General features: G+C 70.5%; 52 protein-coding genes and 6 pseudogenes (2 of these 58 running past the window's edge). 29 read left to right on the top strand and 29 right to left on the bottom strand.

The genetic code is table 11. The features are described from left to right. Both OG507_RS06120 and OG507_RS06115 read right to left on the bottom strand, forming a co-directional pair. Positions 1-500 carry the 5' portion of an undecaprenyl-diphosphate phosphatase gene (locus OG507_RS06120; RefSeq protein WP_327366101.1) on the bottom strand. It extends 373 nt beyond the left edge of the window, so 500 of the gene's 873 nt are visible here — the first part of the coding sequence; the start codon lies at positions 498-500; its stop codon lies beyond the left edge, outside the window. 212 nt (positions 501-712) lie between these two features. Then, a complete protein-coding gene (locus OG507_RS06115) occupies positions 713-1,438 on the bottom strand; it encodes a TVP38/TMEM64 family protein (protein WP_327366100.1) in 726 nt (241 codons plus the stop codon). 207 nt (positions 1,439-1,645) lie between these two features. Here OG507_RS06115 and OG507_RS06110 point away from each other — a divergent pair, with 207 nt between their 5' ends. The 3 genes from OG507_RS06110 (at position 1,646) to OG507_RS06100 (ending at position 4,027) form a co-directional block, all read left to right on the top strand. Continuing rightward, complete coding sequence (locus tag OG507_RS06110) at positions 1,646-1,789, top strand: hypothetical protein (protein WP_327366099.1); 144 nt, start codon at positions 1,646-1,648, stop codon at positions 1,787-1,789. A 92-nt stretch (positions 1,790-1,881) separates the two neighbouring features. Further along, on the top strand, positions 1,882-3,051 hold the full coding sequence (tuf, locus tag OG507_RS06105; protein ID WP_327366098.1) for an elongation factor Tu: 1,170 nt from the start codon (positions 1,882-1,884) through the stop codon (positions 3,049-3,051). A 130-nt stretch (positions 3,052-3,181) separates the two neighbouring features. Next, complete coding sequence (locus OG507_RS06100) at positions 3,182-4,027, top strand: spermidine synthase (RefSeq protein WP_327366097.1); 846 nt, start codon at positions 3,182-3,184, stop codon at positions 4,025-4,027. Here OG507_RS06100 and OG507_RS06095 read toward each other — a convergent pair. Together OG507_RS06095 and OG507_RS06090 are read right to left on the bottom strand one after the other, a co-directional pair. Then, complete coding sequence (locus OG507_RS06095) at positions 3,989-5,293, bottom strand: MFS transporter (RefSeq protein ID WP_327366096.1); 1,305 nt, start codon at positions 5,291-5,293, stop codon at positions 3,989-3,991. The two genes, OG507_RS06100 and OG507_RS06095, sit on opposite strands and share 39 nt — an antisense overlap. A 64-nt stretch (positions 5,294-5,357) precedes the next feature. Beyond that, positions 5,358-6,449 carry a hypothetical protein gene (locus tag OG507_RS06090; RefSeq protein ID WP_327366095.1) on the bottom strand — a complete coding sequence of 364 codons (1,092 nt, stop codon included), beginning with the start codon at positions 6,447-6,449 and terminating at the stop codon, positions 5,358-5,360. 152 nt (positions 6,450-6,601) lie between these two features. Between OG507_RS06090 and OG507_RS06085 the strand changes: the two genes are divergently transcribed. After that, complete coding sequence (locus tag OG507_RS06085) at positions 6,602-7,039, top strand: DUF4442 domain-containing protein (protein WP_327371879.1); 438 nt, start codon at positions 6,602-6,604, stop codon at positions 7,037-7,039. A 159-nt stretch (positions 7,040-7,198) separates the two neighbouring features. Beyond that, positions 7,199-7,858, top strand: a complete 660-nt coding sequence (locus OG507_RS06080) for a DedA family protein (protein WP_327366094.1) — start codon at positions 7,199-7,201, stop codon at positions 7,856-7,858. Between the two features lie 108 nt (positions 7,859-7,966). Here the strand turns inward: OG507_RS06080 and OG507_RS06075 are convergent, their stop codons facing one another. Further along, complete coding sequence (locus tag OG507_RS06075) at positions 7,967-8,497, bottom strand: gamma carbonic anhydrase family protein (RefSeq protein WP_327366093.1); 531 nt, start codon at positions 8,495-8,497, stop codon at positions 7,967-7,969. 154 nt (positions 8,498-8,651) lie between these two features. Here OG507_RS06075 and OG507_RS06070 point away from each other — a divergent pair, with 154 nt between their 5' ends. Continuing rightward, a complete protein-coding gene (locus tag OG507_RS06070) occupies positions 8,652-9,410 on the top strand; it encodes an acyltransferase (RefSeq protein ID WP_327366092.1) in 759 nt (252 codons plus the stop codon). Between the two features lie 21 nt (positions 9,411-9,431). Here OG507_RS06070 and OG507_RS06065 read toward each other — a convergent pair whose 3' ends face one another. Further along, complete coding sequence (locus OG507_RS06065; RefSeq protein WP_327366091.1) at positions 9,432-10,298, bottom strand: DMT family transporter; 867 nt, start codon at positions 10,296-10,298, stop codon at positions 9,432-9,434. A gap of 93 nt (positions 10,299-10,391) precedes the next feature. Between OG507_RS06065 and OG507_RS06060 the strand changes: the two genes are divergently transcribed. Then, on the top strand, positions 10,392-10,964 hold the full coding sequence (locus OG507_RS06060) for a helix-turn-helix domain-containing protein (protein ID WP_327366090.1): 573 nt from the start codon (positions 10,392-10,394) through the stop codon (positions 10,962-10,964). Between the two features lie 44 nt (positions 10,965-11,008). Next, positions 11,009-11,569 carry a YbaK/EbsC family protein gene (locus tag OG507_RS06055; RefSeq protein ID WP_327366089.1) on the top strand — a complete coding sequence of 187 codons (561 nt, stop codon included), beginning with the start codon at positions 11,009-11,011 and terminating at the stop codon, positions 11,567-11,569. Between the two features lie 7 nt (positions 11,570-11,576). On the opposite strand, the gene OG507_RS06050 is transcribed toward OG507_RS06055, so the two are convergent. Beyond that, complete coding sequence (locus OG507_RS06050) at positions 11,577-12,428, bottom strand: aminoglycoside N(3)-acetyltransferase (RefSeq protein ID WP_327366088.1); 852 nt, start codon at positions 12,426-12,428, stop codon at positions 11,577-11,579. 72 nt (positions 12,429-12,500) lie between these two features. Beyond that, positions 12,501-12,911 carry a CoA-binding protein gene (locus OG507_RS06045; protein ID WP_327366087.1) on the bottom strand — a complete coding sequence of 137 codons (411 nt, stop codon included), beginning with the start codon at positions 12,909-12,911 and terminating at the stop codon, positions 12,501-12,503. 58 nt (positions 12,912-12,969) lie between these two features. On the opposite strand from OG507_RS06045, the gene OG507_RS06040 reads away from it, so the two are divergent. From OG507_RS06040 to OG507_RS06025, 4 genes are all read left to right on the top strand, one after another. Beyond that, a complete protein-coding gene (locus tag OG507_RS06040) occupies positions 12,970-13,596 on the top strand; it encodes a YigZ family protein (protein WP_327366086.1) in 627 nt (208 codons plus the stop codon). 57 nt (positions 13,597-13,653) lie between these two features. Beyond that, the gene (locus OG507_RS06035; RefSeq protein WP_327366085.1) at positions 13,654-14,601 is read left to right on the top strand and encodes an ornithine cyclodeaminase family protein; all 948 of its coding nucleotides are present in this window, start codon (positions 13,654-13,656) and stop codon (positions 14,599-14,601) included. Between the two features lie 169 nt (positions 14,602-14,770). Next, positions 14,771-15,937: an exonuclease SbcCD subunit D gene (locus OG507_RS06030; RefSeq protein ID WP_327366084.1), complete on the top strand. Its 1,167-nt coding sequence runs from the start codon at positions 14,771-14,773 to the stop codon at positions 15,935-15,937. Beyond that, positions 15,934-19,125, top strand: coding sequence for an SMC family ATPase (locus tag OG507_RS06025; RefSeq protein WP_327366083.1), 3,192 nt, complete (start codon positions 15,934-15,936; stop codon positions 19,123-19,125). Before OG507_RS06030 ends, OG507_RS06025 begins: the two co-directional genes overlap by 4 nt. Here the strand turns inward: OG507_RS06025 and OG507_RS06020 are convergent. Further along, complete coding sequence (locus tag OG507_RS06020) at positions 19,115-19,561, bottom strand: Lrp/AsnC family transcriptional regulator (protein WP_327366082.1); 447 nt, start codon at positions 19,559-19,561, stop codon at positions 19,115-19,117. The genes OG507_RS06025 and OG507_RS06020 overlap by 11 nt on opposite strands. Positions 19,562-19,654: 93 nt before the next feature. Here OG507_RS06020 and OG507_RS06015 point away from each other — a divergent pair, with 93 nt between their 5' ends. Then, on the top strand, positions 19,655-20,143 hold the full coding sequence (locus OG507_RS06015; protein ID WP_327366081.1) for a rhodanese-like domain-containing protein: 489 nt from the start codon (positions 19,655-19,657) through the stop codon (positions 20,141-20,143). A gap of 97 nt (positions 20,144-20,240) precedes the next feature. Here the strand turns inward: OG507_RS06015 and OG507_RS06010 are convergent, their stop codons facing one another. Both OG507_RS06010 and OG507_RS06005 read right to left on the bottom strand, forming a co-directional pair. After that, positions 20,241-21,926 carry a DUF885 domain-containing protein gene (locus OG507_RS06010; RefSeq protein WP_327366080.1) on the bottom strand — a complete coding sequence of 562 codons (1,686 nt, stop codon included), beginning with the start codon at positions 21,924-21,926 and terminating at the stop codon, positions 20,241-20,243. A 48-nt stretch (positions 21,927-21,974) separates the two neighbouring features. Beyond that, positions 21,975-22,472, bottom strand: a complete 498-nt coding sequence (locus OG507_RS06005) for an Lrp/AsnC family transcriptional regulator (RefSeq protein WP_327366079.1) — start codon at positions 22,470-22,472, stop codon at positions 21,975-21,977. Between the two features lie 59 nt (positions 22,473-22,531). Between OG507_RS06005 and OG507_RS06000 the strand changes: the two genes are divergently transcribed. Next, on the top strand, positions 22,532-23,761 hold the full coding sequence (locus OG507_RS06000) for a trans-sulfuration enzyme family protein (protein WP_442810950.1): 1,230 nt from the start codon (positions 22,532-22,534) through the stop codon (positions 23,759-23,761). A gap of 34 nt (positions 23,762-23,795) precedes the next feature. On the opposite strand, the gene OG507_RS05995 is transcribed toward OG507_RS06000, so the two are convergent. From OG507_RS05995 to pdxR, 4 genes are all read right to left on the bottom strand, one after another. Next, a complete protein-coding gene (locus tag OG507_RS05995) occupies positions 23,796-25,229 on the bottom strand; it encodes a GNAT family N-acetyltransferase (protein ID WP_327366078.1) in 1,434 nt (477 codons plus the stop codon). 457 nt (positions 25,230-25,686) lie between these two features. Next, positions 25,687-25,851, bottom strand: coding sequence for a hypothetical protein (locus OG507_RS05990; protein ID WP_327366077.1), 165 nt, complete (start codon positions 25,849-25,851; stop codon positions 25,687-25,689). Positions 25,852-26,123: 272 nt separating this feature from the next. Beyond that, complete coding sequence (locus OG507_RS05985) at positions 26,124-27,704, bottom strand: alkaline phosphatase D family protein (protein WP_327366076.1); 1,581 nt, start codon at positions 27,702-27,704, stop codon at positions 26,124-26,126. A 90-nt stretch (positions 27,705-27,794) separates the two neighbouring features. Then, positions 27,795-29,282 (bottom strand): MocR-like pyridoxine biosynthesis transcription factor PdxR, encoded by a 1,488-nt coding sequence (pdxR, locus tag OG507_RS05980; RefSeq protein ID WP_327366075.1) that lies wholly within the window; start codon positions 29,280-29,282, stop codon positions 27,795-27,797. Positions 29,283-29,329: 47 nt separating this feature from the next. On the opposite strand from pdxR, the pseudogene OG507_RS05975 reads away from it, so the two are divergent. Continuing rightward, a pseudogene (locus OG507_RS05975) lies at positions 29,330-30,172 on the top strand (EamA family transporter); the annotation flags it as partial. 57 nt (positions 30,173-30,229) lie between these two features. Here OG507_RS05975 and OG507_RS05970 read toward each other — a convergent pair. Further along, complete coding sequence (locus tag OG507_RS05970) at positions 30,230-31,060, bottom strand: alpha/beta fold hydrolase (protein WP_327366074.1); 831 nt, start codon at positions 31,058-31,060, stop codon at positions 30,230-30,232. Between the two features lie 151 nt (positions 31,061-31,211). On the opposite strand from OG507_RS05970, the gene OG507_RS05965 reads away from it, so the two are divergent. Both OG507_RS05965 and OG507_RS05960 read left to right on the top strand, forming a co-directional pair. Next, a complete protein-coding gene (locus OG507_RS05965; RefSeq protein WP_327366073.1) occupies positions 31,212-32,096 on the top strand; it encodes an RNA polymerase sigma-70 factor in 885 nt (294 codons plus the stop codon). 307 nt (positions 32,097-32,403) lie between these two features. Next, a complete protein-coding gene (locus tag OG507_RS05960; protein ID WP_327366072.1) occupies positions 32,404-33,171 on the top strand; it encodes a GntR family transcriptional regulator in 768 nt (255 codons plus the stop codon). A gap of 49 nt (positions 33,172-33,220) precedes the next feature. On the opposite strand, the gene OG507_RS05955 is transcribed toward OG507_RS05960, so the two are convergent. The 3 genes from OG507_RS05955 to OG507_RS05945 form a co-directional block, all read right to left on the bottom strand. Further along, complete coding sequence (locus OG507_RS05955) at positions 33,221-34,378, bottom strand: ROK family protein (protein WP_327366071.1); 1,158 nt, start codon at positions 34,376-34,378, stop codon at positions 33,221-33,223. A gap of 100 nt (positions 34,379-34,478) precedes the next feature. After that, the gene (locus OG507_RS05950) at positions 34,479-35,129 is read right to left on the bottom strand and encodes a response regulator transcription factor (RefSeq protein WP_327366070.1); all 651 of its coding nucleotides are present in this window, start codon (positions 35,127-35,129) and stop codon (positions 34,479-34,481) included. 4 nt (positions 35,130-35,133) lie between these two features. Beyond that, a complete protein-coding gene (locus tag OG507_RS05945) occupies positions 35,134-36,306 on the bottom strand; it encodes a sensor histidine kinase (RefSeq protein WP_327366069.1) in 1,173 nt (390 codons plus the stop codon). A 108-nt stretch (positions 36,307-36,414) separates the two neighbouring features. Between OG507_RS05945 and OG507_RS05940 the strand changes: the two genes are divergently transcribed. From OG507_RS05940 to OG507_RS05930, 3 genes are all read left to right on the top strand, one after another. Further along, positions 36,415-37,353 (top strand): ABC transporter ATP-binding protein, encoded by a 939-nt coding sequence (locus OG507_RS05940; RefSeq protein ID WP_327366068.1) that lies wholly within the window; start codon positions 36,415-36,417, stop codon positions 37,351-37,353. Positions 37,354-37,355: 2 nt separating this feature from the next. Next, positions 37,356-38,093: an ABC transporter permease gene (locus OG507_RS05935; RefSeq protein ID WP_327366066.1), complete on the top strand. Its 738-nt coding sequence runs from the start codon at positions 37,356-37,358 to the stop codon at positions 38,091-38,093. 101 nt (positions 38,094-38,194) lie between these two features. Then, on the top strand, positions 38,195-38,632 hold the full coding sequence (locus OG507_RS05930; protein WP_327366065.1) for a hypothetical protein: 438 nt from the start codon (positions 38,195-38,197) through the stop codon (positions 38,630-38,632). A 178-nt stretch (positions 38,633-38,810) separates the two neighbouring features. On the opposite strand, the gene mug is transcribed toward OG507_RS05930, so the two are convergent. Then, the gene (gene mug, locus OG507_RS05925) at positions 38,811-39,374 is read right to left on the bottom strand and encodes a G/U mismatch-specific DNA glycosylase (RefSeq protein WP_327366064.1); all 564 of its coding nucleotides are present in this window, start codon (positions 39,372-39,374) and stop codon (positions 38,811-38,813) included. A gap of 19 nt (positions 39,375-39,393) precedes the next feature. Then, positions 39,394-40,836 carry an adenylosuccinate lyase gene (gene purB, locus OG507_RS05920; protein WP_327366063.1) on the bottom strand — a complete coding sequence of 481 codons (1,443 nt, stop codon included), beginning with the start codon at positions 40,834-40,836 and terminating at the stop codon, positions 39,394-39,396. Between the two features lie 233 nt (positions 40,837-41,069). Here purB and OG507_RS05915 point away from each other — a divergent pair. The 3 genes and pseudogenes from OG507_RS05915 to OG507_RS05905 all read left to right on the top strand — a co-directional run. Further along, positions 41,070-41,348 (top strand): annotated as a pseudogene (locus tag OG507_RS05915) (Tn3 family transposase); the annotation flags it as partial. Between the two features lie 130 nt (positions 41,349-41,478). Beyond that, a complete protein-coding gene (locus tag OG507_RS05910; RefSeq protein ID WP_161066178.1) occupies positions 41,479-41,886 on the top strand; it encodes a YciI family protein in 408 nt (135 codons plus the stop codon). A gap of 8 nt (positions 41,887-41,894) precedes the next feature. Next, complete coding sequence (locus OG507_RS05905; protein ID WP_327371877.1) at positions 41,895-43,079, top strand: RNA polymerase sigma factor; 1,185 nt, start codon at positions 41,895-41,897, stop codon at positions 43,077-43,079. Positions 43,080-43,231: 152 nt separating this feature from the next. On the opposite strand, the gene OG507_RS05900 is transcribed toward OG507_RS05905, so the two are convergent. From OG507_RS05900 to OG507_RS05885, 4 genes and pseudogenes are all read right to left on the bottom strand, one after another. Beyond that, positions 43,232-43,846, bottom strand: a complete 615-nt coding sequence (locus OG507_RS05900; RefSeq protein ID WP_327366061.1) for a transposase family protein — start codon at positions 43,844-43,846, stop codon at positions 43,232-43,234. 38 nt (positions 43,847-43,884) lie between these two features. Continuing rightward, positions 43,885-44,148 (bottom strand): annotated as a pseudogene (locus OG507_RS05895) (peptidoglycan bridge formation protein FemAB); the annotation flags it as partial. A gap of 158 nt (positions 44,149-44,306) precedes the next feature. Beyond that, positions 44,307-47,906, bottom strand: coding sequence for a phosphodiester glycosidase family protein (locus OG507_RS05890; RefSeq protein ID WP_327366060.1), 3,600 nt, complete (start codon positions 47,904-47,906; stop codon positions 44,307-44,309). A gap of 722 nt (positions 47,907-48,628) precedes the next feature. Beyond that, entirely contained in the window at positions 48,629-49,237 is a 609-nt protein-coding gene (locus tag OG507_RS05885; RefSeq protein ID WP_327366059.1) for an Rv1733c family protein, read from the bottom strand. A 338-nt stretch (positions 49,238-49,575) separates the two neighbouring features. Between OG507_RS05885 and OG507_RS05880 the strand changes: the two genes are divergently transcribed. The 5 genes and pseudogenes from OG507_RS05880 (at position 49,576) to OG507_RS05860 (ending at position 53,671) form a co-directional block, all read left to right on the top strand. Next, positions 49,576-49,728 carry a hypothetical protein gene (locus tag OG507_RS05880; protein ID WP_442810949.1) on the top strand — a complete coding sequence of 51 codons (153 nt, stop codon included), beginning with the start codon at positions 49,576-49,578 and terminating at the stop codon, positions 49,726-49,728. Positions 49,729-49,980: 252 nt separating this feature from the next. Next, positions 49,981-50,811: a universal stress protein gene (locus OG507_RS05875; protein ID WP_327366057.1), complete on the top strand. Its 831-nt coding sequence runs from the start codon at positions 49,981-49,983 to the stop codon at positions 50,809-50,811. 314 nt (positions 50,812-51,125) lie between these two features. Next, a pseudogene (locus OG507_RS05870) lies at positions 51,126-51,555 on the top strand (phosphoketolase); the annotation flags it as partial. Positions 51,556-51,709: 154 nt separating this feature from the next. Continuing rightward, entirely contained in the window at positions 51,710-52,333 is a 624-nt protein-coding gene (locus tag OG507_RS05865; protein WP_327366056.1) for a hypothetical protein, read from the top strand. Positions 52,334-52,978: 645 nt separating this feature from the next. Beyond that, positions 52,979-53,671 (top strand): response regulator transcription factor, encoded by a 693-nt coding sequence (locus tag OG507_RS05860; RefSeq protein ID WP_327366055.1) that lies wholly within the window; start codon positions 52,979-52,981, stop codon positions 53,669-53,671. A 478-nt stretch (positions 53,672-54,149) separates the two neighbouring features. Here the strand turns inward: OG507_RS05860 and OG507_RS05855 are convergent, their stop codons facing one another. After that, positions 54,150-54,572: a pyridoxamine 5'-phosphate oxidase family protein gene (locus OG507_RS05855; protein ID WP_327366054.1), complete on the bottom strand. Its 423-nt coding sequence runs from the start codon at positions 54,570-54,572 to the stop codon at positions 54,150-54,152. A 188-nt stretch (positions 54,573-54,760) separates the two neighbouring features. On the opposite strand from OG507_RS05855, the pseudogene OG507_RS05850 reads away from it, so the two are divergent. Continuing rightward, positions 54,761-55,000 (top strand): annotated as a pseudogene (locus OG507_RS05850) (MFS transporter); the annotation flags it as partial. Between the two features lie 190 nt (positions 55,001-55,190). On the opposite strand, the pseudogene OG507_RS05845 reads toward OG507_RS05850, so the two are convergent. The 3 genes and pseudogenes from OG507_RS05845 to OG507_RS05835 form a co-directional block, all read right to left on the bottom strand. Then, positions 55,191-55,379, bottom strand: a pseudogene (locus tag OG507_RS05845) (hypothetical protein); the annotation flags it as partial. Positions 55,380-55,393: 14 nt separating this feature from the next. After that, on the bottom strand, positions 55,394-56,041 hold the full coding sequence (locus OG507_RS05840) for a CBS domain-containing protein (protein ID WP_327366053.1): 648 nt from the start codon (positions 56,039-56,041) through the stop codon (positions 55,394-55,396). An 87-nt stretch (positions 56,042-56,128) separates the two neighbouring features. Beyond that, a protein-coding gene (locus tag OG507_RS05835; RefSeq protein ID WP_327366052.1) for a hypothetical protein crosses the window boundary here: on the bottom strand, positions 56,129-56,131 show its final stretch. The gene runs 381 nt beyond the window's last position; the window shows 3 of its 384 coding nt (coding positions 382-384); its start codon lies off the right edge, out of view; the stop codon is at positions 56,129-56,131.

The following is a 56,131-nucleotide window of genomic DNA, read 5'->3' as shown; positions in this document are numbered from 1 at the left end:
CCGAAGATCAGGCCGTCCTTGACGCCGAGTTCCTTGAGTGTCTTGCGCTCCTTGGCGGCCCGGTGCCTGCCGCCCGCCTCGTCGCGGGCGGCGAGGCGGTCGGCGATGCCGAGGACGATGCCCATGACGACCAGGGTGGTGGCGATCAGCCGCAGATCGCGGAAGGGCCCCTCGATCTGGTCCTTGAACGTCACGCCGAGCACGCCGATGGGGATGGAGCCGACGATGACCAGCCAGCCCATCTGGGCGTCGTGGTCGCTGCGCATCGACCGGTTGGTCAGCGAACAGAACCAGGCCGAGATGATCCGGGCGATGTCCTTGCGGAAGTAGATGATGACCGCCGTCTCCGTGCCGATCTGAGTGATGGCGGTGAACGCCGCACCCGGGTCGTGCCAGCCGGCGAACGCTGCGGTGAGCCGCAGATGCGCGCTGGAGGAGATCGGCAGGAACTCGGTCAGTCCCTGAACGAGGCCCAGGACGAACGATTCGAACCAGCTCATGGGGCTTTGGCCATCCCGGAGGTGATCGTGCATCGGCCGACGACAGCCAGGGTCGTCGGCAGCGTGCGCAGTGCGGTCAAATGAGGGCAGGGCCGTGCCGGGCCCGGAGATCTTCGGTCGGTCGCGGGCAGCGTATCGCTCTCAGATGAACAGCGTTACGTGTACCCCCGCGTCCGCTCACGGCCCCGCTGCCCGCTCCCACGCGCCCCCGGTCACTCGGCGGCGAGGCGGTGGCGTCTGCGCCAGGCGACGACGGCCGCACCGAGCCCCGTCAGCACGATGAAGCCCATCGCGGCCAGGAACGCGGGCGACGTCGGTGACGAGGCCTCGCTGCCCGCGACGACGTAAGCGGCGGTGTTCGGGACCGAGCCGAGCCCGGTGGCCACCAGGAACGGCGGATACCCCATGCGCGATACGGCCGCGCAGTAGTTGGCCGCCGCGAACGGCACACCGGGGAACAGCCGCAGCGCCAGCATCGAGCGGAAACCGTGCCGGCTCAGCTGGCCGTCCGCCGCCTTGAGCCAGCGCCCGCGCAGCAGCGTACGGAGCGCGTCCTGGCCTAGCACCCTGCCCAGCCCGAACGAGATGCCCGCGCCGAGCACCGTGCCCACCAGCGCGGCGGCCAGCCCGGTCTGCGAACCGAAGAGCGCACCGGCGGCGAGATTGAGCAGCGGCCGCGGCACGAAGGCCACCGTGCACACGCCGTACGCGACACCGAACAGCGCGACAGCGACCGGGCCACCGCTGAGCTGGGCGGGCCAGCCGGTGGCGAGCAGCCGTTGGGGTTCGAGGAGCAGCATCGCCGCCGCGGCGGCCAGCAGCACCGCCACGAGCAGCGAGAGGCGGGACCAGGGCGAGAGCAGCACCCTCGTACAGCGCACGGCGAGGCCGTCGGCGGGCCGGGTGGCTGTGGCGGTGGCGGTGGCGGGGTCGAGCATGCGGGGAGACTAACCGACGCCCGTGTGTGATCGCCGTAATGTGCTCGGCACGGGCCGGACCGCCGACATCGCCCCGCGCTCCCGGCATCCCGCGGACCGGGGCACCTCCGACGTGGAGCCGGAATCCCAACCCTCCTGACCGTCCCGTCTCGTGCCCCCCCGGAAAACCATTCGACGCGGCCCCGCCCGTCGGCCATGATCGGACCCATGTTCCGGTACGCCTTCCTCGCAGCGCAGTCCGCAGTCGCGGACGCGCCGAAGGCTGCCGTGGACCCCGTCACCGCAGCGGCACTTGTCGCAGCGGCAGCGCCGACCGCTGCCGCGGCGCCCATCGGCGGCGCCCGAAGCTGACCCTCCCCCGACAGTCCGGCGGACCCCGTAAGGGGAGGGTCGGCGGGGCCCTGGGGTCTTCTCTCTCAGCTTCGAATTCCAAGGAATGAGCCATGCCCAAGACGGCATACGTGCGCACCAAGCCGCACCTCAACATCGGCACCATGGGCCACGTCGACCACGGCAAGACCACCCTGACCGCCGCCATCACCAAGGTCCTCGGCGACCGCGGAACCGGCACGTTCGTCCCGTTCGACCGGATCGACCGGGCGCCGGAGGAGAGCCGGCGCGGCATCACCATCAACATCGCGCACGTCGAGTACGAGACCGACACCCGTCACTACGCGCACGTCGACATGCCGGGCCACGCCGACTACATCAAGAACATGGTCACCGGCGCCGCCCAGCTCGACGGCGCGATCCTCGTCGTCTCCGCGCTCGACGGGATCATGCCGCAGACCGCCGAGCACGTCCTGCTGGCCCGTCAGGTGGGTGTCGACCACATCGTGGTCGCCCTCAACAAGGCGGACGCGGGCGACCCCGAGTTGATCGACCTGGTCGAGCTGGAGGTCCGCGAGCTGCTCTCCGCGCACGGCTACGGCGGCGACTCCGTCCCCGTCGTACGGGTGTCGGGCCTCAAGGCCCTGGAGGGCGACCCGCGCTGGACCGCGGCCGTCGAGGCGCTGCTGGACGCCGTCGACACCTATGTGCCGATGCCGGTCCGCTACACCGACGCGCCGTTCCTTCTGTCGGTGGAGAACGTCCTGACCATCACCGGCCGGGGCACCGTCGTCACCGGAGCCGTCGAGCGCGGCACCGTGCGGGTCGGGGACCGGGTGTCGGTGCTCGGCCCGGACATCGAGACGGTCGTCATCGGTCTGGAGACCTTCGGGAAGCCGATGGAGTCCGCGGAGGCCGGGGACAACGTGGCGCTGCTGCTGCGTGGGGTGGAGCGCGACCGGGTGCGCCGAGGCCATGTGGTAGCGGCGCCCGGCAGCGTGACGCCCAGCCGCCGCTTCACCGCGCAGGTGTACGTCCTGTCGGCGCGGGAGGGCGGCCGGACCACCCCGGTGACCACCGGCTACCGGCCGCAGTTCTACATCCGCACCGCGGACGTCGTCGGCGACGTCGACCTCGGCGCGGTGGCGGTGGCGCGCCCCGGTGAGACGGTCGACCTGACCGTCGAGCTGGGCCGTGACGTCCCGCTGGAGACCGGACTCGGCTTCGCGATCCGCGAGGGCGGCCGCACCGTCGGCGCGGGCACCGTCACGGGGCTGCTCTGAGCGGTGTCGTACCAAGGGCCCGCCTTCCGTATCCCCCGGAAGGCGGGCCCGGCGCCGACGGTGGCATGCGCGCACGCCGAAGCCGTTGCCGCGGTCGTGAGCAGCTGATCCGGCACCCCACAATGGGAGGGTGAACGAGTCAATACCTGTCATCCGGGACGTCGACCAGGGCACCGCCAGACTCCTCCCCGACGTGGACCGGGACAGGGCCTGGCTGCTCACCGTCGACGGCGCACCCCAGTCGTACGTCGACCTGGACGCGCCGGACCATCTCGAATTCGAGTACGCGCGACGGCTCGCCCATGTCGTGGACTGCGCCGCGGCACCGGGCGCACCGCTGGACGTCCTCCATCTCGGCGGTGGAGCGCTCACCCTGCCTCGCTATGTCGCCGCGGCCAGGCCCGGCTCCCGCCAGGACGTAGCCGAGGCCGACCTCGGACTCCTCGCCCTGGTAGCCGAGCAGCTGCCCGTCCCCGACGGCAGCGGGATCACCGTGCACGGCACGGACGCGCGCAGCCGGCTCGAACAGACCTCGCCCGGCTCCGTCGACGTCCTGATCGCCGATGTCTTCGGCGGCTCGCGCGTGCCCGCCCACCTCACCACCGTCGAGTACGCCGAGGCCGCGCGCCGGGCGCTGCGCGAGGGCGGAGTCTATGCCGCCAACCTCGCGGACGGAGCGCCCTTCGCCTTCCTGCGCTCCCAACTGGCCACCTTCGCGGCCGTCTTCGAGGAGCTCGCACTGATCGCCGAACCGGCGGTGCTGCGCGGCCGGCGCTTCGGCAACGTCGTCCTCGTCGCCTCCCACAGCCCCATCGACACGGCGACGCTGACCCGACGGTGCGCCGCCGATGCCTTCCCCGCCAGGGTCGAGCACGGCGCCGCACTCGTCCGGCTCGTCGGCGCCGCCCGGCCCGTCAGGGACGGCGAGGCGGTCGCCTCACCCGAGCCGCCCGACGGAGCATTCAGCATCGGCTGAGGCGGCCCCCGGCTTCTTGGACGTCACCACCTCGGTGGAGACGTCGGCGCGGGTCAGATTGCGTACCTCGGGCACGAACAGCACGGCGCCGGTGACCAGTACGATCAGCCCCGCGCAGCCCCACAGGGCCGTACTGCGCCCGACCAGCGACTCCACAGGGCCGGCGAGCGCGGTGGCGATCGGCATCATCGCCACCGAACCGAACCAGTCGTACGCCGAGACGCGCGACAGTTTCTCCTCCGGGATCTCCTGGTGCATGGTCGTCATCCACGACACGCCGAACACCTCGATGGCGATGCCACTGACGAACATCACCACGCAGAGCCAGGCCACCGGCAACGGCACCGCGAGCCCTGCCGACGGCAGGGCCAGCGGGAAGACACAGAGGGTTCCGGCCAGCAGCAGCCGCCGGGGCTTCCAGCGCGTCATCAAGAACGCCCCGCCCAGCGTGCCGGCGCCGAAAGCGGCGAGTGCGAAGCCCCAGGGGCGGGCGCCGCCTAGTTCGTCCCTGGCGACCAGCGGCCCGTACACCGACTCCGCTGCGCCCACAGCGGCGACCACCACCGAGAACTGCGCCACGATGCTCCACAGCCAGGGTCGGCCGATGAACTCCTGCCAGCCGTCGCGCAGATCGGCGAGCAGTCCGCCGCCCGGTGCGCGCGACGGAATGTGGCTGACGTCCAGGAAGGCACGCAGCGCACCTGCCACCGCGAAGGCCGCGGCGTCCACGGCCAGCACCCAGCCCGGGTCCATCGCCGCGATCATGGCGCCGCCGAGCGCCGCACCGCCGACCGCCGCGCCCTGCATGGACATCCGGAAGAGCGCGAAGGCGCGGCTCGCCTGCTCCCGGCTGACGCTCGACATCAGCATGCCCTCGGCCGCCGGGTTGAAGAACGCCTGCCCGGTCCCGCACAGGGCGGTGAGCAGCATCATCTGCCACAGTTTCGGATCACCGGCCAGGACCAGCCAGGCGAAAGCGGCCTGCGAGACACAGTTGAGGGCGTTCGCCGCGACCATCACCCGGTGCCGCGGCAGCCGGTCCGCGATCGCCCCGCCGATCAGCAAGAAGACCACCAGCGGCGCGGTCCTGGCGGCGGCCACCAGACCGACGTCGCCGCCGTCGCCGCCGGACTGCAGAACCGCGAACGCCGCCGCGATCAGCGCGCCATGGGTACCGAGGCCCGTGATGATCGCGGCGGCGGTCAGCAGCCGGTAGTTGCGGCCGGGGCGGTGCGCAGGAAGTGCGGGGGCGGGGGAGACAGTCACCAAGGGACTATCGCCGCCGCGACCCCGCCCTGCCAAATCCTTATCCCGGCGCCGGTGCGGAATGTCAGGAGGACGGAGCGACGTCCACCAGCCGCACGGTGCTCAGGATCTTCTGGATCGTCGTGTCGGGGAGTTCGTCGTCGACGTTGTCGGCTCCGTACAGGACCCAGGAGGCGAAATCGCCCTTCTTGTTCTTGAAAGTGAAGGCGATCGTCTTGCCGTCACTGTCACACTTCTTCCGCTTTGTGACATTCGGAGCGGTGGCCGTGACGACCTGGCCGGTGAGTCCCGACTTGGTCGTGTACTGCGTGGCCGGAGTGAACTTGATGGTGCTCTGCGGCATGTGCTGCGCATACGCGGCCCACGCCCAGGTGCCGGCTTCGCTGTGGGCGTTCTTGGCGGCATCCGTGGCTCCCTGCGCGCCTCTGGTGCCGGCGCTGGCCAGGCTCATGTCCTCCTTGGTGCCGTCCTTGTCGGAGTCGTCCACGCACCACTTGCTCTTGTAGTACGACGGTGCGGAGAAACCGATGAGCGGCGAGCCGTCTCCCTTCTTGTCGTCCTCGAAGAACGAGAACGTGCCGGGGGAGCTGACCTCCCAGTCGCCGGGCACGTCGAACTGCGTGCCCCACTTGGGGTTGGTGACGACCTTCCAGCCCGCGATCTGGGGCTTGGCGTCCCCGTCGGTGCCGCGCGGATTCTCCTCGGGCGACGCGGAACCGGACGGGTCGGCGGGTGCCGAGGAGTTCTTGTCGTCGGCGACGTCCTTGCCCTTGCTGTCGTCCTTGTTGAGCACGACGGCACCGGTGACCACGGCGGCCACTACGACGGCGGTGGCCGCGACGATCGCGACAGCCGTGGTCTTCTTCTTGCCGCCGTCGGGCTGCGGGCCGCCGGGCGGACCGGGCATCGCGTACTGCGGCACGGTCGGCTGCTGGTACGGGTTCGGCTGCGGGTAGCCGGGCTGCTGGCCCTGCTGGGGATACCCCGGCTGTTGTCCCTGCTGGGGATACCCGGGCTGCTGTCCGGGCTGTCCCTGCTGCTGATATCCCGGCTGCTGATAGGGATTCGGCTGCTGGTACCCCGGCTGCTGATACGGGTTCTGACTCTGGTCCTGCGGGTTCTGCTCGCCCCCGGGCGGCTGCTGTCCTGGCCACATGGCGAGTAACGATAGAGGGGCGGTGCCCGGTCGGCTACGCCCGCCCCCGTGAGCGGACGGTGAAGGGTGCGATCAGTGGACGGGAGCGGATGTCCAGGGGATGGTCAAACGGTTCTACTCGTGAGTAACATCTGGCCATGAGCGCTGAACAGATGACCGTCGGCGAGATGCTCGCCGCAACGGTTCCGATGGCCCGGACCCTCAATCTCGAGTTCCTGGAGACCACTGCCGAGCGTGCGGTGGTCCGTCTGCCGGACCAGGCCGACTACCACAACCACGTCGGCGGGCCCCACGCCGGTGCGATGTTCACGCTCGCGGAGTCGGCGAGCGGCGCGATCGTCATCGCCGCCTTCGGCGACCAACTGTCGCGCGCCGTGCCGCTGGCGGTGAAGGCGGAGATCGGCTACAAGAAGCTGGCCAAGGGTGTCGTCACCGCGACAGCGACCCTCGGCCGCCCGGTGGCCGATGTCGTCGCCGAACTGGATGAGGGCAAGCGGCCCGAATTCCCCGTGCTCATCGAGATCCAGCGCGCGGACGGCGCGGTGACCGGTGAGATGACGGTCGTCTGGACACTCCGCCCCAACGCCTGATCCGGAACGGCCCCGCGAAGGGCCGCCAGGCACCCCGCCATCGGGGTGCCTGGCGGCCCTTCGCGCTGTTCGGGCCGTTGGCGGGACAGGTAGCATTCCCGCGGCGCGCCGTGGAGCTGGCCGGCGGCTAACGGGACATCAGTACGGAAGGAACCGGCGTTGCACATCCAGGAGTGGCTGGAGACCGTCCCCGCGGTCAGCGTTTACGTCCTGGTGGGCGTCGTCATCGGGCTGGAGAGCCTCGGCATCCCGCTCCCGGGAGAGATCGTTCTGGTCAGCGCGGCGTTGCTGGCTGCCGGGCACGACGGGATCAACCCCTGGGTTCTCGGCGGCTGTGCCTCGGCGGGCGCGGTCATCGGTGACTCGATCGGTTACGCCATCGGCCGCAGGGGCGGGCGGCCACTTCTCGCCTGGCTCGGCGGGAGGTTCCCCAAGCACTTCGGCGAGAGCCAGATCGCCATGGCGGAGCGTTCCTTCCACAAGTGGGGCATGTGGGCGGTGTTCTTCGGCCGCTTCGTCGCCCTGCTCCGGATCTTCGCGGGACCGCTGGCCGGCGTACTGCACATGCCGTACTGGAAATTCCTCATCGCCAACCTGTTCGGCGGCATCGTCTGGGCCGGTGGAACCACGGCCGTCGTCTACTCGGTGGGCGTCGTCGCCGAGGCCTGGCTCAAGCGGTTCTCGTATCTCGGCCTGGTGGTCGCGGTGCTGTTCGGAGTGGTCTCGATGCTGGTGCTGAGAAACCGGGCCAAGAAGGCGGCGGCGCACGCACCGCTCGTCTCCACGCCCGATGCGGGGACCGTGCCGGTGGCGGACTGACCCGGCCGGGCGGCGCGGCGCAGGCTTTCGGCAGCGGGCGACACCCCGAACCGTCCGCCCTGCACGCCTGGAGTGCGCGGCGCGCCCCGCTGCTCGTCCGCCTTCGGGTCAGCTCTCGTGTGCCTGGCGGTGTGCCTTGGCCAGCTCCACATAGCCCGCCGCGTTGAACTTGATGCCTTCCAGCTCCTCCTCGGTCAACTGCCGCTTGACCTTGGCGGGGACGCCCGCGACGAGCGAGCCCGGGGGCACCTGCATGCCCTGCGGGACGAGTGCCTGTGCCGCTATCAGCGAACCGGCACCGATGCGGGCACCGTTGAGGACGGTGGACCCCATGCCGACCAGCACGTCGTCCTCGATGGTGCAGCCGTGCAGCACGGCGTTGTGCCCGACCGAGACGCGTTCGCCGACCGTGACGGGGAACCCGGGGTCGACATGGACGCTGCAGTTGTCCTGGATGTTGCTGTCGGTGCCGATGACGATGGGACCGCACTCGGCACGCAGTACGGCCTGGTACCAGACGCTGGAGCCCGCGGCCATCGTGATCTCACCGATCACGACCGATGTCGGTGCGGTGAAGGCCTCCGCATCGATGTCCGGCTCCTTGCCGCCGATCCCCGTGATCAACGCCTGCTCTGCCATCGTGCGTCCCTCCGTGCCCAGGTGCTGTGCGGTCGCGGTCGTCCGATCGCGTCGGAGGAACGGTATGCGACGGGCGGGGGAGCGCCGCCGAGTGGGGTGAACATCACAGGTTGCCGCGGTGATCACGCCGGGCGCCGCCGACTACCGTGTGCGAGTGCCCAAGAACAGGAACACGTTCTCTTCCCTCGCCGCCTGGCGGCGGCGCGCCCTGTCCCGGGCCGTTCACCGCGGCTGGCGCTGGGTGCAGGAGTCGGGCGCGGTCACCGCGGAACACCCCGGCCGGCTGCGGTTCGGCCGGATCGGCGAGGGCACCCGACTGGCCTTTCCGCAGGGCACGGTGTTCGGGGAGTCATGGATCGAGCTGGGCGCCCACTGCGTGATCGGTGAGCAGGTCACCCTGACCGCCGGACTCATGCCCGATCTGGACCTCGGACCCGAGCCGATCCTGACCCTGGGGGACGGGGTGGTGCTCGGCCGCGGCAGCCATGTCGTGGCCGACACCAGAGTGAGCATCGGCTCGGACACGTACTGCGGACCGTATGTCTACATCACGTCCACGAACCACAGTTACGACGATCCGCACGAGCCCGTCGGCAGACAGTGGCCCCGCATGGAGCCGGTCGCCATCGGGCCGGGCTGCTGGATCGGCACCGGAGCGGTGATCCTGCCCGGGGCAACGCTCGGACGCAATGTGGTGGTCGCCGCGGGCGCGGTGGTACGCGGTGAGGTGCCCGATCACGCGGTGGTGGCCGGTGCTCCCGCCCGGGTCGTACGCAGCTGGGATTCCGAGAAGGGCTGGCAGCCGCCGCTGCGTACCCCCGCTCCGGTGCCGATCCCGTCGGGCGTCACGCCCGAGCAGTTGCGGGCCCTGGCGGAGCCGGACGGGACATCGGGCCCCTCCTTCGGCGACTGAGGACAGCGAGCGGCCGGATCCTCAGCCGCTCGCCAGCAGCACCGTGCCCACCAGGGCGAGACCGGCCCCGGCGGCCTGCACCCCGCGCAGCCGTTCCCCCAGCACCCCGCGCGCGGCCAGGGCCGTGACCACCGGATAGAGCGAGGCGAGCACGGCGGCCACGGTGACCGGGCCGCGTTGTGCGGCGAGCGCGTACGTGCCGTTGGCGGCGACATCTGCGAGCCCGACGAACATCAGGGCCGGCAGGGAGGCCAGCACCGAGGCGGCCCCGCCCTCCTCCGGCAGGGCGCGTGCCCCGCGCCGCACCGATACGTACAGGGCCGTGCCACCCACCGCGATATTGGTGAGGCGCTGTACGAAGAGCGCGAGGAACAGCCCGGTCACCGTCGTGGACGCCTCCGCGATCAGGGTCATCACCGACCCGAAGCCGAACGCCGCCATCAGGGTCAGCAGCACGGCCCTGCGCTGCACCGGAGCCCCGCGCAACTGCGGACCACCGGCCAGCACGATGCCCACCACGGCGACGCCGATCCCCGCGAACTGCAGCAGCCCCGGCCGCTCCCCGACGACGATCCCGATGCTCACCGGCACCGTGACACCCAGCGAGCCGAGCGGGGAGACGACACCCATCGGGCCGAGCGCCAGGGCCTTGTAGAAGCTCAGCATCGCGACCGGCCCGACAACGCCCGCTGCGACGGCGAACCAGAGCTGCGGACCCGCCTCGCTCCAGCCGCCCGTCGCGATCACGACGGCACCCAGCACCACGGCTGCGGCGGCCTGCGAGACGACGACCACGGTCAGCGCGGGCGTACGGCGCGTGAGCAGTCCGCCGCCGAAGTCGGCGAGCCCCCAGAGCACGCTGGTGGCCAGGGCGAACAGTGCTGTCATTGCATGCCTCGCAGTACAGTGCGATGAACGGTTGGGCCCACCACACCGTAGTGCAGTATTTTCGACCCTGTCATCCATAATATTGGACGGAACGTGTCTGACCTCGATCAGCTCAACCAGTCGCTCGCGCGCAATCTCAAGCGCTGGCGGGGGGAACGCGGCTTCACCCTGGACGCACTCGCCGCCCGTGCCGGGGTCAGCCGCGGCATGATCATCCAGATCGAGCAGGCCCGCACCAACCCGAGCGTCGGCACCACGGTCAAGCTCGCCGACGCGCTGGGCGTCAGCATCACCACGCTGCTCGACTACGAGCAGGGCTCACCGGTCCGGCTGGTGCCCGACAGTCAGGCGGTACGCATGTGGTCCACGGAGGCGGGGAGCTCCACCACACTGCTCGTCGGTACGGAGGCCAGGGGGCCGCTCGAACTCTGGTCCTGGCACCTGATGCCGGGCGAGAGCAGCACCTCCGACCCGCACCCCGAGGGCACGGTCGAACTGCTCCACGTCACCGCGGGTGAACTCACCCTGGTCGTCGACGGAACCCCGTACTCCGTACCCGCAGGCGGCTCCGCCACTTTCGAGGCACATCATCCGCACGCCTACCGTAACGACGGCTCCGTGCCGACCGAGATCACCATGGCTGTCTCCATCCCGCCCGTACGGTGAGACGGCCAACCGGCCTCCTCCGGGACGCTGTTAGCGTGGCACGCATGCGCGCACCCATCGGATCCTTCGAGAACGCCTGCCCGGCGGCCGACCGCATCGACCTGCTCACCGAGCCCGTCGCCGCAGCCGTGAGCGAAGGCTGGGGCGGTGTCCCCGCCGCGCAGATCATCCACGTCGACACGGATCCGGCCATCGCCGACACGGCGGTCTTCGTCGAGCACCACGGCGCGGATCTGCTCGACCGCTCGGCCAACTGCGTCGTGGTGGCGGGCAAGCGCGGCGGCGAAGTGACGCTGGCCGCCTGTCTGGTCCTCTCCCACTCCCGCGTCGATGTGAACGGCGCGGTCCGCAAGCACCTGGGCGCCCGCAAGGCATCCTTCGCCCCGATGGACACGGCGGTCGGCGAGACCGGCATGGAGTACGGCGGAATCACCCCGATCGGACTCCCGGCGGCGTGGCCGCTGCTGATCGACCCCGCCGTCGTCGACGAGGAATGGGTGCTGATCGGCAGCGGCAGCCGACGCGGGAAGCTGATCGTCCCGGGCAAGGCGCTGGCGGCACTGCCCGGCGCGGTTGTCGTCGACGGTCTGGGCGTCAGGGCCTGAGCGGCTCTCAGCCGGGCGCGTGGCAGAGGGCCTGAACGGGCACAGCGCCCCGGTGCGACGGCAGCCAGCGGGCCGCGAAGTCGACGGCGTCGGTGAAGCGGAAGAGGCGGCTCGTCGATGAGCCCACTGCGCCGGTGCGTACGGCCGCACCGTCGTCCGCGCGGGCGAAGTCCGCTCCCAGGGCGGCGAAGTCGCTGTCGTCCAGCGCGACGTCCTCATACTCCCACCACTGACGCCGGCCCTCGGCCGTCACCACGCACCGATAGCTGCGGCAGGGCGGGGCGGGCACTCGGTACTCGCCGAGATGGAACGCGGTACAGGTGTCGAACCCGGTGCCCAGCAGGAGCACTTGGGCCCGCAGTTCGTAGAGACGGGCCAGCGGGGAGTCCTCGCCGAGATGGCAGTCGGGGCGGTGCTGCGCCACGAGTCCGCCGGCCAGCGGGCCGAGCGCGGCGAAGGACGTCTGGGGGTGCTCGCTGCGCACCGCGCCCTCGGTGAGCCGCACGGTCTCCGCGAGACGGCCCATCGACGGCGCGGCCGACATCGCGGGGTCGAAGGGCGGCATGCTCGCCCGCACGGCCTCACGGGCCCGGTCGCCGAGGCCGCGCACCCGGTCGAGGTAGTGCGACGAGGTGTCGGAGTTCTCCGGGGTGAAGGCCGGGACGACGAGTGTGCCGTGTTCGCCGAGGGCATCCCGCAACGCGCAGACCACTGCCCGCACCCCGCCGCTCACCGGCCCCACGGCACGCATCGACGCATGCACCAGGAGGACGCCGTTCTGCTCCACCCCGAGTTCGGACAGCTGCCCGGCCAGACCGGTCCGGCTGTGACGGACGGTCGGCGCGGTCGTAGTACTCACAGCGGGCCATTCTCCCAGCCGGACGCCGGGTGTGACACCACGCACATTCGGACGAGAGGTAGCGCGCTGCGGCTAGCGGCTCAGCGCGGGGATCTCGATGGCGGGGCAGCGGTCCATGACCATGTCGAGCCCGGCCGCCCGGGTGCGCTCGTACGCCTCGGTGTCGATCACCCCGAGCTGGAACCAGACCGCCTTCGCGCCGACCGCCACCGCCTCGTCGGCCACCGCGCCCGCCAGTTCGCTGTTGACGAAGACGTCCACCACATCGACCGGGAACGGTATGTCGGCCAGTGAGGCGTAGCCGTCCTCGCCGTGAACACGCTCCGCCTTCGGGTGCACCGGCACCACCCGCTTGCCGAAGTGCTGGAGCACCTCGGCGACGCGATAGGCCGCGCGCGAGCGGTTGTCGGACAGGCCCACCACCGCCCAGGTCTCGCCCGTGTCCCGGAGGATCCTGTGGATCGTCTCTGCGTCTGCGTACATGATCCGGACAACGGACAGCGGCTCCGGACCATTCCCGGCCGGGGCATAGGGTGGCCGGATGCAGGAGCAGTACCGGACAGTCGCCCGAGCGGGCGTGCACGAGACCGAGATCAACCGGTCGCGCTTCATCTGCGCGCTCGCCCCCGCCGCCACCGAACAGGTGGCGCAGGACTTCGTCGCACGCGTCCGCAAGGAACACCCGACCGCCACCCACAACTGCTTCGCGTACGTGATCGGCGCCGACGCCTCCGTGCAGAAGGCGAGCGACGACGGAGAGCCCGGTGGCACCGCGGGCGTCCCCATGCTGCAGATGCTGACGCGCCGTGAGATGCGCTACGTCGTCGCCGTCGTCACCCGCTACTACGGCGGTGTGAAACTCGGCGCGGGCGGACTGATCCGGGCGTACGGGGGAGTGGTCGGGGAGGCCCTCGACGAGTTGGGCACCATCACCCGCCGGCGGTTCCGCCTCGCCACGGTCACCGTCGGCCATCAGCGCGCGGGCAGGCTGGAGAACGACCTCAGGGCCACCGGGCGCAGCGTCCGCGAGGTCCGCTACGGCGAGGCCGTCACCATCGAGATCGGGCTGCCGGACGCCGATGTCGAGGCGTTCCGCGGCTGGCTGGCCGACGCGACGGCGGGTGAGGCCCGGCTGGAGCTGGGCGGCGAGGCGTACGGGGACGCCTGACGATGCGCGCATGACGCAACAGGACGATGAGCGCGTGTCACACAGCACAATGAGCGCATGACCCTCCTTCTGACCAGCAGTGATCTCCTGGCCGTCCTCGATCCGGAAGCCTCGCTGAAGGCCCTGCGAGAGGGGTTCGTCCAAGTCGGTTCCTCGACGGTCACCGGGCAGCGCGTGCGCACCGATCTGCCGTTCCCGGGCACGGCGACGGCCCTGATACCCGGCCTCCTTCCGGGCATCGACGCGTACACCGTCAAGGTCAACGCCAAGTTCCCGGGCGCCCGGCCCGCGCTGCGCGGTGTGATCTGTCTGCACAGCGGCCGGGACGGTGAACTCCTCGCCCTGCTCGACTCCGCCGGTGTCACGGCCTGGCGGACCGGACTGGCCGCGGCTCTCGGCACCCACGTCCTGGCCGCTCCCGACCCCTCGGGCGAAGCAGTGCTGGGTGTCGTCGGCGCGGGCGCCCAGGCCGAGATCATGGTCCGCGGACTGCGGAGCCTGCGCGGCTTCCGGGATCTCGTGGTGCAGGACACGGACCCGGAGCGCGCCGCGGAATTCGCCGCCCGGCACCACGGCCGGGTCCTCGCCTCCGCAACCGGGATCGCCGCGGACGCCGACGTCGTGCTGCTCTCCACCTGGTCGCGCGCACCCCTGCTGAGCCTGGCCGACACCCGCCCCGGACAGCACTTCACCACGCTCGGCGCCGACGAACCCGGCAAGCAGGAACTCTCCGCCGATCTGCTCACCGCGGCCCTCCTCGTCGTCGACGACCGCGAACAGGCCGCGGTGATGGGCGCCCTCGCCGCGGCAGGACTGCCGGCCACCGCCGCCGATGCCACCCTCGGCGAACTGCTCGGTGGCGAGCACCCAGGTCGTACGTCCGGCACGACCCGCTCCGTCTACGCGCCCGTCGGGCTCCCCTGGCAGGACCTGGCCGTCGCCTGGGCCGCGTACCAACAGGCGGAACGGCTCTCTGTCGGAACGCGGATCGATCTTCTCGGCTGAACGCCCCGGCGGCAGTCGGCTGTGATGGGAGACTGTGATCGGTGAGGAGACAGGGGCTCACCGGTGACGGCGTGGCCGGTGCGGATGCCGAGGCGCGGTGTGATCACGGCACGCGGCGCAGCGGGCCCCAGGGGTGGAGGAAGAGAACAATGCAGGTCGGAGCCGGCACTTGAGAATTCTGCACACATCGGACTGGCACCTGGGACGGTCGTTCCACCGGGTCTCCCTGCTCGAAGCCCAGGCCGCCTATCTGGACCACCTGGTGGCGACGGTGCACGCACACGAGGTGGACGTGGTCCTCGTCGCGGGTGATGTGTACGACAGGGCCGTTCCACCGCTCTCCGCCGTCGAGCTCTTCGACGACGCACTGCACCGGCTCGCCGCAGCCGGTGTGCCCACCGTCATGATCTCCGGGAACCATGACTCCGCACGCAGGCTCGGTGTCGGCGCGGGCCTGATCGAGCGGGCCGGAATCCATCTGCGCACCGATCCCGCCCTCTGCGCCACCCCCGTCGTCCTGAGCGACACACACGGCGACGTGGCGTTCTACGGGCTGCCCTACCTGGAACCGGCCCTGGTGAGGGACGTCTTCAAGGCGGAGCGTGCCGGGCACGAGGCGGTCCTGACCGCGGCCATGGACCGGGTCCGCGCCGACCTCGCGGGCCGCGCGGACACCACCAGGTCCGTGGTGCTCGCCCACGCCTTCGTCGCGGGCGGCGAGCCCAGCGACAGCGAACGCGACATCACCGTCGGCGGGGTGGCCGCTGTACCCGCAGGCGTCTTCCACGGCGTCGACTACGTCGCGCTCGGGCATCTGCACGGCTGCCAGGCCGTCACCGAACGCGTCCGCTACTCGGGCTCGCCGCTCGCGTACTCCTTCTCCGAGGTCGACCACCGCAAGACGATGTGGCTGATCGACCTCGACGCCTCGGGCAGGATCGCCGCCGAGCGCATCGACTGCCCGGCGCCCCGGCCGCTGGCCAGGCTCCGAGGCCGCCTCGACACCCTCATCGACGACCCCGAGCTGGAACGGCACCGGGAGTCCTGGGTGGAGGCCACGCTCACCGACCCGGCGCGTCCGGCCGAGCCGATGGCCCGTCTCGTCGAACGGTTCCCGCACACACTCAGCCTCGTATTCGAGCCCGACCGGGCCCCCGACGACCCGCTCGCCTCGTACGCACAGCGCCTCAAGGGACGTGACGACCAGCAGATCGCGGAGGACTTCGTGGCACATGTGCGGGGCGGGTCCGCGGCGGACGAGCGGGAGCGAACGGTGCTGCGGGGCGCCTTCGACCACGTACGGGTGGACGACACCGTGCGCGAGGTGAACCGATGAGACTCCACAGGCTCACGCTCACCGCCTTCGGGCCGTTCGGCGCCACCCAGGACATCGACTTCGACGCACTTTCCTCGGCCGGGCTCTTCCTGCTGCACGGGCCGACCGGCGCCGGAAAGACCTCGGTCCTGGACGCCGTCTGCTACGCCCTGTACGGGGCGGTGCCCGGCGCCCGCCAGAGCCCCGGCACCTCGCTGCGCAGCGACCACGCCCCGGCAGACCTCCCCACCGAGGTCACGCTGGAACTGACCGTCGGCGGCCGGCGTCTCGAAATCACCCGGCGCCCCGTACAGCCCCGCCCCAAGAAGAAGGGCAACGGCGTCACGACGGAGAAGGCCCAGAGCCGGCTGCGGGAGTACGGCCCCGACGACGGCTGGCGGCCGCTGAGCCGCTCCCACCAGGAGATCGGCGAGGAGATCACCCAGCTCATCGGGATGAGCCGGGACCAGTTCTGCCAGGTGGTGCTGCTGCCGCAGGGCGACTTCGCACGCTTCCTACGCGCCGATGCCGAGGCGCGCGGCAGGCTGCTCGGCAGGCTCTTCGACACCCGCCGCTTCGCCGCTGTCGAGGAGCGCCTCGCCGAACTGCGCCGCACCGCCGAGACCCAGGTCAGGGCCGGGGACGAGCGCATCCTCGCGATCGCCCAGCGGATCGCCCAGGCCGCCGGTCCGGCCGCGCGGGAATCGCCGCTGCCCGCGATCCAGCCCGGCGAACCGGGACTCGCCGACGGCGTGCTGGAGTGGGCCGCGACGGCCCGTAGCAGCGCCCGGGAACGCCTCACCATCGCCGAGTCCGTACTGGCCATGGCCGAAGGCCGCCAGTCGGCCGCCCGCATGGCCCTCGACAACGAGCGCGAACTCGCCCGGCTCCAGCAGCGGCACGAGGAGACGCGGCTCCGCGCCACCGCGGTCGAAGCCGCCCGCCCCGACCACGACCGGCACCACGAACGGCTCGCACGGGCCCGCAAGGCGGACCTCGTTGCTCCCGCACTGGAGCTGCGCGACGACGCCGAGCGCACGTACCGAACGGCCCGCGAGGCCCGGGACCAAGCCATGGCGCTGCTCCCCGACACCCTGGCCGACGCAGGTGCCGAGCAACTGGCGGAACTGGAGCGAAGGCTCGGGCAGGAGCTCGGCGGGCTCGACGCCGCGCGGCGTGCCGAGCGGCGCAGCGCGGACATCGACGCCGAGCGGGCCGGACTGGAGCGCCAGGCCCGCGCCGATGACGAGCTGATCCACGAGGCGAAGGGCTGGCTGGCCGGCTGGGAATCCACCCGCTACCAGCTGGGGGTACGCATCGAGGAGGCCCAGGAGGCCGCCACCCGCGCCGAACAGCTCGCCGGCCGACTGGAACCGGCCCGCGCGCGGCTGGCAGCGGCCCGCCGCCGTGACGAACTGGCCGTCCGGGCATCGGCGGCAGCCGAGCGGCTGGCCGAGGCCCGCGAACAGGCCTCGGGTGCCCACGAGTCGTGGCTGGAGCTGCGCGAACGGCGACTGTGCGACATCGCCGCGGAGCTGGCCGCCGAGCTGGTGGACGGCGAGGACTGCAAGGTCTGTGGCTCGGCCGAGCACCCCAAGCCCGCCCGCGCGGCCGAAGGGCATGTGGACCGGGCCACCGAGGAGCGGGCGCTCGACGCCTACCGACGGGCCGAGGAGGCACGCACAAAGGCGGACCGGGAGCTCGGGGTCGTACGCGAGAAACACACGGCAGCCCGTGCCGCCGCGCAATCGTCCGTGCCGCAACCGAGGGACGGCGCCGCCGCTGCCGAGTCGGTCGTTGCCGGATCGGTGCCCGCGGGCGTCGCCGGCGAGTCGGCAGCCTCGCAGCTGGTGTCCGAGGGAGTCGCTGCTGCGTCGAAGCCGGTGGCCGATTCGGCCGGCACCGATGCCGTTGACACCAAGCCCGTCGCCGATCCCACCGTCGCCGAACTTGCCGCGCTCGTCGACCGGTTGACGAGCGCGCATGCCGAAGCGCACCGGACCGCCGCCGGTATGCACGCCGCGCGTGAGGCCCTCGCGGCCGCCGAGCGGGAACACGCCGGGCGTCTTGAGAGCCGGCAGCTGGCCGAGCGCAGGGCAGCGGCCCGCACCTCCCTGAGGGAAGGCCTGGACCGTGAACAGGCGGCGCTGGAAGCGGAGCTGACGGCCGCCCGTGGCGAGTCCGGCAGCGTCGCCGAGCACGCCGAGCTGCTGGAGCGCCGGGTGCGGCTGCTCGCGGCGGCCGCCGGTGCGGTACGCGAGGAGGAGACTGCCGCACAGCGCCGCAAGGAGGCCGACGGCCGCCTCGCGGACGCCGCGTTCCGGGCCGGTTTCGACACACCTCAGGCAGCGGCAGCGACCCTCCTCACCGACGCCGAGCAGCGCGAACTCCAACGCCACATCGACGCCTGGCAGTCCGAGGCGGCCGCCGTCGCCGACCGTCTCGCCGAGACCACGACCCGGGCCGCCGCCGAAGGCCCGCGCGCCGCGGTCGACGCCGCACAGGCCGCTTACGACACGGCCGACCGGCAGCTGCGGGACGCCTCCACGACACTGGCCGCCGCACGCGAGCGCTGCGCCGAGCTGGGCCGGCTGTCGCGCGGCACCGCGGACGAGGTGCGCAGGCTCGGCCCGCTGCGCGAGGAGTACGAGAGGGTGGCACGGCTGGCCGGGCTCACCGCAGGCACCTCGGCCGACAACGAACGCAAGATGCGGCTGGAGTCGTACGTGCTCGCCGCCCGGCTCGAACAGGTCGCCGCGGCAGCCACCGCACGGCTGCAGCGCATGTCGTCCGGCCGATACACGCTCGTCCACTCCGATGCCCGCACCGGAGGCCGCAGATCCGGACTCGGCCTGCACGTCGTCGACGCCTGGACCGGTCGCGAGCGCGACACGGCCACGCTCTCGGGCGGCGAGACGTTCTTCGCCTCGCTCGCCCTCGCGCTCGGCCTCGCCGATGTCGTCACCGACGAGGCGGGCGGCGTACGGCTGGACACCCTCTTCATCGACGAGGGCTTCGGCAGCCTCGACGACCAGACCCTCGACGAGGTGCTCGACGTCCTGGACTCGCTGCGCGAGCGGGACCGCAGCGTCGGCATCGTCAGCCATGTCGCCGATCTGCGCCGCCGCATCCCCGCCCAGCTCGAAGTGGTGAAGGAGCGGCACGGATCGGTGGTACGGCACCGCACCACGGGAGGGGTCAGCGGCTGACGGCGCGCCGGGGGAGAGGCGAGGAGTAGACGACGCTCGTGGTCACGGAGCCAAGGGCGCCGATCTTTCCCGAGACCTGCTCCAGGTGACGCATCGACCGGGCGGTGACCTTCAGTACGAAACAGTCGTCGCCGGTGACGTGATGGGCCTCCACGATCTCGGGCGTCGTGTCGAGCAGATCGTGGAACGGCTTGTAGTTGCCGTTCGGATAGCGCAGCCGTACGAGAGCGAGAATCGGCAGCCCGAGCCGTTCCGGGTCGACCACCGCGGCGTACCCGCTGATCACCCCGGCCTCCTCCAGCCTGCGCACTCGCTCGGTCACGGCGCTCGGGGACATCGCCACCTCCCGTGCCAGCTCGGCGAACGTCACGCGTCCGTCGCGTTGCAGGACATCGAGGATGCGCCAGTCGGTGGCGTCCGGGGAATAGTCGGTCATGCGTGGAGACAACAGGGAAATCCCCGGCAGATCAAGAGTTGTGCCGGGAGCATCGCCTTCCCGGGAAGGGGCACCGGTCGTAGATTTCTGGCCATGACATCGCAGCTCACCGCGACCGCGGTCAACCCCGTCCTCCGCGTCCCGCCGGCCTCCCCGGCCGCGGCAGCCGCCCACTTCGGCGCCTCGCTCGCCTTCCACGCCGACGTCTCCGATGTCGCCGCGGCGCTCGCGGCGGGCGGCGACCCCGGCTTCGCACTCCTCGACTCGCGCTCCACCGAATCCTGGGACCAGGGGCATGTGCCCGGCGCCGTCCATCTGCCGACCGCCCTCATCCCCGAACAGGCCGGGAAGCTGCTCGACCCGGCCGTCCCCGTGGTCACGTACTGCTGGGGCCCCGGCTGCAACGGCGGCACGCGCGCCGCGCTCGCACTGGCCGAACTCGGCTACCAGGTCAAGGAGATGCTCGGCGGCTTCGAGTACTGGGCGCGTGAGGGCTTCGCGTTCGAGACCCGGCAGGGGCGCGAGCGGCGCGACGCCGACCCGCTCGCGGCACCTGTCGCCTCCGACGACTGCGGCTGCTGACCTGACCGTACGGGCCGGGCGAGCGGCCCCCTCCCCGTCCTTTCCTCCCGTACTCCTTGCCGTATGGAAGGAATGGACAGAGAGGGAGAGAAGCGCGTCAGAGCTTGGACAGCTCGTCCACGAGATCGTCGAGTCCGAGCGGCCCCTGCGACAGGGCGGCCATGTGCCAGGCCTTGGCGTCGAACGCGTCACCGTGCGCCTTGCGGGCGTTCTCCCGGCCGAGCAGCCAGGCGCGTTCGCCCAGCTTGTAGCCGATGGCCTGCCCCGGCATCGAGAGATAACGGATGAGTTCGCTCTCCACGAAGTCGGCCGGACGGCCGCTGTGGTTGCCGAAGAACTCCTGGGCCAGCTCGGGGGTCCAGCGCTCACCGGGGTGGAACGGGGAGTCCGCGGGGATCTCCATCTCCGCGTGCATGCCGATGTCCACGATCACCCGGCAGGCGCGCATCATCTGCGCGTCCAGATAGCCGAGGCGGCGCTCGGCGTCCGGCAGGAAGCCCAGCTCGTCCATGAGGCGCTCCGCGTACAGCGCCCAGCCTTCGGCATTGGCGCTGACACCGCCGATCGACGCCTGGTAGCGGGAGAGGCTGTCGGCGACATGCGTCCACTGGGCGATCTGCAGGTGGTGGCCCGGAACGCCCTCGTGGTACCAGGTGGAGACCAGGTCGTACACGGGGAAACGGGTCTCGCCCATGGTGGGCAGCCAGGTGCGGCCGGGGCGCGAGAAGTCCTCGGACGGACCCGTGTAGTACGGGGCCGCGGCGCCGCCGGGCGGGGCGATGCGGGACTCCACCTTCCGGACCCGCTCGGCGAGTTCGAAGTGCGTACCGTCGAGCGCCTCGATCGCCTCGTCCATCAGACTCTGCAGCCAGGCCTGGACCTCGTCGACCCCCTCGATGTGCTTGCCGTGCACATCGAGATGGGCCAGTGCCTCCCAGGGACCTGCGCCGGGCAGGACCTTCTCGGCCTCCGTCTCCATCTCGGCGAGCAGCCGATGGTATTCGGACCAGCCGTACGCGTACGCCTCGTCGAGATCCAGGTCGGTGCCGTTGAAGTAGCGCGACCAGCGCGCGTACCGCTCACGGCCCACCGTGTCCGGCGCGCCCTCGACCGCGGGGGCGTACTCCTCGCGCATCCAGTCGCGCAGCGCCACGACCGACTCGGTGGCGCGACGGGCGGCGTCGTCCAGATCGGCACGCAGGGACGCGGGCCCGGCGGCCGCGAAGTCCTGGAAGAAGCCCGTCCTGCCGTCGCCGGTCCACTCGTCCAGCTGGCCGATGAAGGTGGTGGTGGCGCGCGGGCCGCCGTACAGCTTGCGCTCCAGGCCGAGCGCGAGCGACTCGCGGTAGCCCTCCAGCGCGGCGGGAACCGCGCGCAGCCGGTCCACGACCGCCGCCCAGTCCTCGTCGGTCTCGGTCGGCGTCACCGTGAACACCTCACGGACGCTGTGCGCCGGAGAGGAAAGGTTGGAGACCGCGCGCAGCCCCTCATCGGCCTCGTGGACGGCGAGTTCCGCCGTGAGGCGCTCGCGCAGCAGGCGACCGCAGCGGCGCTCGGCATCGCTGTCCGCGCCGGGCAGCCGCTCGGCGGCATCGAGCTTCGCCAGGGTCGCGCGGGCGAGCGCGGCGAGGGCTTCTTGCCCCGCGGGGGAGAAATCGGGAAGGCGGCGCGAGCTCTCCGCATCGCCCAGATAGGTGCCGGCGATCGGGTCGAGTGCGATGTATGCGTCGACGTAGGCGTCGGCGATCTGACGGGGCAGCGCGCTGCTGGAATTGTCTGACATGCGGACATCCTCGTACGGCGGGGGCCTCCGCGTCATCATCATTCGGTCTCAGGCACCTGTCCCAGGCGATCCTGCCGAGGGTGGCAGCAGCGGTCCGCACTCCCACTGCTGGAAGATCAGCCGGGTCTCGACCCTGGCCACCTCGCGGCGTGAGGTGAACTCGTCCAGCACGAGGCGCTGCAGATCCGCGGTACCGGTGACCGCGACATGGACCAGATAATCGTCGGGCCCGGTCAGATGGAAGAGCGCGCGGGACTCGGGCAGCGCCCTGATGCGCTCGACGAACGGGCCGATGAGCTCCCTGCGGTGCGGACGGACCTGTACGGAGAGCAGCGCCTCCAGGCCGCGGCCGAGCTTCGCCGGGTCCAGCCGCAGCTGGTGGCCGAGAATGATGCCCGAGCGGCGCAGCCTGGTCACTCGGTCCAGACAGGTCGACGGCGCGACCCCGACCTCGGCGGCCAGCTCGCGGTAAGTAGTCCGGGCATCGTTCTGCAGGAGTCGCAGAATGTGCAGGTCCACCGGGTCGAGAACGACTGAATCGGTCATCTGCCAAACGTAACACGGATGTTTCTCATCAAGGTCCGGTGTTTGTTCAGAGTGATGGCATGGACACCGAAACCTCGACGACGCCCATGACGGCACCCTCGATGACGACCTCGACAACGCCCGCGATGATGCCTCGCTCCAGGGCGCTGGCCACCGAAGCCGTGCACGCGGGGCGCGACGATCTCGCGGCCCTCGGCCTGCACGCCGCGCCGATCGATCTGTCCACCACCTACCCCTCGTACGACTCCAGGGGCGAGGCCGAGCGGATCGACGCCTTCGCCGCCACCGGGGCCAAGCTGGATGGACCGCCCGTCTACGCACGGTTGGACAACCCGACGACGGCCCGCTTCGAGACCGCCCTCGCCCGGCTGGAAGGGACGGCGAGCGCCGTGTCGTTCGCGAGCGGTATGGCGGCGCTCACCGCCGTCCTGCTGGTCCGGGCGAGCATGGGACTGCGCCATGTGGTCGCCGTCCGCCCGCTCTACGGCTGCAGCGATCACCTTCTGGGTGCCGGCCTGCTGGGCACCGAGGTGACCTGGACCGATCCGGCGGGTATCGCGGAGGCGATCCGTCCGGACACCGGTCTGGTGATGGTGGAGACGCCCGCCAACCCGACGCTCGCCGAGGTCGACATCCGTGCGATCGCGCATGCCTGCGGATCCGTGCCGCTGCTCGTCGACAACACCTTCGCCACGCCGGTGCTCCAGCGGCCCGTCGAGCACGGGGCACGGATCGTGCTGCACAGTGCCACGAAGTACCTCGGCGGACACGGCGATGTGATGGGCGGGGTCGTCGCCTGCGACGAGGAGTTCGCGGCCCGGTTGCGGCAGGTGCGCTTCGCGACCGGCGGGGTGCTGCACCCGATGGCGGGGTACCTGCTGCTGCGCGGCCTCGCCACGCTCCCCGTCCGGGTACGGGCGGCTTCCGCGAGCGCCGTCGAACTGTCGCGCAGACTGATGGCTGATCCGCGTGTCGCCCGGGTCCACTACCCCAAGCTGGGCGGGGCGATGGTCTCCTTCGAGGTGTACGGGGATCCGCACCGGGTGATCTCGGCCGTACGGCTCATCACGCCCGCGGTCAGCCTCGGCAGTGTGGACACGCTGATCCAGCATCCGGCCTCCATCAGCCACCGCATTGTGGATGAGGGAGACCGGCAGGCGTCCGGCGTCGGGGACCGGCTGCTGCGGATGTCGGTCGGACTTGAGGACGTCGAGGACCTGTGGGCCGATCTGTGCCAGGCGCTGAGCGCACAGGAGGCGGTCGGTCCTTCAGGAGACGGACGGCCTTGAGGAGACCGGTCCGCGCGCCTTCCTCACCGGGGTGTCAGCGGCCGGCCTGCTCGTAGGGCGGCAGCGAACGGACCGGTGTCGCGTCCAGCCGTGCGGTGATGACCAGCGTGCCCTCCTCGATCTGGTAGTCCAGCGGCAGGGACAGCGAACGCATGGCCGCGACCATGCCGGTGTTGGACGCCTGGGTGACGGCGTAGACGCTCTCGCAGCCCGCCTCGATGGCGAGCGTCACCAGGCGGCCGAGGAGCTCGGAGCCGATACCGCGGCGCTGCCAGTCGTCCTCGACGAGGAGGGCGACCTCGGTCTCGTCGCCGTCCCACAGCAGGTGGCCGAGGGCGACCAGTCGGCCGGAGGCCGTCTGGACGGCCAGGGTGCGCCCGAAGCGTGGGCTCAGCAGGTGGTCCAGGTAGCGGTCGGCGTCACGGACCGGGCCGTGGTACCGCAGCCGCAGCGTCTGCTCGGAGCAGCGGTCGTGCATGGCACGGGCCGCTTCGAGGTCACTGCGGTCCGCGCGGCGCACGGTGATCTCGTTGCCCTCGGGAAGGGTGAGCACCTGCTCGCTGCGCGGCACGCGGGGGCCGAGCCGGGCGTCGAGCTCCACCAGGGCGCGGGCCCGGGCGAACTCGGTGGGAGTGAACGGAAGGTAGGGCCGCTCGACGGTGATGGCACCTCCGGACGGGTCGCGCAGCCGCATCACCGTCTCCTCCAGCACACCTTCGACGGGCGCGGTCTCACCCGTTGCGCGGCCGGTGATCGAGACGGCGGGCAGCGAGTGGATGGTGCAGCGGCCGAGCAACTGGCGCAGGGCGAGAGGGAGTTCGGCGGCGTCCAGGGCGGTACGCGTGGCGAGGCCCAGGATGCGTGTCGGGGCGTCCACCAGGTCGTGCGTGTCGGCCCGCTCGATCCAGGTGGAACCGCCGCCCGCGGCGGAGATCGCCCGGCTCAGCTGCTGGGCCTGGAGCGGGGCGGGGGCACGCAGCAGGAACTCGTCGACCGTGCCCTCTGCCAGCGGGTGCGTCTGCAGCGTGAGGATGTCGACCCGGTGCCGGGCGAGCGCGATGCACAGCGCGGCCAGGCTGCCGGGGATGTCCCGCACGGTGGTACGCATGCGCCACAGCACCGTGTCCTCGGGGGACGGGGCCGGGCCCGCGGCCGTGGGCGTGGTCACGAGCGCGGCCGCGGCGGCGCGGTGGGACGGGGCCGCGCTGTCGTCGCCGAGAGCGAGGTCGAAGCCGGTCGGCGGCGGGGCGTGGCTGTGGCGCCGTGCCCACCAGGTGTGGAAGGCGGCCGTCACCGCCAGGGCCACGGCCGAGGCGATCAGCAGATACGGTCCGTCCGGCTGGTGCCCGATCAGGTTGGCGATCGCGTCGGCGACCGCGACCGCGGTGAACAGCGCAGCCAGCTCGGTCACGTCCCGCCGCCAGTGGTGCGCGCGGCGGACAGTCTTGGCGGATGTCACATCAGTCATGCCTTCACTGTGACTGAGTGGTGTTGCCTGATCACGAACGCTCTGTGACTGATGGGTTAAGTGCGGATCTAGTCCCTTATCGTTGGTTTTAGTCGATTGATGCCTTGGCTGAACATGGTGCGCGGCGGCCGGCAGGCCCTCATAGCCCGGGCCTTGAGCCGAAAGCAGGATGGCTCCCGTACGGGCCCGGACCCCGAGCATCCGGCCCGGACGGCACGCTGCGGGTTACGCCACGATGTCGTGGCGGTCATGGACGTGGTGGCAGTCATGGATGCCGTGGGCGGTCATATCAGTGCCGGACCCCGCTTGCGCTCCCAGGCCGCCTTCAGGCGCGCCGCCCGACGTACGAGCTGCGAGGACCCGCCGCGCGCCGCCGCTTCGGCGCGCCCGGGTAACGGCTCGCCACCCACCGCACCGCGGTGCTCCGCGCACTCGGCCGCCACGGAGAGCGGGTCGCTCAGCCCGCGAGGCGGCTGGGCTTCACCAGGCTGTGGTCGAGGAGGATCGCCGGCTTCTCGCCGAGCGACGGAGCGTCCAGCCGGTGCTGGGCGGCGAGCATCAACAGGACATCCACCGCCGACAGGCGGTCCTCCGGATGCCGGGCGCCCAACCCGTAGGCCACGGCCAGATGGATGGCTTCGGCGGCCGGCCCGCCGAGTTCGACCCGCCCCGGTCAGCTGCTGGGCCGTGTCCCGTAGGCCATTGGTCGCACAGGCGGCGATGGTCGGCAACAACCACGCGGCCAGAGTCTCGCCGCCCTCGGGAAGCGTGGCGAGCCAGGACCCCGGCTGGTCGCCCCAGTGGTGGCAGATGCGATGGCGCGGGGTGTGCGCATGACCCACCACTGACAATCGGCTCCGGACCGCTGCCCGGAGCCGATCGTCGGCGTACCGGTCACTGCCCTACGCGCCCCGGCTGCAGTGTCTTGCTGAACAGCACGGAGCCGCCCTGCGCCCGCAGCCGCACGGTCAACTCGCCGCTGTCGCCGTCGATGTCGACCTCACCGAAGAGCTGCGGAGACTCCATCGGCGAGACATTCGCGCGGTCGGGCGCCCGCACGAAGACCCGGTCGGGACCGAACGTCGCGTCAAGTGTGTTGGCCGGGAACTGACCGGCGGCCAGTGGCCCGGACACGAACTCCCAGAAGGGCGCGAAGTCCTTGAACGCAGCCCGCCCGGGCTCGTAGTGCTGCGCCGATGTGTAGTGCACATCGGCCGTCAGCCAGACCGTGCCGGTGATCCGCCGGTGCTTGATGTACCGGAGCAGCTCCGCGATCTGCAGCTCACGGCCGAGCGGGGCGCCCGGATCGCCCTGCGCGACCGCTTCGAAGTCCGTCGCACCATCGGTGACCACCAGCCCCAGCGGCATGTCCGCGGCAATCACCTTCCACACCGCACGGGACCGCGACAGCTCCCGCTTGAGCCAGCCGAGCTGCTCGGCACCGAGGATGCCGATGGTGTCGTCGGGCCGGCGGCCGGGGGAGTTGGCGTCGCGGAAGGACCGCATGTCGAGGACGAACACATCGAGCAGCGGACCGTGCCGCACCACCCGGTGCATCCGGCCCTCGCCGGACGAGGCATGCAGCGTGGACACCGGGAAGTACTCGGTGAACGCCCGCACCGAACGGGCCGCCAGCACATTCACGTCCTTCTCGGTGTAGCGGGGGTCGTCGAGAATCTGTCCGGGATACCAGTTGTTGCGTACCTCGTGGTCGTCCCACTGAACGATCGAAGGCACCTGCGCGTTGAACCGTCGAAGGTTGTCGTCGAGGAGGTTGTACCGGAAGTTCCCCCGGTACTCGGCCAGGGTCTCGGCGACCTTCGACTTCTCCTCCGTGGTGACATTGCGCCAGACGCGACCGTCGGGCAGGGGCACACTCGGCTCGATCACACCGTCCGCGTAGATGTTGTCGCCGCTGCAGAGAAAGAAGTCCGGGTCGAGACGGCGCATCTCGTCGTACACCACATAGCCGCCGATGTCCGGGTTGATGCCCCAGCCCTGGCCCGCGATGTCGCCGGACCACAGGAAACGCACCCCGTCCCGGCGCCGGGCGGGCGCGGTCCGGAAGGTCCCGTACACCGGCTCGCCGGTGCGCCGGGGGTCTTCGGGGGCGGCGAGGGTCACCCGGTAGTGCACCTGCTCACCCGGCGGAAGCCCGTACAGCGGCGTCGTCCCGGTGAAGTCCGTGCCGGCACCGACCAGCGGACCGTGCCATGTGCGGGCCCGCCGGAAGGACTCCGTCGCCGACGTCTCCACGATCATCCGGGCCGGGCGGTCCGACCGGACCCAGACCAGCGCGGACGAAGCGGTGACATCGCCCACCTGTACGCCCCACGCCGCGCGCGGCCTGCCGGAGAGCGCAAAGGCGGGGGCCGCGGCGCCCACCACGGGAAGGGTGAGCGCCGCCGAAGCGGCGAGCGAACCGCGCAGCACACCGCGGCGGTCGAGGGACGGAATACGCGGACGGTACGACATCGAGGCGCCTCCGGGGCAGAGTGAGCGGACGGACGGGTGGCCGGTCGACCGACCCCACCCTTGTGCCCGTCGGCGGCGCGCACACCAACCTCAGATGAATACCCGGCCCCCGCCGATGTCCGGTCCGGCCGTGCCCCGCTGAGCCGCCGCCAGCAACCGAACCCCCTGCACGATGTCCTGGGGAGCCAGCTGCGCGTATCCAAGAACCAGGCTCACCCTTCGGTCCGTGGAGGCGACGGTGCCGAAGTCGCTCAGGGGCCGCAGGGCCACTCCCGCCGCGGCCGCTCGCGCCATGAACACCGGTTCGGGGCCGTGACGTCCGGGCAGCCTGGCGATGATGTGCAGACCGGCGGCGATCCCGCTCACCTCGGTGCCGGGGAAGTACTTCGCCAGCGTCGCGGTCAGCGCGTCGCGTCGCTCACGGTAGGCGCGCTGGCAGCGGCGCAGCTGCCGGTCGTAGCCGCCCCCGCCGATGAATTCGGCAAGGACCGCCTGGTCGACGGCCGGATTGCCCAGATCCATCGTGCGCTTGCGGGCGACGATTTCGTCGGTCATCGTCGCCGGTGCCAGCAGCCAGCCCAGCCGCAGTCCGGGAGCAAGCGATTTGCTCACCGAACCGGTGTACGCGACATGTTGCGGGTCGAGACCCTGCAACGCGCCGACGGGTGCGCGGTCATAGCGGAAGTCGCCGTCGTAGTCGTCCTCCACGATCAGCCCGTCCGTCGCGCGTGCCCAGTCCAGAAGCCTGCTGCGACGGGCGGCGGAGTAGGCGATTCCGGTAGGGAACTGGTGCGCTGGAGTGGTCACGACGGCGCGCACGCCCGAGCGTTCGAGGGGTTCGGCAGCCAGCCCTTCGTCGTCCAGCGGCAGCCCGGTGGTGGCGATGGCGGCGGATGCGAACAGCGCGGTGTGCTCGGGGCTGCCGGGATCCTCGACACCGACGGTCCGCATGCCCCGCCCGTGCAGCACGAATCCGAGCAGAGTCATTGCCTGCGCCACGCCGGAGCACACCACCAGGCGCTCCGGATCGGCGACCACTCCACGGCGCCTCGTCAGCAGGGCGGCCAGAGCCTCCCGCAGCTCGGGCAGCCCGCGCGGATCGGGATAGCCGAGCGCGCTGTGCGGCAGTCGGCGCAGCACCGAGCGATACGTGGCGGCCCAGGCGCTGCGCGGGAACAATGACAGATCGGGCGTCCCGGACCGGAAGTCGACACGTGCGCCCAGCGCGCGTGGTGCGAGATCGCGCGCCCCGGGTATGGCGGGTCGGACAACCCCGCTCACCCAGGTGCCCGCGCCCTGTTCGCTGCGCAGATATCCCTCTGCGGTGAGCTGCTCGTACGCTTCGGTGACCAGTCCCCGCGACACCCGCAGATCGGCGGCGAGCGCACGGCTGGACGGCAGCCTCGTACCCGGAACGAGACTGCCGGAACGCACGGCCTCGCGCAGTGCCGACTGGAGTGCGCGGCCGCGCCGACGGGCCGGGGCCGAAGCGGCGGGAAGCAGCAACTCCCAGGCGACGGAGACGAACTCCCCGGACTCCACCCGCTCTGGTGGCGGATTGGTCCCCGAAGACGACATGAAAGTGGACCTTAAACCGGACCGCCCGGATTCCTAACGTCGGCCCCATGAAAGTCACTTCCCTGCGCGGGGCGCTCCTCGCGGCCATTGCCTGCATCCTCGTGGGCGCCTCCTTCACCGCCAACAGCGTCCTCGGCGACTACCCCTACGCGGGCGGCCAGGCACTGCGCTACGGCCTGGCGGCGCTCCTGCTCCTGCCCTTCCTTTCCCACGACGCCCGCCCGGCCGCCACACTGCGCGTCCTGACCCTGCGGGCGTGGGGACGGCTCGTGCTCCTCGCAGCCGTCGGCATGGTCGGCTTAAACCTGGCCGTACTCGGCGCCGAACGCTCCGCGGAACCCGCCGTTCCAGGGGTGTTCGTCGGTTGCGCCCCGATCCTCGTCGCCGTCCTCGTACCGCTGCTGGACGGCCGGCGGCCGATGCGCCCGGTTCTGTACGCGGCCGTGCTGGTCGCAGCCGGGGCCCTCACCGTCCAGGGATGGGGCCGCACGGACACGGCGGGTGCCCTCTGGTCGGCCGGCGCGCTCGCCGGCGAGGTCGGTTTCGCCGTCCTCGCCGTACCGGTGCTGCGCCCGCTGGGACCGAGGCTGCTGTCCGCCACCGTGTGCGGTATCGCCGCCGCGGAGTCCGCGCTGCTCGGTGTGCTGCTCGACGGCGGGGCCGTACTGCGCATGCCCACACCCGGCGAGGCCATGGCGCTGCTCTGGCAGGCGGCCGTGGTCACCGTCGTCGGATTCGTCTGCTGGTACATGGGCATGCAGCGCATCGGCGCCGAACGGGCCACACTTTTCTCCGGCCTGATCCCGGTATCCGCGGCGCTCACCGCACCGCTCGTCGGCACCGGCTCGTACGGGATTCCGCAGGCCGGTGGCAGTCTGCTGGTCGGACTGGGGGTGGCGCTCGGCTCGGGCGTGCTGCCCCGGGGCGGCACCGCGCAGGGTGCCGATTCAGCTACTGGTGTCGAGGACGACGCGTGCCACGAGCGCCGGATCGTCGTTCATCGGCACGTGTCCACAACCGGGCAGCCGCACCAGCCGGGCACCGGGAATGGCGTGCTTGGCCCTGACTCCCTGCCGGCGCAGCAGCAGCCGGTCGTGGCTGCCCCAGGCGATGGTCACGGGCAGTCCGGGCACATCGTCGGTGAACGTGACACCCCGCCCGACGGCGAGCGTCTGGTGGAAACCGGTCGCCTCGCGCAGGGCGACGGTCTCGGCGACAACGGCACCGGGTGAACGGCGCCCGGGCCGGGCGTAGATGGTGCTGGTCAGCGCGGCGCGTCCGGCCGCGCTGCGCGAGAGCCGTTCGATCATCGGCACCGGTATCGACAACGCGCCCTGCCACATCGCCCGCAGCGTTCCGAAGGCATAGCGACGCTCGCTCTCCGTCCAGAAACCGGCGGGCGACAGCGCGGTCACCGACCGCACGAGCTTCGTCCTGCCCAGCTCCAGCGCCAGCAGACCGCCGAGTGAGTTGCCCGCCACATGCGGCCGGTCCAGGCCGATCTTCTCGCAGAACGCACCGAGCACCGGGACCACGCTCGCCAGGTCGTACGGAACACCGTCGGGCAGCGCCGACGAGGCACCGAAACCGGGCAGGTCGACCGCGATCACATCCCGTTCCGCGGCCAGGACGGGCATCACCGGATCCCAGGCCTGACGGTGGTGGCCGATACCGTGGAGCAGGAGCAACGGCTCACCGGAACCAGTCCGTTCATACGCCACGGACACGGTCCGAGGCCCATTCGGTGAGTCGACGTCGAACGAGACCGTGGCGGCCATGCTGGTGCTCCCGGGCGATCCGGCATGAACGGACCATGCCTGGGGTGACTCAGACGTCTCGTCAACAATAATTACCGCTCGGTAGCTTGTAGTTCAAGGGGCCGGGCAGTCCGAGGTGGACAGTGTGTGGAGTGTCGGCTGGGATGGAGAGGTGACAGCCGACACCGCGACCGACGTCTTCGAGGACAACCGCCCCGTGCTCACCGGGGTCGCCTACCGCATGCTGGGCAGGATCGCCGATGCCGAGGACGTGGTGCAGGAGGCTTGGCTGCGCTGGTCGTCCGCACCGCGTGATGATGTACGGGAGCCGCGCGCCTTTCTCGTCAGGATCACCACCAGGCTCGCCATCGACCGATTGCGGCAGGTGCAGTCGCGGCGCGAGGCGTACGTCGGGCCGTGGCTGCCGGAGCCCCTCGTCACCGACTTCGGACCGGCCGCGCCCGACACCGCGGAACAGGCCATGCTCGCCGACTCCGTATCGGTCGCCGTGCTTGTCGTCCTCGAATCGCTGTCACCGCTGGAACGGGCCGTCTTCGTCCTGCGCGAGGCGTTCGGATTCCCGTACGCCGAGATCGCCGCCACCCTGGATCGCGCCGAGGCCGCGGTGCGGCAGCTCGCGGGACGTGCGCGACGCCATGTCGAGGAGCGCAAACCGCGCTACGACGTCGACCCGGCCCAGCGCCGTGACCTCACGGAGCGATTCCTCGCCGCGGCGGCCGGGGGCGACATCGATGAGCTGCTGTCCCTGCTCGCGCCAGATGTCCGGCTCGTGGGCGACAGCGGCGGAAAGTCCAAGGCGCCGCTGCGGATCATCGAAAGCGCCGACAAGGTCGGCCGCTTCCTCTTCGCCGTCGCCCACGACCAGATCCCGGACCTCGGTTTCCGGTTCCTGGAACTCAACGGTCGACCGGGCGTGCTGGTGCTCGCGGGCGGAAAACCCGATTCCGTCTTCCAGGTGGAGATCAGGGGTGGGCTCATTCAGTGCGTATATATCGTCCGTAATCCTGACAAGCTCACCAACCTGATCGCTGAGTAGCAGGACCTCACAGCGGCCGGGCGCGTTCTCAGCCGTCGCAAGCGCCTCCGGCTGCGCAGCAGTCCCTTCGTTGTCCCTGTTCGAAGCCCCCTGGACCGAGGTCGGCCGCGGGGTCTTGTGCTGCGGGCGCCTCACGGCACCACGAACGTCCTGTGAACGCTCTGCGGCAGAGCCCCGTTTCGCTGCGTGACCGAAGGAGGATTGGTCTTGACCAAGGGGGTGTCCCGTCCTATGGTCTGAACGTTAAGACAGGAACCTTTAATAAATAACGTCGCGGAATAGCCGCTGGGCGATTGCGGAGGACAGGGTGGGGACCACGCAGCTGGAAACGGTGCAGGAGCCGAAGTACTGGCACCTGAAGACCGTGCTCAGTGAGGCACTCGACTCAGACTTTGCGGTGGGCGAGATCCTGCCCAACGAGCGCGAGCTCGCCGCCCGGTTCGGAGTCGCACGGGCCACGCTACGACAGGCTCTGGAACAGCTCGAACTCGAAGGCAGGCTGCAGCGCCGCCGCGGCGTCGGGACCACCGTCGCCCCGCCGCGCGTCGGCGTCGCCGTCTCCACGGCACAGCGCGACTGGTCAGGCGGGGGTACCGGCGAGGCATGGCAGCCCGTGGACTGCACGACGGCGGTCGCACCTGCGTCCGTGGCGGCCGTTCTTGACGTGGACAGCGACGAGCCGGTGCACATCGTCCGTCGCATCCGGGTCACCCACGGGCAGGCGGTCGCGGCGGAACTCCTGTACGTCCCGTCGTCGTCCGTGCCCGAACTCTCCGCGATCGACGCCCCGTCCGGGCCCGCACGGGCCCGCAGTGTCCTGCGCGAACTGCACCGCCTCGGCCTCGACGGCCAGGACCGTTCGGTGGAACTCGGCTCGGCGCGCGTGGACGACGCCAAGGAGCTCGACCGGCTTCCCGGCGCCCCCGTCCTCGTCGTCACCACCCGCTACCTCGTGTCGGGCGGCACCGCGGCGCTCTCCGTCGCCACCTACCGGGCCGACACCTGCCGCCTCACCTTCGGTGACTCGGGCGACCTGGAGATCAGCCATCACAGCGAGGAGCGCCAGGCCTCCTGAACACGGCCGGCTCCACCGGCCTGTGAAGTCTCCGTACGGCCCGTCGCACTCAGCGGCGGGCCGTCACCGTTCCCTCCACCGCGAAGAGCTGCTCCTCGACATGATCGAGAGCCAGCCGCAGGGCACCCGTGGCCACCGCCGCCTCCCCGAGCAGCGACAGCGCGACCCGAGGCGGCCGGAGGCAGTAGCGGGCCAGCTCGCGGCGGAGCGGGTCCAGCACACCGTCCAGCCCGGCCGCCCAGCCACCGATCACCACCAGCTCCGGATCCAGCGCCAGCACCAGCGCCGCGACATCGTGCACCAGGCGCTGGATGAACCGCTCGACCGCCGCCTGCGCCCGGACGTCGCCATGCCGTGCCTCGGCGAACACGGCGGCGACGGCAGGCTCGTCCAACGGATCCAGCGGCGTGTCCGTCGTCGACAGAAGCTTCTCCGGCGTCGCCTCGCGGCCGAGGAGATGCAGCGCGCCGATCTCCCCCGCCGCACCGCCGAAACCGCGGTGCAGCCGCCCGCCGATCAGCGAACCGGCACCCGGACTCAGCCCTGCCAGGACGAACACGATGTCGTCGGACTCGGTCGCCGCACCCTTCCAGTGCTCAGCGACTGCCGCGGTATTGGCGTCGTTTTCCACGAGGACGGGGCAGCGGAAGGAGCGCCTCAGCCGCTCACCCAGCGCCAGACCCGTCCAGTCCGGCAGCGCGGTACCCAGCCGTACGGTCCCGTCGGCCTCCACGATGCCAGGGCTGCCGACCCCCACCGCGCGCAGACTGCTCCGGGCCACGCCGGTGCGCCGCAGGACGTCGGCGACCACGGCCCTGACCTTGTCGAGCCGCTCGTCGGCGCAGGCCGTCTCCGACACCTCGCGCGAGCCCGCCCCGATGATCCGGCCGTCCAGGCCCGACAGCAGTGCGGAGATCCGGTGCGGGCCGATCTCGATGCCCAGCAGATGCCCGGCCTCGGCCCGGAACCGGAACCGGCGGGCCGGCCGCCCCTGGCGTCGGGTCTCCCCGCCGTCGGGCACCGACTCCACGACCAGCCCGGCCTCGAAGAGCCCCTCCATGACGCCCTCGACCGTAGGCCGGGACAGACCTGTGATCCGGGTCAGGTCCGTGAGGGTGGGAGAGCCGGCGCCCCGGAGGGCGTGCAGTACCACCGCGGAATTGATCCGTCGCAGCAGCGACGGATCCCCACCGGTCAGCCGGCCCACGGTGTGTCCTCCCAGCTCGTGCGCATGTCAGGCGGATGGTACTCGTTGCCCGGGTACAGGGCGACCAGGTGTCGAAAAGGGCAACCGGCGGTCTGGGCCATCAGCTCGGCGAGACGAATCCGGACTCGTACGCTGCGATCACCGCCTGGGTACGGTCCCTCGCACCCAACTTGGCCAATACGGCGCTGACATGGGTCTTCACCGTCTCGACGCCGACCACGAGCTTGGCGGCGATCTCCGCGTTCGACAGGCCACGGGCCATCAGCCGGAGGACCGCGGCCTCCCGCTCCGTCAGTGATGCCCGCTCCATCGCCGCCCGCGCCTTGCTCGTGCCGTACTCGGCAGCGAGCTGCCGGACCGCCGCCGGGAACAGCAGCGACTCGCCCTCTGCGACCAGGCGCACCGCATGCACGATCTCGGCGGGCCGAGCACGCTTGAGGAGAAAACCGTCCGCTCCGGCGCGCAACGCCTCGTACACGTACTCGTCGTTCTCGAACGTGGTGACCACCAGGATCTTCGGTGGCTCCGGCACGGTCCGCAGCACCACCCGTGTCGCCTCGATGCCGTCCATCAGTGGCATCCTGACATCCATGGCCACCACATCGGGGCGCAACTGACGCAGCAATGGAATCACCGCGGCGCCGTCACCCGCCTCACCCACCACCTCGATATCGGGCTGCGCCTCAAGAACCGCGCGCAGCCCCGCGCGGACGAGAGGTTCGTCATCGACCAGAAGCACGGTAACCGGCATCGGGTCAGCCTAGGCCGTTCAATGGAAGGCTGGCGTGCACCCTCCATTCGCCGTCGTCCGGACCCGTCTTGGCCTTTCCACCCAGCAGCGCGGCCCGCTCACGGATGCCTCGCAGACCGCTCCCACCACCCCGCGTGCCCATCGAATCGGTGAGCGGGTTGGCCACCTCCAACTCCAGGCGACCCTTCGCGACGCTGATTCGTACCCGGACGGGAACCGCCCCTGAGTGACGGAGCACATTGGTGAGTGACTCCTGAAGGATGCGATACCCCTCGCGGGAGACCGCCCCGGGAACCTGCTCCAGCGGACCGGACACGTCCGCGTCGATCCTCGCCCCCGAACCACGCGCGGAATCCAGGAGCCGGTCCGCCTCCGCGAGCGTCGGCTGCTGCCCCACTGGCGTTCCCGACTCGCGCAGCACACGGAGCACCCGCTCCAGATCATCGAGCGCGTCCCGGCCGGTCTCCTCGATCGCTGCGAGTGCCCGCTCGGTGAACTCCGGATCGTGGGCCGCCCGGGCCGCACCTGCCTGCACGACCGCGACCGTCAACGCGTGCCCGATGGAGTCATGCAGCTCCCGCGCTATGCGATTGCGTTCCAGCAACTGCTCGGTCCTCTCCTCCAGAACGGTCAACCGCTGCACCGGTGAAGGGCCGAGAAGCCCACGGGCGGCCGCTGTGATCAGCTCGCCGCTCGCGACGACAACGGCCAGCAGCACGAGGATGGGCAAAGGCGCGAGGAGTGCGTACCACCAGTGCGGCTCCACCCCGCGGACCAGCCATTCATTGCTTGGACCAACGTCCGTTGCGGCGAGGACGAGGCCAACCGCCGTCGCGGGCAGCCACACCGTCGCGAACCATATGACGAGGGCGAGCAGCAGCCGTATCTCCAGCCACAACACCGTTCGCCAGCGATCCGCCCAGGTGGCGGCGGCTGTTGTGGAGATCGCAGCGCCGGACCTGCCCCGCTCCGCGGGCGTGAGCAGGAGCTGTGCCTGAACACCCTCAGCCAGTCGCATACCGGGCAACAACCCCACCGGCACGGCGAAGAGCGCGAGCAACCACGGCGTGTCCATGGAGATGAACAGCCACACGCTGCAGACCGCTCCGGGGATGAGGAGATGCAGCCATCGGGTGTAGGTGGCAGAGGTGGCCAATCGGCGGAGATAGCGGAACATGCCGCCATCGTGTCAGCCCACGTGTGCCCAGCGGCTCCCCCGACCGGGGGAGATGATCCCCACCTCCGGGGGAGGCCAGGCACCGGGTGCGACCGCGAGGCTGGGGACATGACCAGCATCGATGTCCAAGAGCTGACCAAGGATTACGGCACGACCCGCGCCGTGGACAGCCTTACGTTCAGCGTGAGACCCGGCCGCGTCACCGGCTTCCTCGGCCCCAACGGCGCGGGCAAGTCCACCACCATGCGCCTCGTTCTCGGCCTGGACCGGCCCACCGGCGGGACAGCCACGATCGGCGGGCAGTCCTATGCCGCGCTCGACGAACCGCTGCGCCGGGTGGGCGCCCTGCTCGACGCCCAGGCCGCCCACGGCTCGCGTACCGCGCGCGACCACTTGCTGGCCCTCGCGGTCAGCAACGGCATGGGTGCAAGCAGAGTGGAGAAAGTCCTTGAGGACGCAGGCCTCGGCGAGGTCGGTGGAACGCGCATCAAGACGTTCTCACTCGGCATGCGACAGAGGCTGGGCATAGCGGCCGCCCTGCTCGGCGACCCGGCGGTCGTCATGCTGGACGAACCGTCGAACGGGCTGGATCCGGAGGGCATCATCTGGATCCGGGAGCTGATGAAGAGGCTCGCCCGAGAGGGCCGCACGGTCCTGGTCTCCAGCCATCTGATGAACGAGACATCGTCTTTCGCGGACCACCTGGTGGTCCTCGGCCGGGGCCGGCTCCTCGCCGACATGTCCATGCAGGAATTCCTGGACTCCCGCAGTCGACCCCGGGCAAGAGTCCGCTCAACCGACCCCGCTCGGCTGCGCGGTGCTCTGGTCCGTAAGGGATTTGAGCCCGTGCAGGGCGACGACGGGCGCTGGTCGATCGACGGCGCGAAAGCGGGGGAGGTCGGTGCCATAGCAGCCGCCGAAGGCATTTCCGTCCTTGAACTCATCGACGAACAGACGACGTTGGAACAGGCGTATCTCGACCTCACCGCCGACTCCACGGAATTCGCGTCGGCAGCGACCTCGTCCACCAAGCGTCAGGAGGCCTGACCATGTCGACCACAGCACTGCTGCACTCCGAGTGGATCAAGATCAGATCGGTGCGGTCCGTCATCGGATCCCTGATAGCCGTCCTTCTTGTGACGCTTGCCGTCACGGTGCTCACATCCGCTACCGTCGGCCAGGCCGAGGCGGACAACGCGGACGCCGAGCTGCTCTTCAATGCCTTCTACGCATTGAACTTCGGCCAGATCGCGGCCATCGGCTTCGGGGCGACCGCGATCTCCTCCGAATACCTCAACGGCGCCCAGCGGATATCGATCGCCGCCGTGCCGCGCCGCAATCGCTTCTACGTGGCCAAGCTGACGCTCGTCGGTGCGTTGGCTCTCGTCGTCGGCCTCGCCGCCAGCTTCGGCGCCTTCCTGATGGGGCAGATGTTCATGGGGAAGTACGCCATGGACCTGGGGGAGCCGGGGGCCCTGCGGGCGGCCTTCGGCGGAGGGCTATATCTGGCCTTGATGGCCCTGTTCGCGGCCGGATTGACGGTACTGCTCCGAAGCGCCGTGGCCGTGCTCAGCCTGCTCCTTCCGTTCGTACTCATCGTCTCCTTCGTGGTCGGCGATGTCGCAGGTGGTGCCGCACAGTATCTGCCCGACCGGGCGGGACAGTTGGTGCTCCACCAGAACCCCGAAGGCAGTCTCGGACCGTGGGGCGGACTCGCGGTGACAGCGGCCTGGGCAGTAGCCGCCCTGCTGGCCGGCTGGTGGGCGATCCGGCACCGGGACGCATAGCCCCGGATGCGACGTCCTCAAGGACGGGGCAAGCTGGCTGAAAGCCCCTCAAACCTCATGACGCAGGGCGGCTTGTCAGTGCTGGACGGTTTACTAGCGGCATGACCACCGCACATCACCTCCGCCTCATCGACGGGATGCGCACCCGGGACTTCCCCGCGGAGCGCATCCGGTCAGGCTCGGGAGTCAGCGGGCCCGGCTATCACACAGCGTCCTTGCATGCGGACATCGACCACTGGGACGACGACGAGGCGGCGCGACTGGAACACCGGGCCCAGTGCCTCGCGGAGCATGACACGTTGCTGACGCTGCTCACCGGCCGCTGGGGCGAGCCGCAGACGATCAGTCTGTGGAGTGTGCAGGAGCGGATGATGGCCGGTGAGGAGATTCCGGAGGCGTGGGCCGAGACGATTGCGGGCTGCGAGTATCTCCAGCTCTGGCGGATCGGGGGCCGGTGGGTCGCCATGGGGCTCTACCTGGAGGAGGAAGGTCCCGGTTGTGAGCTGAGCGTTGTGGTGACGGAGATTGATCCGCCATAACGTGCAGGGGCGAGGGGCGAGGGGCGAGGGCTGCGGGTTGCTGCGATGCGACGGGATATCCGTGACGAAGGCAGGATCCACCAGCCGTCTGCAGCGGCTGGCCCGGACACCAGCTGGTTGCGATGGGGCAGGCGACCGCCGCCCATCGGCGTCGAGTTGAGGTGAAAGCGCCGAAGCGTCAGAGGCACTCGGAGAGGCTGAAGTCGTCGCATTCGGCGGAGGCGCGGAGGCGGCCGTACTCCTCCGCCATTGTCTGGGCGGTCCAGTGGGCGTTCAGGCCGCTGGGGTTGGGCAGGGCCCAGACGCGGGTGCTGCCGATGGTGTGGTCCTGAGGACCGATCCGGGCAGTTCGTCTACCGAAGGCCGTGCGGTACGCGGTGACCCAGACGACGGCCAGCCATCGCGGTCGCAGCTCCTCGACCTTGGCTGCCAGGATCTGTCCGCCCTCGCGGAACTCCTCGGCGGAGAGTTCGTCCGCACGTGCGGTGGCCCGGGCGACCACGTTGGTGATGCCCAGGCCGTATCGCAGCAGTTCGGTCTGGTCTGCCGGCTTCAGCTGCCGAGGAGTGAATCCGGACCGGTGGAGTACCGGCCAGAAGCGGTTGCCGGGGTGGGCGAAGTGATGACCCGTCGCCCCTGTCATCAGGCTCGGGTTGATTCCGCAGAACAGCACACGCAGGCCGCCCGCGACCACATCGGGAACGGTGCGGTCGCGGGCGGCCTGGAGCTCTTCGGGTGTCATCGGGTTGTGGTGGTGGCCGTCAGAGGATGGAGCCGGGCGTGTATCCGGCGGCGTCGGGGTGCTGCTTGCTGATCTCCTCGATACGGGAGATCAGCGCGGTGACCTGGTCGCCGGCCGCTCCCGTGAAGGAGAGCTTGTCGGCCATCAGGGCGTCCAGCTGCGCGCGGTCCAGCGGGATGCGCTCGTCGGCGGCCAGCTTGTCGAGCAGTTCGTTGCGCTCGGCGCCCTGTTCGCGCATGGCCAGGGCCGAGGCGACGGCGTTCTCCTTGATCGCCTCGTGGGCGACCTCACGGCCGACCCCGGCACGCACAGCACCCATCAGGACCTTGGTCGTGGCGAGGAACGGCAGGTAGCGGTCCAGCTCACGGGCGACGACGGCCGGGAACGCCCCGAACTCGTCGAGCACCGTCAGGAAGGTCTCCATCAGACCGTCGAATGCGAAGAACGCGTCGGGGAGCGCCACGCGGCGGACCACGGAGCAGGAGACGTCGCCCTCGTTCCATTGGTCGCCCGCCAGTTCGCCGGTCATCGACGCGTAGCCGCGCAGGATCACCATCAGGCCGTTGACGCGCTCGCAGGAGCGGGTGTTCATCTTGTGCGGCATCGCGGACGAGCCGACCTGGCCCGGCTTGAAGCCCTCGGTCACCAGCTCGTGCCCGGCCATCAGCCGGATCGTCTTCGCGACCGACGAAGGCGCCGCGGCCAGCTGTACCAGTGCCGTCACCACGTCGTAGTCGAGCGAGCGAGGGTAGACCTGGCCGACGGACGTGAAGGCGTGTGCGAAACCGAGGTGCCCGGCGATGCGCTGCTCGAGGTCGGCCAGCTTTCCGGCGTCGCCGCCCAGCAGGTCGAGCATGTCCTGGGCGGTACCCACGGGCCCCTTGATGCCCCGCAGCGGGTAGCGGCCCAGCAGGTCCTCAAGACGTCCGTACGCCACCAGGAGCTCGTCCGCCGCGGTCGCGAAACGCTTGCCGAGCGTGGTCGCCTGCGCGGCGACGTTGTGGGACCGGCCGGCCATGACCAGCTCGCGGTACTCGCCCGCCAGCTTGCCCAGCCGGGCCAGGACTGCCACCGTACGGTCGCGCATGAGCTCCAGGGAGAGCCGGATCTGCAGCTGCTCGACGTTCTCGGTGAGGTCCCGGGAGGTCATGCCCTTGTGGACCTGCTCATGGCCGGCGAGGGCGTTGAACTCCTCGATCCGGGCCTTGACGTCGTGGCGGGTGACCTTCTCGCGCTCGGCGATGGAGGCCAGGTCGACCTGGTCGACGACGCGTTCGTAATCGGCGAGGGCGGCATCCGGCACCTCGATCCCGAGATCCTTCTGAGCGCGCAGCACCGCCAGCCACAGCTGGCGTTCCAGCTTCACCTTCTGCTCGGGGGACCAGAGGACGGCCAGCTCCGTAGAGGCGTAGCGGCCGGCCAGGACATTGGGGATGCGAGGCTTCGCAGACACAGCAGTCACGTGTCCAGAGCTTACCTGTCGTCTTCAGCGGCCCGTTAGCGCCCACAAAGTCCATAAGGTCTATAAGGTCCAGGCTCCAGGCCCCAGGCTCCTGGACTCACCGTCCCACACACAGCGTGTGAGACACGTGTGAGACGAAAGCCTCCTGATCCAGGGAGCCGAGCCCATGCAGGACCGTAGCCCGAGCGCAGAGCGGGCCCGTTTTGCCGAGCACCCCTTCTCTGGGGTACTGCCGCCGGGGCCGGATCCGGCAGGCGTATCGCGAGGGCCAGGACGACCGGCCGGCCAGCCTGGGCCTCGTGCTCAACGCCGTGGTTCTGTGGAACACCCGCCACCTCGACGCCGCCGTCGCTCAGCTGCACGCCGAAGACCACGAGATCAAGGACGAGGACGGCGCCCGGCTCTATCCGCTCAAGGACCGGCGTATCAACTTCCTGGGCCGCTACCGGTTCAACATCCAGGCCGGCGGCCCCGGCCGGGACCTGCGTCCCTTCCGGGACCGGACACCGTGAGACGGCTCACCCAGGCTCATCCACGAAAGCCCAAAAAAAATCGGACGGCGATGTCGAGAACCCGCGTCCGGCTCCGTCCCAGGGGTGAACGCGACCACAATGGGTCGTACGAGCACCGAGGAGAACCACGATGGCCAAGTACCTGCTGCTGAAGCACTACCGAGGCGCCCCGGCTTCGGTCAACGACGTGCCGATGGACCAGTGGAGCCCGGAGGAGATCTCGGCGCATGTGCAGTACATGAACGACTTCGCGGCCCGGCTGGAGAAGACTGGAGAGTTCGTCGACGGTCAGGCGCTCGCCCCCGAGGGAGCGTGGGTCCGCTACGACGGTGAGGGGCGGCCGCCGGTCACCGACGGACCGTTCGCGGAGACCAAGGACCTCATCGCCGGCTGGATGATCATTGACGTCGACAGCTACGAGCGCGCCGTCGAGCTGGCCGGGGAGCTGTCGGCCGCCCCTGGGGCGGGCGGCAAGCCGATCCACGAGTGGCTGGAGGTGCGCCCGTTCCTGGCCGCGCCGCCCACCATCACGGAGTGACGTCACCGATGGACGAGGCCCTGCTCAGGAGCCTCACGCCGAGCGTGCTCACCGTCCTCGTCCGCCGCGGAGCCGACTTCGCGGCGGCCGAGGACGCCGTGCAGGACGCTCTGGTCGAGGCGCTCCGGGTCTGGGCCGCCGACCCTTCCCCAAGCTCTCGGCTTCGCTCGGGCAGGGGAGACCCCATTCGCGATGCCAAGGGCTGGCTGGTCACCGTGGCCTGGCGCAAGTTCCTCGACGCGACCCGCGCCGACGCCGCCCGCCGACGGCGTGAGGACCGCGTCGAGGAGGAGCCGGCGCCCGGGCCGACGCCTGCAGTGGACGACACGCTCCAGCTCTACTTCCTGTGCGCCCACCCGTCGCTGACCCCGGCATCGGCGGTCGCACTCACGCTGCGCGCCGTCGGCGGGCTGACCACCCGCCAGATCGCTGAGGCCTACCTGGTGCCCGAGGCGACCATGGCGCAGCGCATCAGCCGGGCCAAGCGCACCGTCTCCGGCGCGCGCTTCGACCGTCCCGGCGACGTCGCCACCGTGCTGCGCGTCCTCTACCTCGTCTTCAACGAGGGCTACTCCGGTGACGTCGACCTCGCCGCCGAGGCCATCCGGCTCACCCGGCAGCTCGCGGCCCGCATCGACCACCCCGAGGTGGCCGGGCTGCTCGCCCTCATGCTGCTCCACCATGCCCGGCGTGCCGCCCGGACCGCGTCCGACGGCAGCCTGGTGCCGCTCGCCGAGCAGGACCGCGGCAGGTGGGACACTGCGTTGATCGCCGAGGGCATCGGGATCCTCCAGGCGGCCCTCGCCCGCGACAGGCTGGGCGAGTTCCAGGCCCAGGCCGCCATCGCGGCCCTCCACGCCGACGCGCCCACCGCCGAGGAGACCGACTGGGTGCAGATCGTCGAGTGGTACGACGAGCTCACGCGCCTGACCGACAGCCCTGTCGTCCGGCTCAACCGCGCGGTCGCCGTCGGGGAGGCCGACGGACCGCGCTCCGGCCTGGCGGCGCTCGCGGCGCTGGACGCCTCACTGCCCCGCCACACCGCGGTGGCGGCGTACCTCCACGAGCGCGACGGCGACCTGGGGACGGCGGCACGGCTGTACGCCGAGGCGGCCCACAAGGCACCCAACCTCGCCGAGCGCGACCACCTGACGCGCCAGGCCGCCCGGCTCAACGCCCGCCGTTGTCGCTGACGGGTCGCGCTCGGATCTTCCCGCGGTACTGGGCGCGCCCCCATGGCCAGAGCGGTTACCTCATGTGAGTGGGCGGGTCGAGTCCAGCTGCACAACGCATTGCCGGCGAAGAAACCTATCGGCGACGACATGCGCGCTGGATACGTGGTGACTCAATGAGGTCGTTCCCACCTGATTTCGCAGGTCATGGGGCTGGTGTGGGTCGGGAGTGGCGTACTCGTGCCGGTGGTGGGCATGATCGCGTGGCGGAGATCGTCTGTCACCTCTGGACCCTCGGTGTTCGCCAGGACGAGGAGGGTCCGCAGGCGGGTCGTCGCGTGCCGGGCGTTCATCCGGACCGTGGCCAGGAATCGCTGGGTCTCGAGGTTCGCGAAGCCATGTTCGACGGGAGCGCGTTCGCGGCTGAGCAGGCCGTTTGCCTCCTTCTCGGCGTAGGTGAGCTGGTGGTTGCGGGTGGCATTGCAGCCGGTGATGATCACCGGGTTGTCGTCGGGGTCCTCGTCCGGGCCGACGAAGCCGAGTTCGGCCAGAGCTCCGAGTCCGGCCTCGCGCAGGTGCGCGGTGAGCTTGTTGTGCCGCGCTGTGGTGATCTCGCTGGAGCGTCCGGGGTTGGCCGCGGAGATCCGGATCAGGTGGCCGCGGGTGTCGGTGAGCGCGAGGAACAGCAGGCCGTGGGCCGTGTGTCTGCCGCTGCAGTTCTTACGGTTCGTGGTTCCGGTACGGCGACGGGTGCGCACGAGAATGCCGTCCAGCAGACGACGCGCCATCCTTGCGGGCGACCTTCTTCAGGGCGCGGTCCAGGCGCGGGGCGCGCGGACGAGCACCTCACTCCCGACCCACACCAGCGGCGCACCACCACCGGCGGGCCCATCTTCACCGAGAACGCGCCCTGGTCCTTCAGGTGCGCGAGCATCGGCCGCAGCCACGCCTTCTCCAAATCGGGTGCATACCGGTCGACGACCGGGTCCTCGGGAAGGTAGGCGAGATACCGCCCGAGTCTCGGCAGCGGCCGGTGCAGGACGAGTCCCGCATCGACGAGCCGGCCGGCCGCGTAGAACCAGCCCAGGCTCCAGCGGTAGGCGGAAGGATCCCGAGACGCGCCACGGCCGGGAAACGGGCGCCGGGGGCGAACACATGCGTGCTCGCCCCCGGCCAGGCCGCTGCGCGCGGCGGACCGGACCGCTCAGGAGCCGATCCGCAACGGCTGCGTGCCCATGGTGGTTACGGTCACTTGGACGCGGCCCGCCGGACCTCGATGGTCTTCGAGGTCGTGATCGGCGCGAGCGAGCTGTCGTCGGTGTAGGCGCGCATCGAGTCGTTCGTCACCGACACGGTCACCGAGCCACTGCGCAGCGCGGTGAGCGTCCGGGTCCGCGGGTCGAGGATCGCGACCTTGCCCTTGTCGCGGGCCTGGTCGATGGCGTGCTTCCCGCTGCCGATCGCCAGGTTGGACGAGCCGCTCCAGTGGACGGACATCGGGTACCGCAGCGGCACCACACGGGTGCCCGTCCCCACGCCCTGCGGCTGCACGATGCTGCCCGAGAGCTGCGCGGTCTCGCCGGCCTCGACCGAGGCCGGGGTGTTGAGCGTGATGGACTGCGCGAAGGCGCGGACATCGGTCTGGAGCCACTGCTCGTTCGCGCTCCGGTCCGCGTCGACCGACCAGTTGACCCACCCGGTGAAGCCACCGCGGTCCGGCGTGCCGTACGGGTCCTTGCCCGACGACGGCAGCACCGTGTACGGGACGCCCTCAAGGCGGTGGACATTGGCGATCTGGGCGTGGGATCCGACCATCGCGGCGCCCTTGTCCGTGGAGCCACGGAAGTCCGTGAGCATCTGCTCGATGAGCGCGGCCTCGTCGCGGTCGCCGAGCTGGCTGGACTTCGTCTCGGCAGGGTCGTCCACCGGGTGGTGGGCGAACACCATGACGTTGTGGACCGAGCCGTCGTTCTTTGCGTCGGCGAGTGCCTTCTGGAGCATCGGGAGCTGGTCCCACGCCGTCCCGCGCAGTGATCCGACGGAGCTGGCGAGCAGGATGAATCGCGTGCCCTTGTGGTCGAACGTCCGGTACGGCCGGCCGAACTCCTTGGTGAAGTTCGTCAGGTCCTGCTGGACGTTGTTGAGGCCGTAGGACTCGTGGTTGCCCGGCACGTAGTAGCACGGGACCGAGCCGGACTTCGGGTTCGGCGTGCTGTTCGCCGCCGGCTCCTGGCCGACCGGTATGAGGTCGCACCCGGCGTCGGTGAGTACCTTGCGGGCAAGGGAGAGGTCCTGCGGCAGGCCGCGGTCGGTGACGTCACCGTTGAGGACGATCAGGTCCGGATCGGTCTTGCGGATCCGCTGGATGGCGGCCGTCGCGACCTCGGTCAACGCCGGGTTGTCGGCGGTGAACTGCACGTCCGACAGCGTGGCGAACTTCCACGTGTCGTGGCCCCGGAGCAGCGAGCCGTCGTAGGAGACGAGCGGGTCGGGCTGCAGGTCGGGCTGGGCGGGCTGGGTGGGCTGGTCGATCGACGTCGGGACATCGGCCTCGACGCGGTCCAGGACGAACGTGCCTGCCTTCTGCTGCGCGGCGCTCGTGTTGATGCCCTGGAAGCCCGACACCGCGATCGGGAACTTCGTGTTCGCCGGCAGCGTGAACGACGCGTTCTGCCAGTCGTCGCTCGCGATCAGGCCGGTGCCGTAGGAGCCGTTGCTCTTGCCGTCCGCATCGACGTAGCCGATGTAGGTCAGACCGTTCGGTACGCTGATGCTCGACTTGAGCCGCACCCGCAGGCGAAGCGGCTGCCCGGGCACCGGGATGCGCCCGGCCGCCGACTTCACCGCGATGCCCACGTTGCGCATCGCGTTGAAGTCGATCCGCAGGCCGTCGGGGGCCGCAGAGAACGTCGTGGCCGCGGTGCTGTTGTTGACCCAGTGGGCGAGCACATCGTCGTCGAAGTCGTAGACCGTCTTGGTCTGCACGCCGACCGTGATCGGGAGCTGGACCGACTTGCCGCCGACCGAGGCCTTGAGGACCGTCCCCGCGTTGGTGAGCGGGGTGATGCTCAGCTTGCCGTCCACGGACTTGATGTCGACGACGCTGTGATCGTAGTCGAGCGAGAGGTCCTGCGGGTCGATCGGAGCCGTGTAGCCCTGGGCGTCACGGCCGGTCACAGAGACGGTGACAGCGTTGTCAGGCGTCGCGTCGGCGATCGACAAGCGCTGGGACGACATCTCCACGCTGTTGAGCGTGCCGAGGACGGAGACCTTCTCCTCCGCCTTGTTGTTACGCACATGCGCACGGACCGTGATCGTGCGATCCGCATGGGCCGGGGCCGTGAGCATGCCGCGCTTGACGGGTGCTCCGTTCGCGTTCCACTGCACGGACTTCGGGTCGACCGTCACAGGCGTCGCGTGGTTGTCGACGCCCTCCGCGACGAGGCTGCGGTGCAGTCCCGGGAAGACCTTCACGCCACCGTCGGCCGACGCCGCACCTGGCGCGGGCCTGACGAGGAGCTGGTCCAGCCTGCCGTCGCCCTTCGCGACGAACACTCCCACGCCGTTCGGGTCGTTGCGCTCCTGGCCGTCGGACGGGACGTTGCGGACGGTCGCGGCGTCCTCGCCGAGCGCGCGGGCGACCATCGTGGTGGAGCCGCCGCCGTCGAGGTTGACCGCGGTCTCCACGCCCATCGCGGCGAGGTCACGCGCCTCCTTGTCGATCCCGACGCCGCCCTTGCCGGTGCCGCCCGGGCCGTCCCAGGTGGCGAGAACGAGCGTCTTGCCGCCGTTCTTGAAGCCGAGCGCGGTACGCGGGGCGATCGAGGTGTCGAGGCCACTGACGACCTTGCCGCCGGAAACGATGGTGCCGCCGTGGCCGAGCGCGAACTTCATCGTCTTGGCAGCGCTGTCGGCGAGATCGTAGTCGAGTTTCACCGGGTCGCCGGGCTGCAGCGCGCGGAGCGCGGTCGCTGAGGCACCGCGCCCGACGAGCACGAAGCCGTTGTCCGCGATGGTCCCCGAGCCCGCGGGACCGTTCGGCGTGACCGACACGACCGAGCCGTTCTTGACCAGCACCTCGGCGATCTGGTCGTTGGCCACGCCTGTCATGCCGCGGTTGCGGTTGTAGTCGCCCCACGCCGACGTGAACGCGATCAGACCGTCCGCGGGGACCCCGCCGCCGTTCGCGGCGTTGAGCGACAGCACCTTGTGGTCCGCACCCGCGAAGTACGCGTTCGCGTTGACCGCGAGGTCCACGAGCTGGGCGATGCCGCCCTTGGTGACACCCACGTGCTGACGGCCGCTGATGTCGGCGGACTTGATCAGCTCTCCGTTCTGGACCTCGCCCCCGAGCGCCGCGTTGGAGTTGCCGATGTCGAAGAACTCGCCGTTGACGCCCGCGACGGCACCGGCCTTGTTGGCGGCCTCGCTCAGCGGCCCGCCGGACGCGACTGGTCCGGAGGTCAGCAGGTCCGTGCCGACCGCGCGGTTGGACAGGTCCACGGTCAGGAACTGCGCGTCGTACCAGCCCTTCTGGTCGAGCGCCTTCACGTGCTGGAGGTTGATCCCCGGGCCGATCTTCTCGGACGTGTTGGTCAAGGGGATTCCGCCGGTGACGGGCGCACCGCCGACGGGCGCACCGCCGACGGGCGCACCGGTGACCGGCGCACCGTTGATCCGGTCCCCGTTGACGGGCACACCGGTGACCGGATCAACGTTGGCCGGAGCAACGACGATTGGTGCGACGGGGCCGCTGTCCGCGTACGCGATGGCAGGTGCGGCGGCCAGTGCGGTCGCCGTGGCGAGCACGACCAGCCATGGTCTCGTACGCCGATGGTTCAAGACCATCAATCTCATGGGTACCTCGGGTCAAGAGAGGAAGCGGGGAAAATCCCCCGCTGCGCCCATTTTGTTCTTAGGCGCACACCCGATCACAAAGGCCGACCAATACGTGCGAACGACGCCGCCACGATCCTTTGGTGAACGCTGGCTGTACCTTGTTCGGCCTGTTGCTGTGGTGACCGCGAGCGTCTGCCATGACCTGCGAATTGATGTCCCGTCGGTGCGCTCCCGCATGGCGGACAGGCCCTGGCCCTGGGGCGGCTCACCCACCGCGCTCTGCGGCGAGATCGACGCCCTGGCCGGACCTCGGACGGTATATGCATCCACTTGTGCCTCCCGCGCGTCCAGCGAGGCGGCCGGTCGACCCGCGCGTCGGACATCACGGCACGCGCTGATCCGAGATTTCGTCTCGGCCGATGTGGTCATGGAGGGGCGGCTCACACCCGAGCGCCCGAGAGTGTCCACCGGGTGTGTCGGCTACCGCTGAAAGCGGCTCAGTCGCGATTTCCGTGAAGCCGGTCATGAGGTTGCTGTGGTCGTGATTCGCGTGTTGTTGTCGGTCTGAGGCGAGCCCGCACCGTCTTGCTCACGGGCGAACACGGGCCTGCGCATCTGCGGACAGCCCCGCACCATGTCCCACCCGAACTCACGCGAACCCACCCGGCGCCCACCTCACTCCGCCCGTGTGCTGGTACGGCTGGTTGTGCCTCTCTTAGCAAGGCGTGAGATCACCTGGTCTTGTGGCCCCACTGTGGGCCCACCAGGTCCCACTCCTTGTCCCATTGGTCGATGCGCCGCTGGTCGAGACTCCACCGTGCGAGAGTTCCGGCGCCGAAGGCGAGGCCGGCGAAGGCGAGCGCGGCCGCGATGGCCAGGACGCCGGCTTCGACGGCTGCTTCCGTGGAAGTCGGTGGTTCGGTAGTGATCTCGCCCCGGCCGTCCATCCAGACGACGATTCTGGATCCGGCCTTCAGACCGGTGTTCACCAGGGCCTTGTCGGTGTGGGCAAAGCCGTCAGGGTCTGTCCATCGGACTGGCGCGACTATCTTGTCGCCGTTCCTTCCGTCCCCGGTCACGCTTCGTGGGACGTCGTCGAGGAGAACAGCGCGCACGGGATGCCGATCGGCGCGCTGCTTGGCGAACACCTCGTCGGCAGCATGGGCCGTCACCAGGCCGGCGGCGGTACCGCCCACAGCGATGAGCGCCCACACGGCCAGCATGGTCCAGGCTTCGAGGATGTCGTAGCGCCGCCGGAGCGGGTTGTTGTGCCATCGCCAGAACCGCCGCTTCATACGCCCGCTGCCGTCCATCGGTCTGCCTCTCGTCCGCGTCGTCACGTTCACGAAGGTGACAGCCGCAGGCGAGCTCTGACAGGGGCCGACCAGGCAGCGCGGGAGGGCCGACCGGGGTCAACTCACAGATGGGGTCGGGTCGTTCGGCTCAGCCCCGCCGGGGGCTGGAGGACAGGACGTCACGGCTGCGTTCTCGTACGCCGCTCAGGCGGTGAGGTGTGGCCGTCCGGGCCCGGTAGCGGAACCATCGGGCCCTCACCGGACCGTGGCCCGGCACCCAGACACCCAGGACAGCAGCCCGTCCCGCACGTTCCGGTCGGTGCGTGTCTGTCGAATCTCCGGGCGGGTCTCGCGAACTCGGGCGGCAGGAGTGTTTGCGGCTGTTGGCCAAGGTGCCCGTCGGCCGCATCGGCAACAGGCGTCGTGCCCTGCCCGCCTTCGAGGCGGATCAGGTCGACGGGGCCCGGCCCCAACTGGTCACCGTGCGTGGGCTCGTCGGCGGACGCACGCTCTATGGGGTGGACTTCACCGCCTGAACGTCTCGTCCCCCCTGCCCCCACTTCCTTCTCCTCCGGCCGGGTCCGGGGCTGTACGGCCCGACGGAACGGGGCCGTACGGCGTGCGGATGGGTTCCGTCGGCCCCTGCCCGCGGCGTCCGCGGACGACGAGCATTGCCGGGGAGCCGCAGAGAGCATCGACATCCAGCCGACATGCATCGATCCTGTCGCCGCCCTCGGCACTCCCAGGAAACGAGCGCCCCTGCGCACGAAACAGAAGGGAACAGGACAATGACTGGCCGTCATGTGGTTGTTGGAGTGGACGGTTCACTGGTCGCTGTACGGGCTCTGGACCGGGCCGCAGAGGAGGCGGTGCGCAGCGGCGCGCCGTTGCGCGTCGTCTACGCCGTGGCCGATCGAGACGAGGCGGGGCCGATTCTGGCCTCGGCCGCCTCGCGGGTCCACGAGCGTCATCCCGGTCTGCCGGTGGAGACCAGGGCCGTGGAGGGCGGCGCTGTGCGGGTACTGGCAGGGGAGAGCGAGGGCGCGGTTCTCACCGTTGTGGGCACCCGGGGGTTCGGCAGTGTCTCCGGCCTGCTGGCCGGCTCGGTGAGTTGGCGCCTTGCCGCGCACGTGCACGGTCCCCTGCTGGTCGTCCGTGGGGAGCACCCTCGCGACGAGGGACGTGACGTGCTGCTCGGCCTGGGGAGCGGCGCCGATGACGCCGCAGCCGCCTATGCCTTCCAGGAGGCGTCCCGGCGCGGGGCCGGGCTACGTGTCGTGCACTGTGCGCCGCACCGGCACATCACGCCCGAACTGCCTTCGCCGGTAGCCGCGATGAGCCGCGGCCAGGAGCGCCAGGCCCGGAACGACCGGGGAGGCGAATCCGTTCCCCGGTTCAGCATCGCCCGACTGCGGGAAAAGTATCCCGAGGTCGAGGTCGACAGCCGTACGGTCCGCACCGGACCGGCCCACGGCCTGCTGGCGGGTACCCGCGAGGCCGACGTCGTGGTCATCGGCACGCATCGGCGCGCGGGTTGGCCCGGTCCGCCGCTCGGCCCGGTCGCGCATGTCCTGTTGCACCGCTCCCACTGCCCAGTGGTGCTCGTGCCGACGACCTGAGGACGAGCACGGCGGCGACGCGGATGGTCCGACCGGTCCTGTCGGGGGCCCGGCGGACAGGGCCGGGCGAGGACGTACGGACCCGCACGCATCGCCGATCGAACCCCGTTCCGCGTGGGAACTCAGACGTCCTCGACACGCAGCAGGCATCTGCCCGCTCACCGACGCCCAGCTGAGAACGCTGCACATCCACTGGCGCGCCGCGAACCACCTGTCCGTCGGCCAGATCTACCTCGTGGCGAACAGGGCAGACTGTTCCGGTAGTTCCCCCTTCCCGGCGGCGTACCGAGCCACGTCGCACCCCGGCTTCGTCAATGGTGGCGAGCAAGCAGCCCTGCTTGGACTGGCTGACGATGGGGCAGGCGAAGGTCCGCTGTGTGCGGGCGCCGGGATCCGGGAGTGGGCGGGCACGGAGAACGGCAAGCAGGCGACTTCGAGTACGACGGTCTGTTCACCACCGACAAGCCGGTCGTCTTCGCCTGCCACGGATACCCGGGGCTGATCCACCCCCTGGCCTACCGCCGCACCGTACACAGAAACCTGCACGTACGCGGCTGCAAGGAGATCGGCACCACAACTACGCCCTTCGACATGGTCGTCCGCAATGACCTCGACCGTTACCGCTACCGCCTGGTCATGGACGTCATTGACCCCGTCCCCGGTCTCGCCGTGCGCGCCGCGACCGTACGCCGGCGGATGGAGGACGCCCGCCCGCGCCACCACGACCGGACCTGGGGCGGCTGAGCCGACGCCCAACGGGGCCTGGACAGGGGGCCCTTCGGCCCACGATCCGGGTCTTGCAGCCCCTCCGACGGGCGTCGACGACGCGGGACATTGAAGGCGCAACGAAAGCCGTCCGACATCCTGCGCGTCACATTCCTCGAAAGGGATGAACATCATGGCAGTGCACGACCAGCCCCACCGGTACCGGGGACTCCGCTTCCCGTCCCCGCGCAGGTTCAAGGCGGCCCCCACTTGCGCCGACGAGACGAACACCGCCGCGACGGCGACCCGTGCGTACGTGTTCGCGGGGCTCCGTCTCCTGACCGGGTTCGTCTTCCTGTGGGCGTTCCTGGACAAGTCCTTCGGCTTCGGCTACGCGACCGGCTCCGGGAAGGGCTGGATCGACGGCGGCTCGCCCACCAAGGGCTTCCTCGGTGGTGTCGCCGTCGGCCCGATGGAGTCCACCTTCCACGAGTGGGCCGGAGCCGCCTGGGCGGACTGGCTGTTCATGCTCGGCATGCTCGGCGTCGGTGTCGCCCTGATCGCGGGCATCGGCCTGCGGCTCGCCGCAGCCGCCGGAACCGCAATAATGGCGCTGATGTGGATCGCCGAGTGGCCGCCGGCCAAGCACCTCTCCGACGGTTCGGCGAGCATGTCGACCAACCCCTTCGTCGATTACCACCTCATCTACGCCATCGTCCTGATAGCCCTGGCGGTCGCGGGTGCCGGCGCCACGTGGGGACTGGGCAGTGTGTGGGCGCGGCTGCCGTTCGTCAGCCGCAACCGCTGGCTGCTCTGAGGGCCGCGCGCTCGTCGGACCAGGGCACCCCCGCTCGTCGGCGGAGGTGCCCCGGTCGCTCGTGCATCGGCGGCCGGACAACGCCGGCTCACCCGACCGGGCCCAACGGCCCGACGGGCGCGGCAGCACCCAGGCCAACTGCACCCCGTAAGAGGGCGATTCCGCATTCCGGGCTGGTCCGCCGGAACGCACGCCGCCGTCCGGGGCATGGGCACTCGTCTGTTCCCCGAGGAGTGGGTGCCTCAGGGGATCGGTACCCCTCCCGCCGCCACTGTCTCGCAGACGGGAGGCGCCACCCAGGCGTCAGAGGTTCCGGCCGGCGCGCTTCGGGCCGAGGTGGCACGGCACGGTGCTGCGCATCGCGGGCGACCCGGTCGACGGCGGCAAGGCTTTCGGGGGAGCCGTCCAGGCCGACGGCCCAACGGTGAAGGCCCGCCCGGGCTGTTCGGGTGTTCAGGACCGGTCGGCACCGGGTGGACCGCGGCGATCGATGCGCTCGGGAGGAAGGGAACACCAGGGCGAAAGGGCCGACCGGGCCTGGCCGTTCGGCGCGGAATCGCGCAAGATCTGTGACAGGAACGACCGGTCTCGCCCATCTGGCGGTTTCCGGTGCCCGAGAGGGCCGACACAGGACAGGAGCCGTAGATGGCGGACAGAGAGCGACCCGGACCCGACAACCCGATCCGGGTCTTCCTGCTGGACGACCACGAGGTGGTACGTCGCGGAGTGCACGACCTGCTGAACGACGAGCCGGACATCACCGTGATCGGCGAGGCCGCAAACGTGGAGCAGGCACTGGTCCGCGTCCCCGCGCTGCGTCCGCAGGTGGCTGTGCTCGACGTGCGTCTGCCCGACGGCGACGGTGTGACCGTGTGCCGCGAGCTGCGCTCGCAATTGCCGGAACTGGCTTGCCTGATGCTCACCTCCTTCGACGACGAGGAGGCCCTGCTGGATTCGATCATGGCGGGTGCCTCGGGGTATGTCCTGAAGCAGATCCAGGGCGCGGACCTGGTGTCGGCCGTGCGCGCGGTGGCCCGCGGGCAGTCCCTGCTCGACCCCAGCGCCACCGCCAAGCTGATGGCCCGCCTCCGCAAGGGCCAGGAGCCGGAGCCCGAGCCCGATGCCCTGCCGGGCCTGACCGAGCGCGAGCGGGAGATTCTGGCGCTGATCGGCGAAGGGCTGACCAACCGCCAGATCGGCCAGCGGCTCTACCTCGCGGAGAAGACGGTGAAGAACCACATCTCCCGTCTGCTGGCCAAGCTCGGTGTGGAGCGACGTATACAGGCCGCCGTCATCGCCACCCAGGCGCAGGATCGGCGCAGGCAAGAAGGACACTGACGCCGCGCGGCGAGCCGTGGGGCAGGACGTCTGGCACATGAGCCGGATGCCGTTCACCGGCCCGGTGATTGATCCGGCTGTGGCGGAGTCGGTGGCGGCCGCGCGCGCAACCACGCTCGGCCCGCATGCTCCACCATGCGTTCCGACCGTGCGGGGTCGGGAAGCCGGCAGGTGAGCCGGAGCACCGGCCGGGCTTTGTCGACGTCGAAGTCCTGAGGCACCCCACGATCGACGTTCCGCTGTGCCTGCCACAGACCTTCTCCGTGATCGAGGCGGCGCTGCTTCCCGCAGCTGCTGATCCATTTCGGCTACGGCCCCGATGGCGTCCTTGCACCCCGTGCGTCCGCACAACCCGTACCTGGTACCCGCCATAGGGCCGGTGAGGGAGACTCCTCGCACGAGGCCCGATACGAGGCCCGAGCCGACGAACTGACGCAGCACCAGCAGCCTGGCCTTGTGGACCGCGGCAGGCCGCGCATCACTGGGTGCCGCGTCGTCCTCTGAGTTCGCGTCCGGTGACCATTTCGGACTCGATCCGTACGAACACTGCGTCCCGTAGGGGCATCCAGGAGATGAGCCCGGCCTGCGAGAGCCGCTCCTGCTCGGCGGGGTCGGTCACAACGGCCGCCCGGCCGGTGACGACCACGCTCCAGCCGGACCGGGCCGTCGCGTCGAACTCGTCCGCCTCGAAGGCGACGACGACGCCGTCGATGGCGCGTACGAGGTCCGAGTCCGACGAGGTGCACAGCAGGACTGAGGCGTCCGTGTGCAGGGAGAAGTTGACGGGAAGGACCGCGGGCAGCGCCTGCCGGGTGTAGACCACGCGGCCGACCGGCGCCTTGGCGAGCAGCCGCAGGCACTCCTGCCGGTCGAGTGAGCGAGAGGTGTCGTTCTGGAACATCAGCTCATCGTTCCCGCGGTCGCCGCGAGGAGGTAGGGCCGACCGGCCCCAATCCCTCAATGCGCCCGTGGAGACGGCCGATTGCAGCCGTTGTTGCGCGGGAGCCGCGCGAGCAGGGCAGTACAGGGGACTGTTCGCAGGGACGGCCGGATCCGAACCCGGGGTCGTCTGTCCGTCCGCAGGGGCTGATGCCGGCCCTGGCCACGGTCGGTTTCGCCGTGAACTTCTGGGCGTGGGCGCTGCTCGGCCCTCTCGGCCCTCGCTTCAAGGACGGTCTCGACCTGTCGTCGTTCGAGCAGTCGCTGCCGGTGGCGGTGCCGGTCGTTATCGGCTCGCTGGGCCGGATCCCGGTCGGGGCGCCGAGCGACCGGCTCGGTGGACGGGTGATGTTCCCGATCGTGTCGGCGGCCACGATCACGCCGGTGCTCTGCTCTACCTCCGGCCGGCCGGGCCCCTCTTCGTCACCGCTCTGCTGCTGCGTGACGCCCCGGGTTCGCCGCCACCGACCCGGCCACGGGAATGCGCCCGCTCACCGAACACCGTGCCGGCCCGGAGCCGCTGCGGCCGGCGCTGAACGACGAGGGCTCACCTTGGGCGCATGCTTTGGACTCCGTCTCCGAAGACGGTGGTGGACGTCGGGTTGGTGACGGGCGTGATGGCGCACACCGCGCCCACCGGCTCCGCGACCTCGATCACGTCCTCGATGTCGTCGCGGGCCATGACCCCGACCGTCTTCATCGGGCCCATGCTGTGTGTGACGTGCTCCCGCGCGAACATGTTCTTGGCGGCCTTGTCCTCCCCGCGCCCCGCGGTCGGGCCGGTCACGTGATCCCGGTGTGGCCGGACGTCTCGGGCGGTGCGCAGTCGTCGACGTGGAACGCCAGACCGTTCACCACACCGACCACCCCTTCCAGCCGCCACACCGAGTGGACGGCCTCCGGGACCTGGCTGCGCAGTTCCACGCTGCCGTCGAGGGTGACGACACCGTCGCGGACGGAAGCGAGGACGGCTTCGGGAGGCAGTCCCAAGCCTGTGACGAGTACTTCCTCGGTCACCTGACGGCGGATGTCGTCATCCGTGCGCAGGAAGACCCGGAGCAGGTCCCGGCGGGTCGCGATGCCGATGAGGCGGTCCTCCTCGTCGACCACGGGCAGCCGTTCGACACCGCGGCGTTCCATCAGCCGGGCGGCATCCGGGACGGACTGTTCGGGATGGACGGTGACAGCGGGCGTCGACATCAAGTCCTGTGCCACGACGGCTCGGACAGGGCTCCGGCCCGCCCGGTTCGCCTGCGCGCGCACCAGGTCGGTCCCGGAGACCACGCCGAGAACCTTGTCGTCCTCATCGACCACAGGCAGCCCGCTGACGCGGTGGTGGTCGAGCAGCCGGACGACCTCCTTGAACGGTGTTGTCCGGCGGGCCCGGACGACTTCGCTGGTCATCACCTGGCCGACGGTGTGAGGTGTCATGGCGGTTTCTCCTTCGCCAGCACGGCGGAGAGCGGGAATCGGATCGGGCCCGCTCCCCGCCGGGCGGGGAGCGGACGCTGGAGGAAACTA

Source organism: Streptomyces sp. NBC_01217, assembly GCF_035994185.1.
Lineage (GTDB): Bacteria > Actinomycetota > Actinomycetes > Streptomycetales > Streptomycetaceae > Streptomyces.
This window is presented reverse-complemented; position numbering and strand designations above follow the sequence as displayed.

Bases quoted from the DNA above. Each gene is read 5' to 3' on its own strand.
- OG507_RS06115 (WP_327366100.1), bottom strand. From the start codon at position 1,438: ATGCTCGACCCCGCCACCGCCACCGCCACAGCCACCCGGCCCGCCGAC.
- OG507_RS06110 (WP_327366099.1), top strand. From the start codon at position 1,646: ATGTTCCGGTACGCCTTCCTCGCAGCGCAGTCCGCAGTCGCGGACGCG.
- tuf (WP_327366098.1), top strand. From the start codon at position 1,882: ATGCCCAAGACGGCATACGTGCGCACCAAGCCGCACCTCAACATCGGC.
- OG507_RS06090 (WP_327366095.1), bottom strand. From the start codon at position 6,449: ATGTGGCCAGGACAGCAGCCGCCCGGGGGCGAGCAGAACCCGCAGGAC.
- OG507_RS06085 (WP_327371879.1), top strand. From the start codon at position 6,602: ATGACCGTCGGCGAGATGCTCGCCGCAACGGTTCCGATGGCCCGGACC.
- OG507_RS06075 (WP_327366093.1), bottom strand. From the start codon at position 8,497: ATGGCAGAGCAGGCGTTGATCACGGGGATCGGCGGCAAGGAGCCGGAC.
- OG507_RS06065 (WP_327366091.1), bottom strand. From the start codon at position 10,298: ATGACAGCACTGTTCGCCCTGGCCACCAGCGTGCTCTGGGGGCTCGCC.
- OG507_RS06055 (WP_327366089.1), top strand. From the start codon at position 11,009: ATGCGCGCACCCATCGGATCCTTCGAGAACGCCTGCCCGGCGGCCGAC.
- OG507_RS06045 (WP_327366087.1), bottom strand. From the start codon at position 12,911: ATGTACGCAGACGCAGAGACGATCCACAGGATCCTCCGGGACACGGGC.
- OG507_RS06040 (WP_327366086.1), top strand. From the start codon at position 12,970: ATGCAGGAGCAGTACCGGACAGTCGCCCGAGCGGGCGTGCACGAGACC.
- OG507_RS06035 (WP_327366085.1), top strand. From the start codon at position 13,654: ATGACCCTCCTTCTGACCAGCAGTGATCTCCTGGCCGTCCTCGATCCG.
- OG507_RS06025 (WP_327366083.1), top strand. From the start codon at position 15,934: ATGAGACTCCACAGGCTCACGCTCACCGCCTTCGGGCCGTTCGGCGCC.
- OG507_RS06020 (WP_327366082.1), bottom strand. From the start codon at position 19,561: ATGACCGACTATTCCCCGGACGCCACCGACTGGCGCATCCTCGATGTC.
- OG507_RS06015 (WP_327366081.1), top strand. From the start codon at position 19,655: ATGACATCGCAGCTCACCGCGACCGCGGTCAACCCCGTCCTCCGCGTC.
- OG507_RS06010 (WP_327366080.1), bottom strand. From the start codon at position 21,926: ATGTCAGACAATTCCAGCAGCGCGCTGCCCCGTCAGATCGCCGACGCC.
- OG507_RS06005 (WP_327366079.1), bottom strand. From the start codon at position 22,472: ATGACCGATTCAGTCGTTCTCGACCCGGTGGACCTGCACATTCTGCGA.
- OG507_RS06000 (WP_442810950.1), top strand. From the start codon at position 22,532: ATGGACACCGAAACCTCGACGACGCCCATGACGGCACCCTCGATGACG.
- OG507_RS05995 (WP_327366078.1), bottom strand. From the start codon at position 25,229: ATGACTGATGTGACATCCGCCAAGACTGTCCGCCGCGCGCACCACTGG.
- OG507_RS05985 (WP_327366076.1), bottom strand. From the start codon at position 27,704: ATGTCGTACCGTCCGCGTATTCCGTCCCTCGACCGCCGCGGTGTGCTG.
- pdxR (WP_327366075.1), bottom strand. From the start codon at position 29,282: ATGTCGTCTTCGGGGACCAATCCGCCACCAGAGCGGGTGGAGTCCGGG.
- OG507_RS05970 (WP_327366074.1), bottom strand. From the start codon at position 31,060: ATGGCCGCCACGGTCTCGTTCGACGTCGACTCACCGAATGGGCCTCGG.
- OG507_RS05950 (WP_327366070.1), bottom strand. From the start codon at position 35,129: ATGCCGGTTACCGTGCTTCTGGTCGATGACGAACCTCTCGTCCGCGCG.
- OG507_RS05945 (WP_327366069.1), bottom strand. From the start codon at position 36,306: ATGTTCCGCTATCTCCGCCGATTGGCCACCTCTGCCACCTACACCCGA.
- OG507_RS05940 (WP_327366068.1), top strand. From the start codon at position 36,415: ATGACCAGCATCGATGTCCAAGAGCTGACCAAGGATTACGGCACGACC.
- OG507_RS05935 (WP_327366066.1), top strand. From the start codon at position 37,356: ATGTCGACCACAGCACTGCTGCACTCCGAGTGGATCAAGATCAGATCG.
- OG507_RS05930 (WP_327366065.1), top strand. From the start codon at position 38,195: ATGACCACCGCACATCACCTCCGCCTCATCGACGGGATGCGCACCCGG.
- mug (WP_327366064.1), bottom strand. From the start codon at position 39,374: ATGACACCCGAAGAGCTCCAGGCCGCCCGCGACCGCACCGTTCCCGAT.
- OG507_RS05910 (WP_161066178.1), top strand. From the start codon at position 41,479: ATGGCCAAGTACCTGCTGCTGAAGCACTACCGAGGCGCCCCGGCTTCG.
- OG507_RS05905 (WP_327371877.1), top strand. From the start codon at position 41,895: ATGGACGAGGCCCTGCTCAGGAGCCTCACGCCGAGCGTGCTCACCGTC.
- OG507_RS05900 (WP_327366061.1), bottom strand. From the start codon at position 43,846: ATGGCGCGTCGTCTGCTGGACGGCATTCTCGTGCGCACCCGTCGCCGT.
- OG507_RS05890 (WP_327366060.1), bottom strand. From the start codon at position 47,906: ATGGTCTTGAACCATCGGCGTACGAGACCATGGCTGGTCGTGCTCGCC.
- OG507_RS05875 (WP_327366057.1), top strand. From the start codon at position 49,981: ATGACTGGCCGTCATGTGGTTGTTGGAGTGGACGGTTCACTGGTCGCT.
- OG507_RS05865 (WP_327366056.1), top strand. From the start codon at position 51,710: ATGGCAGTGCACGACCAGCCCCACCGGTACCGGGGACTCCGCTTCCCG.
- OG507_RS05860 (WP_327366055.1), top strand. From the start codon at position 52,979: ATGGCGGACAGAGAGCGACCCGGACCCGACAACCCGATCCGGGTCTTC.
- OG507_RS05855 (WP_327366054.1), bottom strand. From the start codon at position 54,572: ATGTTCCAGAACGACACCTCTCGCTCACTCGACCGGCAGGAGTGCCTG.
- OG507_RS05840 (WP_327366053.1), bottom strand. From the start codon at position 56,041: ATGACACCTCACACCGTCGGCCAGGTGATGACCAGCGAAGTCGTCCGG.